This is a genomic window from Schumannella sp. 10F1B-5-1 (genome assembly GCF_006517535.1).
Classification (GTDB): Bacteria; Actinomycetota; Actinomycetes; order Actinomycetales; family Microbacteriaceae; genus Schumannella.
On record NZ_VHQH01000037.1, the window covers coordinates 1 to 57,671 of the forward strand.

Consider the following 57,671-nt stretch of genomic DNA (forward strand, 5'->3'; position numbering starts at 1 on the left):
ACCTCGTGGGAGAGTAGGACACCGCCGGACTTCTTTCAGAAGAAGCCCACCCGCAAGCCGGGTGGGCTTCTTCTGTTTAATCAGCGCGCGCTGGGATTCATCGGCCTCCGCGGAGCGGGCTCTGGGAGCCGCGGGCCGCGAGCCGCGAGCCGCGAGCCGCGAGCCGATTCAGCGGACGCGAAGCGCCACGATCATGCTCCGCAGTGCGCGGAGTGCGCTCTCGCGTTGCTCGTCGCCTAGGCTGCCGAGCATCCGCAGTTCCACCGCACGGACCGCGGCGCTCGCCTCCATCAGGGCGGCGCGACCGGAGTCGGTCAGCTGCGCCGGCTGGGTCTTGCCGACGTGCGCGTCCGTGGGCCGGGTGACGGCGCCGGCGCGCTCGAGCGACTGCAGCAGCACGTTCATCGACTGCCGGGTGACGAAGGCGCCGCGCGCGAGCTCGGAGTTCGACATCCCGGGGCGCTGCGCGAGCAGTTCGAGGCACGAGTAATGCGTGATCGTCATGCCGAGGGGGCGCAGGGCGTCCTCCATCGCGGCCCGCAGCGCGCTCGAGGCCTCCTTGAGTGCGTAGCCGAGCGAGTTCTCGAGGTCGATTCCCGCATCCGCAGCGTTCATGTCAGGAGTCTGACATGACATGATTGTGTCAACTAACTGACACGAATCGAAGGAGCATCATGCCCGTCACCGGACCCGACTTCCTCTCCCTGCAGGTGCGTGACCTCGACGCCGCGCAGGCTTTCTACGAGAAGTACCTCGGCCTCGTGCGCTCGCCGGCCGGGCCGCCGCATGCGGTGGTCTTCGCGACGCAGCCGATCGCGTTCGCCTTGCGCGACCTGACCCCGGGTACCGACCTCGACGCCGTCGCGCAGCCTGGCATCGGCGCCGCCATCTGGATGCACGCGAACGACGTGCAGAGCATCCACGACGCCCTGGTCGCCGACGGGCACATGATCGTCACCGCCCCGTTCGACGGCCCGTTCGGTCGCACCTTCGCCTTCGTCGACCTCGACGGCTACCAGGTGACGCTGCACGACCGCGCCTGAGGGCGTGAGTGCGTGACGGAGTGAGAGCGCGGCGCGGGAGGCCGTCAGGGCTTCTTCGGCGCCGGCATCTCGCGCACGGTGCCGGTGCGCTTCGCGATCGCGATGACGCGTCCCGGTCCGAGCAGGAACCAGGCGCCGACGACCAGCAGCAGTGACACGACGAAGACGATCAGCCCGACGGCGTCGTCGGCGTCGCGGGCGGCGTACATCGTGTTGAGGTTGCGCAGCGCCCCCGTCGTCATCACGAGCCCGACGTGCACGATCGTGAACGCGACGAAGTACCAGAGCACGAGAGCGTGCACCCGGCGGGCGAACAGATCGCCGAGGATGCCGGTCGCCCGCTTCCAGCTCGCCGGCCAGCCGGGCGAGAGGCGCAGGCCGGTCAGCAGCGCCAGCGGCGCGGCCAGGAACACCGTCGCGAAGTAGCTGAGCTGCTGCAGGCTGTTGTAGTTCGTCCAGCCGTGGTGCGCTGGCCAGTCGAGCGAGAGGTACTGCACGCCCGCCGACAAGGCGTTCGGCACCACATCCCAGCTCAGCGGCACGACGCGCATCCACTGGCCCGTCGCGAAGAGCAGCACGACGAAGACGAGGCCGTTCAGCACGAACAGCGAGTCGACGACCAGGTGCCACCAGACATGGATGCTGAGGCGCCCCGGCTTGCCTTTGAGTTTCGGGAAGCGCTCCGGGTCGCGGGTCCAGAACGCGGGAGGTCGCTGCTTCGCGCGGATGCGGAGCCCCGACGTCACGATGAACAGCAGGAAGAAGGCGTTGAGCCCGTGCGACCAGTTGAGCCAGGCCGGGAATCCGACCGGGGTGCCGGCGGCGGGCTCGACCTCGCCGGGGAACGCGGAGAGGAACGACGCGCCGGCGTCGGTGCCGCGCCACCAGCGCGCCACGACGATCGCGACGATCAGCACGACGAGCGCCGCCGCGGCCGTGATCACGACCGTGCGGACCGGCCAGCCGAGAACACGGCGGGGCTCGGGGTGACTCACGCCCCCGAATCTACCGGGCCGCGCGGGCTCTCCCGATCCGATCAGGGCTTCCGGCGTCGCCGGCCGTCGGTGTCGCCGCCCGGCGGGGTCGGCGACTCGCGCGTCGCCGGCCCATGGCATCCTGGAAGGCGGAGGCCGCGCTGCCGCGGCTCCGCACCGAGCGGCACACCACCGCTCGAAGAGAGGGAGAGCATCCATGACCCTGGAGCGAGCCGTCGCCCCCGCGCAGCGGGCGGTCGACATCCTCGGCGGCGACGTCAGCGAATCGGCCCTGAAGGGCTACCTCGAGGGCCTGCCCGGTGTGGATGCGGTGGGCCTCGAGCAGCGGGCCGCCGGCCTCGGCACCCGCTCGATCAAGACCAGCTCGAAGGCGTGGGCGCTCGACCGCATCATCGAGCTCATCGACCTGACGACGCTCGAGGGCGCCGACACCCCGGGCAAGGTGCGCTCGCTCGTCGCGAAGGCGCTGGTGCCCGACGCGAGCGACCTGACGACGCCGCGCGTCGCCGCGGTGTGCGTGTACGGCGACATGGTGCCGCACGCGGTCGAGGCGCTCGGCGCCGCGCACGGCGACCCCGACCAGGGACTCGTGAGCGTCGCGGCGGTGGCGACGGCGTTCCCGAGCGGCCGCGCATCCCGTGCGGTGAAGCTGGCCGACACCCGGGATGCGGTGGCCGCGGGCGCCGACGAGATCGACATGGTCATCGATCGCGGTGCGTTCCTCTCGGGGCGCTGGGGCCAGGTCTTCGACGAGATCGTCGCGGTGAAGGACGCCTGCCGCAAGGCGGACGGCGGCTACGCGCACCTCAAGGTGATCCTCGAGACCGGCGAGCTCAACACCTACGACAACGTGCGCCGCGCCTCCGTGCTGGCGATCCTCGCGGGCGGCGACTTCATCAAGACCTCGACCGGCAAGGTCAGCCCGGCGGCGACGCTGCCGGTCACGCTGCTCATGCTCGAGACCGTGCGCGACTGGCACCGCTGGACGGGCGAGAAGATCGGCGTGAAGCCGGCCGGCGGCATCCGCACCTCGAAGGATGCGATCAAGTACCTCGTGACGGTCGCCGAGACGCTGGGGGAGGAGTGGCTGGTGCCGCACCTGTTCCGCTACGGGGCGTCGTCGCTGCTGAACGACGTGCTGCTGCAGCGGCAGAAGCTCACGACGGGCCGCTACAGCGGGCCGAGCTACGTGACGATCGACTGACCGGCTCGCGACGACGCGACGACTGACGACGCAGAACAGGAACACCATGAGCTTTCTCGAATACGCCCCGGCGCCGGAGTCGACGTCGGTCCTGAAGCTGAAAGACGCCTACGGCCTCTTCATCGACGGCGAGTTCGTCGGCGGCGGCGGCGCCGCCTTCGACACGATCTCGCCGGCGACGGGCCGACGCATCGCGACCGTCGCGACGGCGGATGCGGGCGACATCGACCGCGCGGTCGCCGCCGCCCGGCGCGCCTACGACGGCACCTGGTCGCGCCTCAGCGGGCGCGACCGCGGCAAGTACCTGTTCCGCATCGCGCGGCTCGTGCAGGAGCGCGCCCGCGAGCTCGCGGTGGCCGAGAGCCTCGACAACGGCAAGCCGATCAAGGAGACCCGCGACTTCGACATCCCGACCGTCGCGGCCTGGTTCTTCTACTACGCGGGCTGGGCCGACAAGCTCGACCACGCGGGCCTCGGGCCGGCGCCGCGCTCGCTCGGCGTGGCCGCGCAGGTGATCCCGTGGAACTTCCCGCTGATGATGCTGGCCTGGAAGATCGCGCCGGCTCTCGCCGCGGGCAACACGGTCGTGATCAAGCCGGCCGAGACGACGCCGCTGACGGCGCTGATCTTCGCCGAGATCCTGCAGCAGGCCGACCTGCCGGCGGGTGTCGTCAACATCGTCACGGGTGCGGGTGAGACCGGCGCGGCTCTGGTCGCGCATCCCGGTGTCGACAAGGTCGCCTTCACCGGCTCGACCGCCGTCGGCAAGCGCATCGCCCAGACGATCGCCGGCCAGGGCAAGAAGCTCACGCTCGAGCTCGGCGGCAAGGGCGCGAACATCGTCTTCGACGACGCGCCGCTCGAGCAGGCGATCGAGGGCATCGTCAACGGCATCTTCTTCAACCAGGGGCAGGTGTGCTGCGCGGGCAGCCGCCTGCTCGTGCAGGAGAGCGTGCACGACGAGGTCGTCGAGCGACTGCGCGAGCGGATGCGCACGCTGCGCGTCGGCGACCCGCTCGACAAGAACACCGACGTCGGCGCGATCAACTCGGCCGAGCAGCTGCAGCGCATCACGGCGCTGACCGAGGCGGGGATCGCCGAGGGCGCCGAGGCGTGGAGCCCCGACTGCGAGCTGCCGAGCGAGGGATTCTGGTTCCGCCCGACGCTGCTGACCAACGTCGCGACCTCGAACACGGTCGCCCGTGACGAGATCTTCGGACCCGTGCTGTCGATCCTGACCTTCCGCACGCCCGCCGAGGCGGTCGCGAAGGCGAACAACTCGCCCTACGGTCTCTCGGCAGGGATCTGGAGCGAGAAGGGATCGCGCACCCTGGCGCTCGCCGACAAGCTCAAGGCCGGCGTGATCTGGTCGAACACCTTCAACAAGTTCGACCCGGCGTCGCCGTTCGGCGGCTACAAGGAGTCGGGCTACGGCCGCGAGGGCGGCCGCCAGGGCATCGGCGCCTACCTGCAGGCGGCGGATGCTCCGGCTCCGGCGCGGTCGCAGGCGGCGCTGGATGCGGCATCCGGCGCGACCACGACGGCCCGGCCCGCGGTGAAGCGCGCGGCGAAGGCGGTCGCGAAGACCGTGACCAAGCCGGCCGCGAAGGCCGCCGCCAAGCCCGCGAAGACCTCGACTCGGAAGGCCGCGAAGTGACCCGTCTCACCGTGCCCAAGACCTACAAGCTCTACCTCGGCGGCAAGTTCCCGCGCAGCGAGTCGGGCCGCACTTACGAGGTCGCGACGCCGGCGGGGGAGTTCCTCGCCAACGCCTCGCTCGCCTCGCGGAAAGACGCGCGGGATGCGGTTGTCGCCGCGCGCGGCGCGACCGGCGGCTGGGCCGGTGCGACCGCCTACAACCGCGGCCAGGTGCTCTACCGGGTCGCCGAGGTGCTCGAGGGCCGTCACGCGCAGTTCGTCGACGAGATCGTCGCGCAGGAGGGCGTCTCGCGCGCCGCGGCGACGGCGCAGGTCGACGAGGCCATCGACCGGTGGGTCTGGTACGCGGGCTGGTGCGACAAGTACGCCCAGGTCGCCGGCAACGCCAACCCGGTCGCCGGCCCGTACTTCAACATCTCGGCGCCCGAGCCGACGGGCGTCGTCGCCGTGATCGCCCCGCAGGACTCGTCGCTGCTCGGCCTGGTCAGCGCGGTCGCCCCGGCCCTCGTGACCGGCAACACGGTCGTCGTCGTGGCGAGCGAGCGCTTCCCGCTCTCGGCGATCAGCCTGGGCGAGGTGCTCGCGACGAGCGACGTGCCCGGCGGCGTCGTCAACGTGCTGACGGGCTCGCCGGCCGAGATCGCGCCGTGGCTCGCCTCTCACCAGGACGTGGATGCGCTCGACCTGGTCGGCGCGGGCGAGCTCGACTGGCCCGCGCTCGAGCAGGCGGCCGCCGAGAGCGTCACGCGCGTCTCCTGGCCCGAGCAGGGTCCGGATGCGGCGACGCCGTCGATCGAGCGGATCCGCGCGTTCACCGAGACGAAGACCGTGTGGCACACAAAGTCGCTGCTCTGAGTCGCTGACCTGCCGCGCCGCCGGCCTGGGCTGCAGGCCTGGCCTGCCGGCCTGCGCTGCCGGTCAGGCTGGACCGGTGCCGTCCCCGCCGACGCGCCCGGGCATCCGGCCCGTGGTCGGCGGCGGCTCCGGCGTAGGGTAAAGTGATTCCTCGGCCCGGCTTGTTCCGGATGCCTTGGGGTATGGTGTAATTGGCAACACGGCGGTTTCTGGTACCGTTGTTCTTGGTTCGAGTCCAGGTACCCCAGCAAGTTCCAGCTCGAAGATCACGGCCCCGACGGGGCCGTTTTTCTTTGCCCGGATTCCGGTCCGGCATCCGACATCGGCGGCGTGCCCGCGCGAGGCGGTCGCGTCTGCCAGGCTGGTGATGATGTCGCCCGTGACCCCCGAGACTGCCGCGGTGTCGCCCGCGCGCCGCTGGATCGGCCTCCTGGCCGTCGGCCTGATCGGCGGTTTCCTGTCGGGGCTGTTCGGCGTCGGCGGCGGGATCGTCATGGTGCCGCTGCTCACGACCGTGCTCTGCTTCGACCAGCGCCGCGCGGCCGCGACCTCGCTCGCGGCGATCGTGCCGACCGCGATCGCGGGCACGATCAGCTACGGGATCGGCGGGCAGGTGCAGCTCGTCGGCGCCGCGCTGATCGGCGTCGGCGGCATCGTCGGCGCGCAGCTCGGCTCGCGACTGCTGCGCCGTCTGCCGCTCGGCTGGCTGCGCTGGCTCTTCGTGGCTCTCCTGGCGGTCGTCGCCGTGCGCACCCTGCTCGAGGTGCCCGCCCGCGGCGGCGAGCTCGCGATCACCCCGTTCAGCGCGCTCGGGCTGATCGCCGTCGGGCTCGTGATGGGCATCGCCTCGGGTCTCTTCGGCATCGGCGGCGGCATCCTGGTCGTGCCGGTGCTGATCGCGCTGTTCGGCGCGAACGACCTGCTGGCCAAAGGCACCTCGCTCGCGGCGATGATCCTCACCGCGCTGTCGGGCACGATCGCGAACGTGCGGGCGCACCTGGTGCGCCCGGTCGACGGGCTCGTCGTGGGCGTCGCCGCGGTGGCAGCGTCGTTCCCCGGCGTCGCACTCGCCTTCGGACTGCCGCCTCTCGTCGCGAACCTGCTGTTCGCGGTGCTCGTCGCCGTGTCGGCGGCGCAGATCGTGATCGCGGCGCTGCGCGATCGGCGTCGACGCCGATCCTGAGGCGCGACGTCGACCGGGGGTCGACCGGCGACGTCGCCGGCTCGTCAGCGGGCCGTCAGCCGACGGTGACCGCGTCGAAGCCCGACGCGATCCGCACGGCCAGCGAGTCGGGCGCGTCCGTCGAGTAGGCGAGGCGGAAGGTCGCGCTCTCGCCGGGCTCGACGACGCCGGTGCGGCCGGCGCTGAGGCCGAGGGCGCTGTCGATGATCGGCGTCGTCGCGGCGCCGCCCGCCGAGGCCGAGATGACCAGGTCGAGCTCGGTGCTCTTCGAGCCGGTGTTCGTCGCCGTGACGGTCACGACGCGCTGCGCCGACTGCTCGTCGCCGCTCGCGCGCCGCGAGGGCTCGAACTCCGCCGGGGCCGACACGGTGACGTCGAAGTCGCCCACGTGCACGGTCTGCCCGAAGACGGGCGCGGCCGGGGCGTCGGCGCCCGCGCCGGCATCGGTGATCGAGGCGGCGCTGCGTCCGGTGTCGGCGAGGGCCGCATCCGCCGCGATCGGCGCCGAGGTGTAGCCGAAGATCGCCGCGAGCGCGATCGCCGAGAACGAGAGGGTCGCGCCGAACAGGGCGACGGCCTCGCCGCGTCCGCGTCGGCGCGAGAGCACGATGAGGCCCGCGATGATGCCGACGAAGCCGGCGCCGGCCGCGACGTAGGTCGCGCCCTGCATCGCCGAGAACGCGGCGGCCGCGATGCCCAGTGTGAGCGAGAGCGTCGCGAAGACGATCGCGGCCGGTCCGTTGGAGCGGGCGTCGGAGTCGGAGACCGCGTCGGCGAGAGCGGAGCCGTCGGCCGGCGTGAGCGGCGCATCCGGGGTCGACCCGAGCACCAGACCCGCCGCGCCGCCGTTCGCGTGCGCGAGGGCCGAGACGGGCGCGGCCTCGCCGGGCAGGGTCGCACCGCTGGGCACCACGACAGCCGGCCGCGCCGGTTCGAGCACCGACGCGACGACGGCGTCCACCACGGATGCCAGGGTCGGGTCGGATGCGCTCACGGTGACACAGTGCGCCTCGCGCGCGGGGTATGAGCAGTCCCAGTTCGAGTGTGCCCCGTTGGGGGGCGCGTGCCGCGGGCCCGGGTTACAGGTCGATCGACTCGCCCGGCTGCAGCACGAACGACTCGCCGCCGACCTGCTTCGTCATGCCGGCCAGGCGGTCCTGTGCGAGCGCATTGCCGGCCTGGGAGTAGATCATCTCGTGGATGGGAAAGGTGCGCTTCGGCTTCACCTCGAGCACGTAGTCCATGAACTCGGCCATCTTCAGCCACGGCGCGCTGACCGGCACCGCCAGGGTGTCGATCTCGACCTCGGGCACCGTGAACGAGTCGCCCGGATGGAACAGGGTGCCGTCGACCAGCACCGCGACGTTGTCGATCTGCGGGATCGACGAGTGGATGATCGCGTGCCGCCCGCCGTGGAAGCTCAGCTCGAACGGCCCGACCTGGGCGACGTCGCCCGGCTTCGCGATGATCACGTCGAAGCCGGTCGCCTGCTCGGCCACGGCCGTCGTGGAGTAGACCGGCGCATCCGGGTTCAGCTCGAGCACCCGCTCGACCTGCTGCTGCGTCCAGTGGTCGGGGTGCTCGTGCGTGATGACGATGCCGACGACCCCCGGCAGATCGAAGAGCGGGGTCGTGAAGTTGCCGGGATCGATCACGAGCTTCTCGCCGTGCTTCTCGAGGACCAGGCAGGAGTGCTCGAACTTCGTCAGCTTCATGCGGTGACGCTATCGCCCGGCGCCGACGCCCGTGCGGCGGGCACGTCGGGCGCTCAGGTTCGGCGCGCCCCGGGGCGCGCGCCGCGCATCCACCGGTCGAGGTCGAGGGCGACGACGCGGCGGCGCCACGGCCACTCGCTGTGCGTCCACAGGCGGTGGCGCGCGCGGTCGACCGCGATGTCTTCGGGGCCCGACGGCAGCACCTCGCGATGACGTTCGAAGCCCGTGTCGGGGGAGCCGACCCAGAGGTCTCCGCGGCGGCGGTCGCCGTTGGTCGAGGTGAGCATCCAGGTGCCGTCGACGACGACCGCGCCCTGCAGCCCGCGCAGACCCGAGGCGTGCACCTCGTCGATCGGGATGCGGTCGGGCTCGTCGCCGGCGTCGCCGCCGCAGCCGTCGAGCAGGGCGGCGTCGTCGAGGGGGAGGCGCAGCAGGCGCCCGCCGGCCTCGGTGTTCGAGAACTCGCCCGCGACGAGGTGGGCGCGGCCCTCGCCGGCATCGCTGCTGCTGCTGTCGCTGCTGCCGCCGCCCGAGCTCCCGCCGCTCTCGAGCGAGAGGAACGAGAAGCGCAGCCGCCCGCGCGCGCCGAGCGACGCGTAGGAACGATGCTGAGGCAGCACCAGGCGGTGGCCGTAGGTCTCGCGCCGCGCGGTCTCGGCGTCGAGCAGCAGCAGATCGCCCAGCCGGAACTCGCGGATGCCGCCGCCCGATGCCGCGACGAGCAGCCGGTCGCCGGTCCAGGCGATGCCGCCGGCGTGCACCTCGACCGAGGAGATGCGGGATGTGGCTGCGGCCGGCTCGGCGGGCGCGGCGGCCGAGCCCGCGCCGTGCACGGCATCCGGTTCGGCGTCGATGCCGTCGCTCGTCGCCTCGACGAGCAGCACGTGCCAGTAGCGCGGTCGCCGCGCGCGCAGGTCGATCACGCTCACGCGGGCGCCCTGGCTCGTGCCGCGGCGCTGCTGCGCGAACCAGCTGACCAGCAGCACGTCGCCGCGCACCGGACGAACCTCGATGCCCTGCGGCCACCAGCGCTGACTCGCGTCGTCGACGAGGCTCCAGCGCAGCGTCTGCACGGCGGCGGGCGCCTGCGAGCGGATGCGCGACATGCGCCGGGGCCGCGGGATGCGCGCCGCGCCGGATACGGAAGTCGAGCCGCGGGCGGGGTGGTGCTCGCCGAGGCCCGGGCGGCGCTCGCCGAGGTCGCGCAGTGCGCGCAGCATCCCGGCGAGCTGGCCGGCAGGCCCCGCGTCGCGGCGGCCTTCGCGCAGCAGCCCGTCCATCCCGAGGCGCACGTGGCTCGCGATGAGGCGCTCGCGTGCGGCCTCGTCGACGCCGCTGCGCCGGAGCCCGTGCCGTTCGCTCGCCACGCCCCGAGCCTAAGCGCGCCTTCCCGCGCCCCGCACTGGGGGAGCGCGGCGCCGCCGGAGCGCCGCGGCCGTCTGCCATGATGCGAGGCATGTCTCGCGAGGATGCCCGCCCGCGCCGCGTGATCGTGGCGATCAACCCGAGCGCCTCGTTCGGCGCGAAGTCGACGGTCGGCCCCGCCCTGGTGCAGACGCTGCGCGCCTCGGGGCACGACGTGACCTCGCTGACCGAGCCCGACTTCGAGCAGCTGATCGCCTCGGCCGAGCGCGCGATCCGCTCGAAGCCCGACGCCTTCGTCGTGGTCGGCGGCGACGGCATGGTCAACCTGGCCGCGAACCTGCTGGCGCGCACGAAGGTGCCCATGGGACTCGTGCCCTCGGGAACCGGCAACGACATGGCGCGCGGACTCGGCATCCCGCACGACGACACCGAGGCGGCCATCCGGCACCTGGATGCGGCGCTGCGCCGCCCGCCGCGCACGATCGACGCGGCCGTGATGCGCTTCGCCGACGCGAAGACCGGCGCCGCGACCGAGAAGTGGTTCGCGTGCATGCTCAGCGCCGGCTTCGACGCGATCGTCAACGAGCGCGCCAACCACCTGCGCCACCCGAAGGGCGCGAGCCGCTACATCCTGGCGATGCTGATCGAGCTGCTGAAACTGAAGCCGATCAGCTATCGGCTCGAGATCGACGGGCGCGTGCTCGAGACGCCGGCGAGCCTCGTCGCGATCGGCAACGCGATCTCGCTCGGCGGCGGCATGAAGCTCACGCCCGACGCGAAGGTCGACGACGGGATGCTCGACGTCGCGGTCGTACAGCCGCTCTCGCGCCTCGGCTTCCTCAAGCTCTTCCCCTCGGTGTTCAAGGGCACGCACGTGCGCGACAAGCGCGTCGCGATCTACCCCGCCAAGCGGGTGCGCATCGAGGCGGATGTGGTGGCCTACGCCGACGGGGAGCGCGTCGCCCCGCTGCCCATCGACGTCGAGGTCGTGCCCGGCGCCCTGCGCGTGCTCGCCTAGACGGGGCCCGGCTCACTCCGCGCGCAGCGCCGCCAGCAGGTCGGCGAGCGCCTCGGGGTCGGCGCGGTGGTTCAGGAAGCGCGGCTCGATCACGAGGCGGTGCTGGGGCATGAGCGTCGCGAGACGATCGGCGGCGGCGATGAGCACCGGGAAGGTCTGCTCGCCGCGCACGATCACCGCCGGCACGCCGACGTTCAGCATCTCGGGCGTCGGCACGGCGAAGGTCAGCGCGATCGTCGCGTCGTAGACGGTCGACTGGGCCATCGGCAGCAGCGCCTCGAACATCGGCGACTGTCGGATCTGCTCGATCATCTCGTCGGGCAGGCCGACGCCCTCGCGCTGGAACGTCACCACCGCATCCCCGGGCTCGCCGGCGTCGACGAACGCCTGCAGGCGCTCGGGCAGGTCGGCGGCGAAGGGGTTCTCGAACAGGAACGGCGGCTCCGACAGCACGAGCCGCGAGATGGGCGCACCGGCGGCAGCTGCGGCCAACGCGAGGATCGCGCCCGACGAGTGCCCGACGACGGTCGCGGTCTCGGAGGTGTCGCTGCCGGAGCCGAGCGCGCCGATCACCGCGATCAGGTCGTCGATCTCGCGGTCGGGGGAGTAGGGCGCGGTGTCTCCGCTGTCGCCCCGCGAGCGCCGGTCGAAGGTCGCGACGCGGAAGCCGCGGTCGGCGGCGCGGGCGGCGATCTCCGCTCCGTCGGCGCCGCGCGAGAACGCGCCGCCCACGATGACGAGGGGATGCCCCTCGCCGACGATCTGCACCGCGAGGGGCGTGCCGTCGGCCGACGTGACGGCGGTGGTCTCTGCGCTCATGAGGCCATGACAGCACTGACCGCCGACAGGGGGAAGGGGCGGATGCGCGCGGCCGCGGACGCGCCTCGTCAGGCCAGCGATGGCGGCCGACACGCCGACGAGCGGCGGCGGCTCCGCTCGATTTGGAATGCCGTCAGCGCCTGTGTCATACTCGTCCAGTTGTCGTGACGGCCCCATCGTATAGTGGCCTAGTACGCCGCCCTCTCACGGCGGTAACGCGGGTTCGAATCCCGCTGGGGTCACCAGCCGTTGAAGCCCTCGATCAGGTTCTGATCGGGGGCTTTCGCCTTGTCTGCGCACCCGCATGACACGCAGCTCAGACAGACGAGAAGCCCCGCTCCGAGCATCCGGAGCGGGGCTTCGTCGTATCAGCGCGAGGACAGCGCGAGGTCAGCGCGAGGTCAGTGCGACCCCGGCGCACCGGGGGTCGAGCCGCCGGCGCCGGCCGCACCCGCGATCCCCGCCGCACCGAGCGCGACGCCCGCGGCGCCGACCTCGGGCGCCGGTCCGGGCACCGAGATGGTGCCGCCGTCGGCGGTCGGGATCGAGTGCTTGAGCGACCATTTGTCGATGAGCGCGAGCGCGATCGCCGAGACGATGAAGGTCAGGTGGATCATGACCTGCCAGAACACGCCCTCGCTCGTGTAGTTCTCGCCGGTGACCGAGTCGCTCGAGGCGCCGGGCGCCCCGAGGTCGCCGACCTCGATGAAGGTCTTGAGCAGGTGGATCGACGAGATGCCGATGATCGCCATGGCGAGCTTGACCTTGAGCACGTTCGCGTTGACGTGCGACAGCCACTCGGGCTGGTCGGGGTGGCCGTCGAGGTCGATGCGCGAGACGAAGGTCTCGTAGCCGCCGATGATGACCATGATCAGCAGGTTCGCGATCATGACCACGTCGATGAGGCCGAGCACGCCGAGCATGATCGTCGCCTCCTCGATGTGCAGAGGATCGTGGATGACCTCCTCGGCGAGGTGCCAGAGCTCGACGATGAAGACGATCACGTAGATGAGCTGAGCGATGATCAGGCCGATGTAGAGCGGGGCCTGCAGCCAGCGGCTGAAGAAGATGAAGTAGCCGATCGCGGTCGCGGCGCGTCCGCGGGCGGCGGGCGGGACGGAGTACGACGGGGTCGAGTCGGGGCGCGGCGCGGTCATGGGGGCCTCAGGTCTCCTGGCTGGTCGGCGGGGGCATTAGGATATGTCCCGCGAGAGGGAGTATCCCGAACATCCGCTTCCGTCAGGACGGGCGCCGACGACGTCGCCCCGGGACCGGACGCATCCACTGCACCGATCGGCCACGCGGCCGTGACCAGCAGGGTGGATGCGGGGAGAGACTCTCGGCCCCGTGCCGTACCCCGGCATCGACCGAGAGAACTCCGGAGTCTGAATGACCCTCGCCCTGCCCGCCGCCTTCGAGATCGGCACGTACATCGTGCTGCTGCTGATCCTGACCGCGGACGTGATCATCGCGTTCAAGCGCCCGCACGTTCCGTCGACCCGCGAGTCGGCGCTGTGGATCGGCTTCTACGTGGCGCTCGCGCTGATCTTCGCCGGCCTCATGCTCTGGCTCGGCGACGCCGAGCACGCGGGGCAGTTCATCGCCGGATGGCTGACCGAGTACAGCCTGTCGATCGACAACCTGTTCGTGTTCCTGCTGATCATGGCCCAGTTCAAGGTGCCCCGGAAGTACCAGCAGGAGCTGCTGATGGTGGGCATCATCATCGCGCTCGTGCTGCGCGGCATCTTCATCATCATCGGCTCGGCCGTGATCGAGCAGTGGAGCTGGATCTTCTACATCTTCGGCGCGTTCCTGCTCTACACGGCCGCGAACCAGGCGTTCACGAACCACGACGACGAGGAGCAGACCGAGAACCGCCTCATCCGCTTCCTGCGTCGGCGCATCTCGATCACCGACGACTTCGAGGGCGCCAAGCTGCGCACCACCGTGGATGGCCGCCGCGTGTTCACCCCCGTGCTGATCGTGCTGATCGCGCTGGGCACGACCGATCTCGTGTTCGCGCTCGACTCGATCCCGGCGATCTTCGGCATCACCCAGAGCCCGTTCATCGTGTTCACCGCCAACGTGTTCGCGCTCATGGGGCTGCGCCAGCTGTACTTCCTGCTCGGCGACCTGGTCGAGAAGCTGGTGTACCTGAAGTACGGGATCGCGTTCATCCTGGCCTTCATCGGGGTCAAGCTGGTGCTGCACGCCATGCACGAGAACGAGCTGCCGTTCATCAACGGGGGCGAGCACATCGAGTGGGCTCCCGACATCCCGACCTTCGTGTCGCTGGGCGTGATCGTGGCGTCGATGGCGGTGGCCGTCGGCGCGAGCCTGATCAAGCTGCGCATCGACGGTCGACGCCCCCGGGCGGGGAACATTCCCGCGCCCTGATCCCGCGTGGAAGTGCCGCCGCGGCACCGGTCCACTCGCGGCGACAGTGTCGGCGTGAGCGCGGGCTCGTGGATACTGGACGGGCGATCATGACCGACGACGACCTCGACCCCTCCGCCGCGCGCCCGCTCTCGAGCGCGCGCAGCGACGTGGGCCGCGTGCGCAGCGTCAACGAGGACACGGCGCTCGCCCGCTATCCGCTCTACGTCGTCGCCGACGGCATGGGCGGCCACGAGCGCGGCGACCGCGCCAGCCGCACCGCGATCGAGACCCTGGATGCGCTGGTCCCCGCCGACGCGGAGGTCACCCCGGCCGTGCTGCTCGACGCCGTGCGCGCCGCGAACACGGCCGTGCGCGAGCTTCGCGACCCCGTCACCGGAGCGCTCTCGGGCACCACGATCACCGGCCTCGCGGTCGTGCGCGCCGAGACCGGCGCGACGCACTGGATGGTCTTCAACGTCGGCGACTCGCGGGTGTACCGCTGGAACGGCCGCACGCTGAGCCAGCTGACGGTCGACCACTCGGTCGTGCAGGAGCTCGTCGACGCCGGGCACATCACCCAGCTCGAGGCCGAGCACCACCCCGACCGCAACACGATCACGCGCGCCCTCGGCGCGGCCGACGAGGTCGAGATCGACGCCTGGCTGCTGCCCTACGCGGGCGCGCAGACGTTCCTGGTCTGCTCCGACGGGGTGACCAAGGAGCTCGGCATGTTCGACCTCGAGAAGCTGCTCTCGGGCCACGCCGATCCCGACCGCGGTCTCGCCGACAGCATCGTGCAGGCCGCGCTGGATGCCGGCGGCCGCGACAACGTGACCGCGATCGTCGTGGAGTCGGGCGAGTTCGTCGACGCCGCGATGTTCAGCACCGAGAAGCGCGACCGCGCCTTCGAACTCGACGACACGCATCCGCGGAGCCCGCTGTGACCCGCGTCGCGACCCCGACCGCCCGACCCGCGCACCGCATCCACACGAGGAGCCAGCCGTGACCATCTACTCCGTGACCCCGGGCGCCCCGGGCGAGTGGGCGGCGCTCGCCGCCGACCGTCTGCTGCTGGTCGTGAAGGCGGATGCCCAGCTCGAGCCCGCCGCCCTGCTGGGCGAGCTCGCGGGCGCCGAGCCGGCGCGACGGGTGATCGAGGCGCTGACCTCGCGCGGCCTCGCCGCGACGCCGTCGTTCGCGCTGATCGAGCACCCCGCCACGTCCGGACCCGTGCGCGTGATCGTGCGCGGCGAGATCACGGTCGCCGGCAGCGGCGCCGCGGGAGCGGTGGAGCTGTCGGGCACGGGCGTCGCCACCTGGGCCGAGCGTCTGGTCGACGGTCTCGCCGACGTGATCGTGTCGACCTCGGGCGAGGCGACCGGCACGGCGCTGCCGCTCGGGCACGGCGCCGTCTGGGCCAGCGGCGTCGCGGTCGTGGATGCGGCGACCTCGCCGATCGCGGCAGCCGCCGCCCACGTCGAGCTCGAGTCGTCGATCGCCGGCCCCGGCGCCCCGGTCGCCCCGTCGGCGCCCGCCGGCATCGGCGCCCCGCCGGTCGCGGCCCCCACCGCCGGATTCGTCGCCGCGGCGCCGGTCGCCGCGGTCGCGGCGGCCGACCTCGCCGCCGAGGGAGCCGGTGCGGTCGGCGCCGTCCCGATCGCCGAGGGCGACGCCGAGGTGGAGGCCGAGCCGCTCGAGGCCGATGCCGAGGCCGAGCCCGCTGCCGAGGACGGCGCGGCCTCCGACGTCGCCTCCGAGCAGACGATCGTCGACCTGCCCGACGAGCTGGCGACGATCCTGCCGCCGAGCGACGACGAGGGCGCCGCATCCGACGCCGCCGAGTCCGGCGCCGCCGACGACGAGCCCGGCACCATCGCCGACGGATCGCTGGCGGGCGTGCCCGAGGCCCCGGCCGAGGCCAGCGAATACGACCACCTCTTCGAGGCGACGATCGTGCGCCCGATCGAAGACGCCGCCGTGCGCCCGCCCGAGGAGGGAGAGGAGGAGGCCGCGGCCGCCCCGGTGCTGCCTGGGGCCGCCCCCGCCCCCGTCGCGCCGAGCGCATCCACCGCCCCCGAGGACGACGGCGACCACGACGGCATGACCGTGCTGAGCGGCGACCTCGCCGGCTTCGGCGACCGTCAGCGCCCCGCCGAGCACGAGATCGCGGCGGCTCCGGCCGGCCCCGAGTTCTGGCTGGTGCTGCCCGGCGGCGCCCGCGAGCAGCTGACCCACGAGACGCTGGTCGGCCGCGCGCCGGCCGGCAAGGTCACGGGCGGCGAGCTGCCGCGCCTCGTCACCCTCGCCGGCGACCCCGACATCTCGCGCACGCACGTGCGCTTCCTGCTCGAGGGCGACACGGTCGTCGTGACCGACCTCAACTCGCGCAATGGCACCTCGGTCGTGCTGCCCGGCAAGCCCCCGCAGCTGCTGCGCGGCGGCGAGCCGGTCGCCGTGATCGCCGGAACCGTCGTCGACCTCGGCGGCGGCAGCGCCATCACGGTCGAGCAGGTGGGCTGAGCATGACGTCCGCACCGACCCTCGCGACGACCCCGACCCTCGACCGCACGGAGGCGCCGTAGTGCGTCGCCCCGCGTCCACCCCGCCGAACCTGCCCGGGTTCGACTTCGTCAAGCTGCTCGGCTCGGGCGGCTTCTCCGACGTCTTCCTCTACCAGCAGCAGCTGCCGCGCCGGCAGGTCGCCGTCAAGGTGCTGCTGAGCGAGGAGCTCACCCCGGCATCGCAGCGGGCCTTCGTCGACGAGGCGAATGTGATGGCGCAGCTCTCGGCGCATCCCTACATCGTCACGATCTACGGCGCCGCGGTCGCCGAGGGCGACAAGCCCTACTTCGTCATGGAGTACTGCGCCGGGCCGAGCCTCAGCGATCGCTACAAGCGCGAGCGCTTCAGCTCGGTGGATGCGCTGCAGACCGGGGTGCGCCTGTCGAGCGCGATCGCGACGGCGCACGCGGCGGGCATCCTGCACCGCGACATCAAGCCCGCGAACGTGCTGACCAACGACTACGGCTGGCCCGCTCTCACCGACTTCGGCATCGCGTCGACGCTCGAGGAGCTGCCGGTGCACACGACCACGGCGGGCGCGATCGCGGATGCCGTCGGCACGACCGGCAGCACCGGAACGGGCAGCCAGTCGGTCGGCATGAGCGTGCCCTGGTCGCCGCCCGAGATGTTCGAAGACGACCCGCAGCCGGATGTGCGCAGCGACGTCTTCTCGCTCGCCGCCACGATCTGGACGCTCATGGCGGGCCGCACGCCCTTCGAGGTCAGCGGGCGCCCGAACGGCACCCTCGACCTGATCGGCCGCATCGAGCGCGGGCTCGTGACGCCCCTGGGCCGCGACGACGTGCCCGCCTCGCTCATCGCGGTGCTGCAGAAGGGCATGTCGGTGCGTCGCGCCGACCGCTACCAGACGGCCATCGAGTTCGCCCGGGCCCTGCAGCGCGTCGAGCTCGAGCTCGGCTACGCCCCGACCACGATCGAGGTGCCCCGCATCGCGGTCGAGGAGCCGGCCCCGGCCGACTCGGGCGCCGACGAGACGCGGGTGCGCTCGGTCTCGACGATCGCCGCGCAGCCCGTCGTGGCGCCCACGCCCGCGCCCGGCGCGCCGGGAACGAGCGCTCCGCCCGCCTCGCCGGCGACCTGGGGCGGTGCGCCGACCCAGCGCGTGACGCCGACCGCACCGCCGGCGCCCGCCGCGCCCGCTGTCGACGCGACCCAGATCCGCGGCATGCAGACCGTCGCGCCGCAGGCTCCCGCCGCCGTGCCCGAGGGCACGATCGTGCGTCCGCGCGGCCCGGTCGTGGATGCGCAGCCCGGCGTCGCGTCCGGCGGCGCCGCGTTCCCGGGGGCCCCGGGCGGCCCCGCGACCCCGGCGCAGCCCGGAATCGCTCCCGCCGCGCCCGGCGCCGACCGACCTGCCCGTCGCATCCCGCTCGCCGCGCTCATCGCCGTGCCCGCCGCGCTGCTCGTGATCGGCGCCGTGGTCGCCGCGCTCGTGATCGTCGGCCCGCCGAAGGCCGATCCCGACCCCACGGCATCGCCGAAGCCGAGCGGCGGCAGCGCGCTCAGCGGCTCGTCGGTGCCGGCGCCCGAGTACCTCTCGGCCGAGCCGAGCGCCGACGGCACGAGCGTCACCTTCACCTTCGCCCCCGTCGACGACGCCTCGGGCTACCGCTGGGCGCGGTCGGAGCAGCCCGACGCGCTCGCCCCGCTCGACGGCCCCGTCGTCGTGCGCGACGGCATCACGCCCGGAACCCGCGTCTGCGTGCAGATCCTCGCGATCGCCGACGGTCGCACCTCGCAGCGCACGGAGGCCTGTTACCCCTCATGAAACCCGTTACGGTCGACTTCATCGGCGAGGAGTACTCCGTCGCCCACCCGAACGACTTCACGATCGGGCGCGACGCCGACCTCACGATCGACGACAACCCCTACCTGCACCGGCACTTCCTGCGCATCTACGAGGACTTCGGGCTCTGGTGGCTGGCGAACGTGGGCTCGCTGCTCTCGGCGACCGTGAGCGACGGCACCGGGCAGGTGCAGGCGTGGCTCGCGCCGGGCGCGAAACTGCCGATCGTGTTCCAGACGATGCACGTCATGTTCAGCGCCGGATCGACGACCTACGACTTCACGATCCACACCGACGAGGACTACTACAACACCTCGACGGCGGCGGTCGCGCAGGGCACCAGCACCACGATCGCGCCGGTCACCCTGACGACGAGCCAGCGCCAGCTCATCCTGTCGCTCGCCGAGGGGCTGCTGCGCCAGACCGTGCCCGGCCGGGGCGACATCCCGACCTCGGCGGATGCGGCGAAGCGGCTGGGATGGTCGATGACCACCTTCAACCGCAAGCTCGACAACGTCTGCGACAAGCTCGACAAGATCGGCGTGCAGGGTCTGCGCGGGGGAGCGGGCAAGCTCGCGACGAACCGCCGGGCACGGCTCGTCGAGTACGCGATCGCGAGCCATCTGGTCTCGGTCGAGGACCTCTATCTGCTCGATCTGCCGAAGGATGCCGGCGGGGCCGGGAAGAGCGCCGATGGGGAGTAGTCCCCATTTCTGAGGGGTCGTGCCCGCGTGTTACCGTGTGCGCGGTCTTTCGCGACGAATAGTCGCATGACGGCGGGGTTGAGATGCTACGGGTGCTGAACGGGTGGAGTCGCGGTCGCAAGGCGGTCGCTTCCGCTGTCGTGATCGCCCTCGCCGCGGGCGTGCCGATCACCGCCGCGATCCTGCACCAGGGCTTCCCGGTCAGCGACGTCGACCTCGACAGCCGTGACGTCTGGGTCACGAACGCGAAGGACCAGCTCGGCGGTCGTCTGAACCGGCAGATCGAGGAGCTCGACGCCTCGGTGCAGGGCACCAGCTCGAGCATCGACGTGCTGCAGAACGGGCGCCAGGTCTTCCTGACCAACGAGAACGCGCACTCGATCGAGCGCATCGACCCCGCCTACGCGAATCTGCAGCAGAAGGCCGATCTGCCGAAGAAGGCCGAGACGGCGCTCGGCGGCGAGACGCTCGCGGTGCTCGACCCGAAGGACGGCGCCGTCTGGTCGGTCTCCGTGCGCAATCAGCTCGCCTTCGACCCGAGCACGAAAGACCCCGACATCGAGCTCGGCGCCGGCGCCCATGTCGCCGTGACCGCTGACGGCGCGGTCGTCGCGACCTCGCCGAAGAAGAACGAGATCGTCACGATCGCGCAGCCGGGCGCGCTGCCCGAGACGCGCTCGCTCGACATCCCGACCGCCCATCAGCTCGCCCTCGTCGGCGACACGGCGGTCATCCTCGACACGAAGGCGAACACCGTCATCTTCGGCAACGGCACGCGCACCAAGCTGCCGGTGACCGGGATGCGGCTGCAGCAGTCGAGCGCCGAGCACGACTACGCGCTGGTCGCCGCGTCCGATCGGCTGCTGAAGGTGCCGCTCTCGGGCGGCGCCGTCAGCGAGGTGAAGGCCGACATCCCCGAGCGGAAGAGCTCCGACGGCGTCGCCGCGCCGGTCTGGCTCGACGGCTGCGCGCACGGCGCCTGGGCCGACGGGCAGCGCTATCTGCTCGCCTGCGACGGGCAGAAGCCGCAGACCGAGACGATCGAGCAGAACACCGCCGGCGACCGGCTCGAGTTCCGCGTGAACAAGCACGTGATCGCGCTGAACAACCTCGACGACGGCAACGCCTGGCTGCTGAACCAGACCCTGCGCATCGTGAACAACTGGGATGAGGTCACCCCGCCCCAGCAGGAGGAGAGCGACCAGGAGAGCGACGAGAAGGCCACGGTCCAGTCGTTCGAGGACACGCTGGCCGAGCGCACCGAGGTCAATCGGCCGCCCGTGCTGCAGCCCGACAGCTTCGGCGTGCGCGCCGGCCGCACGACCGTGCTGCCCGTGCTCGACAACGACACCGACCCCGACGGCGACGTGCTCGTCATCACCGACTTCACGGCGATCGACCCGGCGGTCGGCCGCCTCGACCTGATCGACAACGGCCGCGCGCTGCAGTACACGCCGGCCGCGAACGCGGTCGGCACCTCGTCGTTCCGCTACACCGCGAGCGACGGCCGCGAGAACGGCACGGCCGAGACGACCGGCGACGTGCACGTCGTGCCCGCCGAGCAGAACAGCGCGCCGCACGAGAACCGCACCTCGTCGACCACGGTCGAGACCGGTCAGAGCATCGACTACAACGTGCTGCTCAACTGGATCGACCCCGACGGCGACGAGCTGCAGCTGGTCGCGGCCACCGCATCCAGCACCGACCAGGTGCGCTTCACGCCCGACGGCACGATCACCTTCTCGCACACCTCGGGCGAGGTCGGCGACAAGGAGATCACCTTCACGGTCAGCGACGGCCGGGCCACCGCCGACGGCGTGATGAAGGTGACGGTGCAGCCGGCCGGGTCGCAGAAGCCGGTCGGAACGCCCGACTTCGCGCAGGCGTTCACGGGCGACACGGCCGTCATCCACCCGCTCGACAACGACCTCAGCCCCTCCGGCGCCCCGCTGCGCCTGCTGGGCGTGCAGAACTTCCCCTCGGGGGCGACCGTCACGCCCAACCTCGACCAGGGCACGATCGACGTCACCTCGAACCAGACGGGCGCGATCTACTTCGAGTACTCGCTCGGCGCCGGTGCGCAGAGCTCGGTCGGGCTCATCCGCGTCGACTTCACGAAGAAGCCCGACGACGCGCCGCCGCCGGTGCCGGTGAAGGATGTCGCCTACCTGCGCGAGGGCCAGACCACCTCGGTGAGCGTGCTCGACAACGACGTCTCGCCCACCGGCCGCGTGCTCGGCGTGCAGACGATCGACACCGCGGCGACGAACCCCGCCGTCAAGGTCGAGCTGCTCAACAGCACGATCATCCGCGTCAGCGCCTCCGCGGCCCTGACCGATCAGACTCAGTTCACCTACACGGTGACCGACGGCTACTCGACCGCGGTCGCGGGCGTCACCGTCGTGCCGGTCGCGCCGACCGTCGTGCGGCAGCCCCCCATCGCGGTCGACGACCAGGTCACCGTGCGCGAGGGCGACATCGCGACGGTGCACGTGCTCGACAACGACCGGCACCCCGACGGCGCCGAGATGAAGGTCGACCCGCAGCTCGCCGACGTGCGCGGCATCGGCGACGGCCTCGCCTTCGTGCAGGGCGACACCGTGCGCTACCAGGCGCCGAAGAAGGCCGGCAACTACACGCTCACCTACCGCGTGCGCGACCAGTACGGCGAGAGCGCGACCGCCAACGTCACCTTCAACGTCAATCCCCGCGACGACGAGAACGACCGCGCGCCCGAGCCGAGCCCCCTGACCGCACGCGTGTTCTCGGGCTCGTCGGTGCGCATCGACGTGCCGCTCGACGGCATCGATCCCGACGGCGACTCGGTCACGCTGGTCGGCTACACGACCGCGCCGCAGCTGGGCCGCATCACGAAGGATGCCAGCGACCACTTCGTCTACGAGGCCTACGCCACCGGCTCGGGCACCGACACGTTCCGCTACGCCGTCGCCGACACGCTCGGCAAGACCTCGGTCGGCGAGATCCGCATCGGCGTGCTGCCGCGCGCCGACAAGGCCCTGCAGCCCAACGCCGTCGACGACCAGGTCGAGGTGCGCCCCGGCAAGACCGTCTCGCTGCAGCCCCTCGCGAACGACTCCGACCCCAACGGCTACACGCTCACCCTCGACAAGCAGCTCGTCGAGGTCGACAAGGGGCTCGACGCCTCGGTCGACACAAAGGAGGGCAAGGTCGTCATCAAGGCGCCCGACAAGCCGGGCGCGTTCAACGTGCGCTACCGGGTGTCGAACGGCAACGGCGGCCAGGCCGACGCGTTCATCATCGTCAAGGTGTCGCGCGATGCGCCCATCCAGTTCCCGACGGCCGAGGACTTCTACCTGCAGGCCGACGACATGGTCAAGAAGTCGACCGTGACGGTCGACGTCGGCAAGCTCGTGGACAACCCGAACGGCCTCGACCGCGACCTCGTCGTCGCCGTCACGGGCCCCTCGGCCGATCTCGGATCGGTGCAGGGGAACTCGCAGAAGGTCGAGGTGACCCCGCAGGACGGCCGCTCGGCGATCGCCTACACGGTGTCCGACCCCGACGACGACCAGCTCACGGCGACGGCGTTCATCATCGTGCCGCCCAAGATCGACTCGTCGTACTCGCCGCCGCCCTACCTCGACCCGAAGCTGCCGAAGCAGGTCGTGCCGCAGAACGGCGAGAAGGAGTGGGACCTCAAGGACATCCTGATCGTGCCGTCGGGCCGCCCGGCGATCATCACGGATGCGCAGATGGTCAGTGCGAACCACAGCGACGGCACCGGGCTGGTCGTCGACAAGGACACCCTGCGATTCGGCGCCGAGAAGGACTTCCGCGGCGCCACCGCGATCGTCTTCCAGGTGACTGACGGCGACTCCAAAGACGACAAGACCGGCCGCACCGCGCTGATCACGATGGACCTGCAGGTGGGCAAGGACGACCAGAGCGACGTCGCGCCGCGGTTCACCTCATTCACGCTTCCGATCGAGGCCGGCGAAGCGGCGAAGACCGTCAACCTGCGCGACTCGACCGCGCACCCGAACCGCAGCGTGATCTCGCAGGTGTCGTACTCGAACCTGAAGGGCGTCGTCGCCCGCATGCACGGCGACCTCAGCGGCTCGAACCTCACGGTCAGCGCCGACCAGGGCACCAAGGTCGGCACGTCGATGGATCTGACCTTCGACCTGAAGTACCTCGACTACACGGTGCCCGCGACCATCCACGTCGTGACCGTGCCGTCGACCCGCCCGCGCGCCCAGGCCGTGACCGACGAGGTCAAGGCCCAGCGCAGCAAGGCGATCTCGACCAACGTGCTCGCGAACGACTACAACCCGTTCCGCGATCAGGGCACGCCGCTCAAGCTCATCGACGCGAAGGTCGACAACGCGGCCGAGTCGTCGGCGCAGGTGTCGTTCACCGCGGCGGGCGACGTGTCGGTGACGCCGGGTCCCGCCTTCATCGGCATCGCGAGCATCACCTACACGGTGCAGGACGCGACCGAGGATGCGAGCCGCAACGTCACGGGACGCCTGCTCGTCAACGTGCGTGACCGGCCCGACCAGATGAGTCCGGTCACGATCGAGTCCGAAGACGACCAGGCCGTGCGAATCTCGTGGAAGACGCCGGCCACCAACGGCGAGCCGATCGAGAACTACACGATCAAGTGGGGTTCGAACGGGTCGAAGACGGTGCTGCCCACGGTGTCGGCGACCACGATCGATGGCCTGACCAACGGCACCAGCTACACCTTCACGATCACCGCCGAGAACGTCCTCGGCATCTCGACACCGTCGAACCCGAGCGCCGCCGCGGTGCCCTACGGACTGCCCAGCAAGCCGACCGGGCCGACCCTGGCATCGAGCGACAACGGGTCCGGATCGGTGACGATGACATGGGGTGCGGCCGACGGCAACGGCCGCGCCGTCGCCGACTATGAGTGGCGGCTCTCCGACGGGCAGACCGGGCGCACGGGCGGCGGACGCTCGGCGACCGCGAACGTCGCCGTCGGCAAGGCCGCCACCTTCACGGTCAAGGCCATCGGGCCGCGAGGGGAGGGCGCGTCGAGCGCCGTATCCAACGCCGTGACGCCGAAGCCGGGTGTCCCGCGCAACGCGACGGCGACCGCCGGCGGAGCCGGAGACAAGACCGTCCGCATGACCTGGGCCGCTCCGAGCGGCGGCGCCCCCTCGTCCTACCAGGTGAGCATCGACGGCGGCGCCTGGCGGGGCGCGAACTCGGGCGACACCTACGAGGGGCAGTTCGGCAAGTCGACCTCGTTCCGCGTGCGCGGAGTGGTCAACGGAGTCGAAGGCGCCGCCGACGCGTCGAACTCGGTGACCCCGAAGGACAACGAGCCGCACGCGACCGTCTACAAGGGGGGTCCGGGCAGCGGCTCGAACTGCGCCAGCAACTGCCGCTACGTCGCCGCGCACTACACGAACCTGCCGCAGGGCACCTACACGGTGACCCCGCAGTACAAGCACTGGGGAACCGGCGACTGGGTGTCGATGTACGGCGCCCGTCGCACGATCGGAGGCAACGGCGACGTGCAGTCCGACTCCTTCCTCGGACAGGCCAACCCGGCCGAGTTCCCGCAGGTGCGCATGCACTTCGAGGGCCCCGTCGACTTCTACAGTGAAGTGGCGAACTGGGGGAATCTGTGATGAGTCAGGCCGAGCGCCGCGTCCCCTCGCGCCCCGAGATCCACCGCACCCGCACCCGAACAGGAGCATGATGCCCGTCAGCGAAGAACAGGCGGCCTGGTTCGCCGACGCGTTCACGAAACTCGTCGACAACGTCGACCAGGCGATCCTCGGCAAGAAGGAGGTCATCCGCCTGGTCGTGACCGCTCTGCTCAGCGAGGGCCACGTGCTGCTCGAGGACTACCCGGGCACCGGCAAGACCGTGCTGGCGAAGGCGCTGGCGAACACGATCGACGGCAGCAACTCGCGTGTGCAGTTCACGCCCGACCTGCTGCCTTCCGACGTCACCGGCGTCACGATCTACGACCAGGGCAAGGGCGTCTTCGAGTTCCACAAGGGGCCGATCTTCGCCTCGATCGTGCTCGCCGACGAGATCAACCGTGCGAGCCCGAAGACGCAGTCGGCGCTGCTCGAGGTCATGGAGGAGGGCGTCGTGACGGTCGACGGCGTCGGCCACTCGGTGGGCGCCCCGTTCATGGTCATCGCGACGCAGAACCCGGTCGAGCAGGCGGGCACCTACTCGCTGCCCGAGGCGCAGCTCGACCGCTTCCTCATGAAGACCTCGCTCGGCTACCCCGACGACGCGACCGCCGTCTCGCTGCTCATGGAGTCGTCGAACCGCGCCCGCGCGACGCTGGTCTCGCCGATCATCGCCGCCCAGTCGGTCGCGAGCATGTCGGCGCTGACGAGCGACGTGTTCGTCGACCCCTCGGTCATGCAGTACCTGCAGGCGATCGTGACCGGCACGCGCACCCACAAGGACGTCGTGCTCGGCGTCAGCATGCGCGGCGCCCTCGCGCTGGCCCGCACCGCCAAGACCTGGGCGCTGTCGCGCGGGCGCGGCTATGTCACGCCCGACGACGTTCGCGAGCTGGCCGTGCCGGTGCTCGCCCACCGCATCATCGTCGACCCGGAGTCGGAGTTCGCGGGGGTGTCGGCGATCGACATCGTCAACCGCATCCTCGTCGACGTCGAGCCGCCCGCGTACCGCGCGGCATGACCACGACCCTCGAGCCGCCGACGTCGGCGCCGACCCCGCCGCCCGGGAGCGATCCCGCGGCGGCGCGGTCGCGTGCGCGCCGGCGGGCTCGACGGGGATGGCCGGCCTGGCTGCGCTGGATGCCGGCGACGGGCGCCCGCATCGCGAGCGTCGCCCGCGTGGTCGGGCTGCTGGCCGCGCGGCTCTGGGGCGTGCTGCGTCCCCGGCTCGCGGTCGTCAGCGCGATGGGCTGGCTCGTGCTGGCCGCGGCTCTCGCCTTCGGCGTCGCCGGATTCCTGCTCGGCTGGCAGGAGTTCGTCTACCTGGCCGTGACCCTGCTCGCCGGTCTGCTCGTCGCGGTCGCCTTCGTCTTCGGCCGCGCCAGCTTCCGCGTGCTGATCGAGCTGACCCCGCGCCGCGTCGTCGCCGGCGATCGCGCCCTCGGCCGGATGCTCGTGACCAACACGAAGCCGAAGCGCAGCACCCCGGCCCGCATCGAGCTGCCGGTCGGCGCGGGGCTCGCCGAGTTCATCGTGCCGCCGCTGCGGCCCGAGGCGGAGCACGAGGAGCTGTTCGCCGTTCCGACGAACCGTCGTGCCGTCATCGTCGCCGGTCCGGCCGTCTCGGTGCGCGGCGACCAGCTCGGCCTGCTGCGCCGCACCGTGCGCTGGACCGACCCGGTCGAGCTGTTCGTGCATCCGCTCACCACCCGTCTCGCGCCGAGCGCGGCCGGACTCGTGCGCGATCTCGAAGGCGAGACCACGAAGACGATCACGAACAACGACATCTCGTTCCACGCGCTGCGCGCCTACGAGCCCGGCGACGACCGCCGCTACGTGCACTGGCGCACCTCGGCACGCACCGGGCAGCTCATGGTGCGGCAGTTCGAGGAGACCCGCCGCTCGCAGCTCACGATCGTGTTCAGCTCCGACCGGCGCTGGTACGCCGACGAGGTCGAGTACGAGCTGGCGGTGTCAGTCATGGCCTCGCTCGCCCAGCAGGTCATCCGCGACGGCACCCGCGTGAACGTGGTCAGCGAGGTGCAGCAGCTGCGCACGATGACGCTCACCGCGATGCTCGACGACAGCTGCCGCCTCGAGCCGGTCGCGAGCCCATTCCCGACGCCGCGCGAGTTCGCCCGCCAGGCCACCCTGCGCCTACCGCCGCCGAGCGTCGCGATGATCGTCGCCGGCTCGCTCATGCCGCTCACCGATTTCCGCTCGATCGAGCGCCTGTTCGGCCTCGACACCCAGACGGTCGGCTTCCGCACCGAAGTCGGCGCGACGCCGCGCCTGGCCTCGATCAGCGGCCTGCGCGTCGGCACCGTCGGCGAGCTCGCCGACCTGCAGAAGATCGTGCGGAGGATGTCGTGAGCGCCGCGTCGCCCGAGACCCTGCCATCGCCGCCCGACGCCGGCGGTCCGGGGGATGCGCGCCCCGCCGCCGCGCGCACCCGCCCCGCCCCGCGCGCGGTCAGCCTGCGCAGCTGGACCGACGTCGGCGTCATCGTCGCCCTGACCCTGATCGGCCTGGTCGGGCTCGGCACCGCCTTCACCGACTTCGGCTACCTGCTCGCGGGCGTCGGCGGCATCGTCGTGGGCGGGGGAGTGGCGTTCCTCGCCGCTCGCTACCGCCTCGGTGCCCTCACCACGGTCGCGATGGCGGTCGTCGCCTACTTCCTGCTCGGCAGCGCGCTCGCGATCCCCGAGCAGGCGCTGCTGCACGTGCTGCCGACGCTGCAGACGCTCTCGGGGCTCGCGGTCGGCGCCGTGTTCGGCTGGGCCGACCTCATCACGCTGCGCGCGCCGGTCAGCCTGCCCTACTACGTCAACGCGGTGCCCTACGTCAGCACCTGGCTGGTCAGCCTGGTCAGCGTCACGCTCGCGCTGCGCTGGCTCGCCGACCGGCGCCGCACGGTCTGGCGCGCGTCGCTGCTGCTGATCGGCCCCGCGGTGGTCTACGTCGCCGGCGTGCTGCTCGGCACCGACGAGCCCTACTTCGCGGCGGTGCGCGGCGTCGCGTTCGCCGGCATCGCCCTCATCTGGCTGGGCTGGCGCCGCCGCGAGGGAGGTCGCCTCAACGTCGGCAGCGGCAGCCCCATGCTGCGCCGCAAGATCGCCGGAACCGCGATCGTCGTCGTCGCGGCCGTCATCGTGGGCGCCGTCGGCGGCACGCTGCTGGCCCCGCCGCCCGACAACCGCTTCGTGCTGCGCGAGCAGGTGCAGCCGCCGTTCGAGCCGCTCGACTACCCGGCTCCGCTGGCCGGCTTCCGCAAGTACACCAAGGACCTCGACGAGACGAAGCTCTTCACGGTGTCGGGCCTGAAGTCCGGCGACCGCATCCGGCTCGCGACCATGGACACCTATGACGGCGTGGTCTGGGGCGTCGCGGGTGCCGACGTCGACGTGCAGGGCTCGGGCAGCTTCCGCCTCGTCGGCCGCACCATGCCGGCGCCGTCGCTCATCACCCGCGGCGGCACCCGCGACCTGGATGTGACGGTCGACGGCTACAGCGACGTCTGGATCCCCGACACCGGCTACGCGACCGGCCTCGACGTCGGCGACGTGCGCAGCGGAACCGGCGAGGACGTGCGCTACAACGGCGTCACCGGCACCGCGGTCATGACGACCGGGCTGAAGAAGGGCGACGAGTACCGCGTCGAGGCCGTCACCCAACGTGCCGTGAACGACGCCGACCTCGAGAAGGTGCCCACCGCGTCCATGGCCCTGCCGCCGGTGCGCAACATCCCGGATGTCGTGGCCGCCAAGGCGAGCGAGTGGGTCGACGGCAAGCAGACCCCGATCGAGCAGGTGCGCGCGATCGCCGAGCGGCTCTCGACGACCGGCTACCTGAGTCACGGCACTGCCTCCGATCAGGCGCCCTCGCGCGCCGGCCACGGCTCCGATCGGATGGCCGAGATGGTCGAGGCGCAGCACATGGTCGGCGACGAGGAGCAGTACGCGTCGCTCATGGCGCTGATGACGCGCAGCCTCAACATGCCCACGCGCGTGGTGATGGGCTTCAAGCCCGACATCGCCGACGGCGGCGGCCCCGTGACGGTGACCGGCGACGACGTCACCGCGTGGGTCGAGGTCGCCTTCGAGGGCGTCGGCTGGCTCGCCTTCGACCCGACGCCCGACGACACCGACGTGCCGCAGGATCAGACGCCGAAGCCCAAGACCGAGCCGCAGCCGCAGGTGCGTCAGCCTCCGCGCACCGAGAACGACCAGGACGACCTGATCACGCCGGTCGAGATCGACGACTCCGACAAAGACGACGACAGCCTGTTCCAGCTGCCGGCGTGGGTCATCCCGCTCGCGCTGAGCATCCTGATACCGCTCGCGATCGTCTTCCTGCCGATGCTCGTCATCGCCCTGCTGAAGCGCCGCCGCATGGGTCGACGTCGCCGCCCGGGCGGCGACCGCTCGGTCGCCGGCGCCTGGGATGAGATGGTCGACCGCCTGAGCGAGCTCGGCTTCGACGCGCCCACGCGCGTCACGCGGCCGCTCGTGGCGCAGGGGCTCGCGCCCGGGCTCGGCGCCGAGGGCGGGTCGAGCGTCACACTGCTCGCGGAGCGGACGGATCAGGCCGTGTTCGCCGGACAGGACGTCGCCCCCGAGCGCGTGGACGCCGCCTGGGACGAGGCGCTCGGCGTCGTCGCAGGCGCCGGCACGAGCGTCGGACGCGGGCGCCGCCTGCTCAGCCGCTACCGCATCGGCGCCGTGCGGCGCTGGGCCGGCCGCCTCTCCGACGCCGCCACGGCCGCGCGCCGACGCGACCCGGGCGCGCCCGAGCTGTAGGGGAGCCGAATGGGGAGTGGTCCCCATTCCGAGAATTCCTACGCACCACGTAGATTGAAGGCACTTGGTCACCTGAGAGGGATGGCCTCAGGACCGAACTAGGGAGTGATCCACTAATGCCGAACGTCAACGTCACGTACAGCGACATGACCGATGCCGCCAACCGTCTCATCGCCGGTAAGGACGACATCACCGCGAAGCTCACCGAGCTGCAGACGCTGGTCAACGGACTCGTTCAGGGCGGCTTCGTGACCGACGCCGCGTCGGGCGCGTTCCACACCTCGTACGAGCAGTTCACCAAGGGCACCACCGAGGCGGTCAACGGCCTCGACGGGATGTCGCAGTTCCTCACCAAGGCCGCCGACGCTCTGCAGAACGTCGACAGCGAGCTCGCCAAGGGCATCGGCGGCTGATCTCAGTCGCCTCACGACGTCGGGGCGCGGCCGGATCCTCGGATCCGACCGCGCCCCTCGTCTGTCACCGGGCCCCCGTCCGGCGGCGCATCGGACCGACCCATCCCGGGTCGTCAGCGAGGTCCGATGCGTCGCGGGACGGGGGCCCGGTGTCGTGGAGCGAGGTCGGGGTGCCGCCGGTCAGACGACCGAGTCGGCGATCGTCTCGTCGAGACCGGCGCGCAGGCCCGCGGCGGTGACGATGCCGGCGACGACGAGCAGCAGCGCTCCGAGCACGGCGACGATCACGGCCAGCTCGACGGGCATCAGCCCCGTGTCCTCGGGGAGCGCCGCGAAGGGCGCGACGGCGACGAGGGCGGCGCCGAGGAAGCCGATCCAGTGCTCGATGCGCCACGAGCCCGAGAGCGTCTTCCAGGCGGCGCTGGGGGCCTTCTCGCGGGCCACCCCGGCACGGCGGAGCAGCCGCTTGAGCAGCGAGATCAGGAACACCCCCACGACCCCGCCGGCGATGAAGCCGTAGAACAGGGTGAGGAACCAGAAGTCCTCCGAGGCGCGCGGCGGCGGAGCCGCGACCGGCCAGAGCACGAGCGCGGCCCAGATCACCACGGGGACCACCGCCCACGCGATCACGACGCCGAGCGGGAGGCGCCGGATGCGCACCCGCGACGCTCCGCCCTGCAGCACGCGCATCTCGCGGAAGCGCCAGGATGCGCGGCGCAGGAGCTCGCCGGTGAAGATCCCCGCCAGAGCGACGAGAAGGAGACACCCGGGGATCGCCTCGCGGGGGATGTCGTCGGCGACCGTGCGATACAGCCCGCTGAGCTCGTCGCCGGCGGCGCTCGTCAGCAGGAGCTGGATCAGGGAGCCGACCCCCAGCGCAAGCGCGATCGCCCCGGCCGCGTAGAACGGCCAGGGCGGGGGAAGGCGGACGGTCGCCGGATCAGCTCGCTTCGGCACTCGTCCCGTTCGGCTGGTCGAACCATCGGATCGAGTCCACGATCGCGTCGAAGAGCGCCACCACCGGCTCCGGCTCGCTCTCGATCGGCACGTCGACGACGACCTGCAGCAGCTGCGACGCGTCGGGCACGAGCACGTGGTACTCGAGCTTGATGTCGGGCTGGGTCGACTCGCCGACGCGGATGTCGACGACCTCGACCGAGCGGATCGCGATCCCGGACTCCAGCTCGAGCACCTCGCCGCCCGGCGCCATCCGGTCCAGGCGCTGCGGCAGCGTCAGGCCGCTCTCGCGCGCGCTCTCGGACCACGGCTTGTAGACCGACATGATCGAGGCGGGGAACGGCAGGCCCGGCATGAGCTCGAGCGACACGGCCAGCTGCACCGCGTCGGCCTCGCGCGCATCCCGTGCCAGTTTGAGCAGCTGCACCTTCGCGTCGCGTCGCGTCGTCGCGAGTCGGTCGTCGCGCCCGACCTGCTTCTTCACGAGGCGCGCGATGAGCGCCTCGCCGGCCTCGGGGTCGTCGAGCGGGATGTTCGCCCACGTGCCCGGCAGGATGACCGACATGCGGTCCTGGTCGGCCCGCCAGCGGCGTGCGTCGCTCATGCCGCCACCGCCGTCAGCTCGGTCGTGAGCGAGCGGACGATCGCGCCCGTCTCGGCGCGCATGTCGTCGAAGACGCCGAGGTCGGCGACGGTGAAGGTCAGTCGCACCATGTCGACCGCGGCGTCGGGGAAGACGCCGAACATGGTGCGCTCCTCGAGCGTCGCGAGGTCGTCGTCGAGGGAGGCGATGTCGAGTCGCTGGTAGAGGCCCACGACCGTGCGGTCGTCCTGACGCTCGCTCCACACCTCGGCCACGTGGTTGCGGTTGCCCGGCGCCATCGTCTCGGCGCCCTGCTGCAGCATCGCGGCGAAGACCTCCGGGCCGTCGTCGGCGTCCATGGCGAACTGGTCGATCGTCAGCAGGCAGCCGATCGAGACCTCGAACTCGGGCCGCACCGAGACGACAGCCGTCGCGACCCCGTCGGCCAGCAGTCGGCGTCGCAGCTCGACCAGCTGATCGGCGAAACCGCCGATCTCGCCGACCTGCTCCGCCTGCTCCTCGACCTCGGCGACGACGCGGTTCGCCCAGGTGCGGGAGTCGACGTCGTCGGCGCCCTCGAGGGGGATCTGCCACCATCCGCCGGGGATGTCGCAGCTGTAGGAGGCGATCTCGAACTGACGACCGGTCATCCCCGGATCCTACTTTCGATCGCGTTGCCGCCGGCCTTGAGCACGCCCTCGGGCTTGATCTCGATCTGGTGCTGGCCGCCGCCGAACATGTCGTCGCCGGCGTTCCAGAGACCCTGGCCCTTGCTCAGCACCGTGCGGCCGTCGGCCACGATCAGGCCGACCTTGTTGACACCCCAGTCGAGGTTCTTGAACGCCGCGAGGGTGTCGCCGTCGCCGAGCTTGAGCCCGAGCGGGTTGCCCTTGAAGTCGCCCCAGCCGCTCTTGAGGCCGGAGAGGAACTTCTCGGAGAACTTCGCGCCCTCGCCGAGCTTCAGATCGAAGGGGTTGCGGATCTCCTTCATCATCGTCTTGAAGCCCTGGCTCTGACCGTGCTTGAAGGTGCCGCCGAGCCCCTTGAGCGTCTTCGTCTTCGTCAGCTTGAAGCCGGCGCTCGTGAACTGGAACTTGTTGAGCTTGGTCACGGCCTTGAACTTGGCGAGCTTGCCGAGGTAGGTGGCGATCTTGCCGCCGAAGCAGGCGAGCGCGACGCCGACCACGGCGAACAGCACGTCGGTCCAGCTGCCGCCGTGCCAGAGGTTCACGATCGACTCGACGAGTGTGATCACGGCGCCGAGGATCGCGAGGCCGACCAGGATGGCGCCGAGCACCGGCACCCAGGAGAGGAAGATCGCCAGCACCCCCGCGATCTCGCAGATGACCTTGACGACCTCGACGATCTTGCCGGCGACGTGCTTGATCTTGTCCCAGCGGCTGTCCTTGAGGTCGTGCACGAGGCGGCCCTCGGTCACGACCTTGATCGCGGTGATGGCCTCTCCGGCGGCGGTGTTCTTCTTGGTGCGCGCGGTGCGCCAGTCGTCCTGCGCGTTCGTGACCCGGGTGCTCGCGGTGGTGACCGCGGTGCCGGCGTCCTCGACGGCGGTGTCGCTGGCCTTCTGGTCCTCGTCGGAGCAGGTCTCGGCCTTGTCCTTGGCGTTCTTCTCATCGGTCTTCGCGTCATCCAGCGCGCACTGCGCGGTGTTGAGCGCCTCGATCGCGGTGTCGGCGAGCTCCTGCGCGGCCTTCAGCTTCGAGGAGTAGGTGATCAGCGCCGCGGCCGTGTGCGTGTAGCGGTCGGAGGCCTTGGTGATGTCGTCGTGCACGTCGCCGGCGGTGTCGCGCACCTTGTCGACGGCCTTGCTGACCATGTCGCCGGTGTCCTGCAGCTTCTTCAGCGCCGCCACCGAGCGGATGATCGCGTAGCCGATCTCCTGGTAGTGGGTGCCCTTCTCGTCGAGCTTGCTCCAATTGCCGGTGAGGGGCTCGAACTCCCTGTCGCTCATCTCGCTTCTCTCTCGTCTCGCGTCGTGTCGTCTCGTGGGTGCCGCGTGGCGGCGGGTCAGGAGGGGACGGCGTCCGGGTTGTTCTTGGCGACGTCGGCGGCGGCGTCTTCGAGCGCCTTGGCGAGATCTTTGTCGACCGAGGTGAAGTTGTCGCTGATCGCCGCGATCTGCTGCTGCAGCGTCTCGACGTTCTTCAGCATCTTCTCGCGCTTGATGTTCCACTTCTCGGCGAAGTCGTGAACCAGCCCGCTGAGCTCGTCGTGTCCGGTCGCGGAGGCGACGCCGTCGCTGAAGTCCTCGGCGTTCTTGAACTCCTTGACGATCGCCTCGAGGTCGTCCTTGAGCTGGTGCAGCAGCTGCAGGTCGAGTTTCAGATCCGACACGAGAGGCCTTCCTTCCGGGGCGACGGCGGTGCCGCGCGCTCCTCAGACGCTATCCCGAGAGTGAGCGGAACTTGAATGGGGAGGCCTCCCCATCCGCTCACCCGACGAGGGGCAGCTGGATGCGCACGGCCTTCCCCTTGGCGATGAGCACCCCGCGTCCGGGCGGGAACTCGGAGCGGTTCATGCGCGGCAGCGCCGTCTTGAGCAGGATGTCGCCCTCGACCGCCTCGGGCTGCAGCAGCAGGCCGCGACGGGCGTTCTTGACCTCGCCGAGCAGCGGCCACGACGAGCTCCACGACGAGGTCTCGCCCTCGGCGAGGAGGAAGTGGTCGCTGCGCTTGATCGCCCGGATCAGTTCGACGAGCGGCGAGTCGGCCGGCGTCTGCAGGAAGTCGCCGATGCTCTCGACGACGACGGCGATGCGCCCTTCCGTGTCGGGGTCGGTCACCGCATCCACGAGCAGCTTGGCGAGCTCGGCGACCTTCTCGGGCGTGGTGGCCGCGTCGACCCACTCCCGCGAGCGCCCGACGTTCGAGCGCGTGTTGCCCATGTAGTAGAGCCGGGTCTCGGGCTCGGCGCGGCCGATGGCCTGGGCGATCGTCTCGAGCGCGGTGCTGCGGCCGCTCGCGGGCGGACCGGCGAGCAGCAGCGTGCCGACGGGCTCGAAGCCCCACGGGCCGAGGTCGACGTCGCTGAGGCCGATCACGGGCTGGCCGCCGAGCTGGTCGGGCAGCGTCGACTGCACGTACTCCTTCGGCAGCGAGCCGACGCCGGGAGCCTCGGGCACGCCGGCGCGGCGCATGGCCTCGCCGAGCATCCGGGTCGCCGTCGACTGCTCGGCGACGACGCGGCTGCCGCCGAGGATCGCGATCTGCGTCTCGAGGCCGTCGACGATCGCGCGACCGGCGGGCGAGGCGGTGCTGAGCACGTCGCTGGGCGCGTCGACCATGCCGTAGCTGTCGTCGGCGAGGCGCAGCACGACGCGGCGCTGGATGTTCGAGCCGACGGCGGTGGGCACGGCACCCGGCCGGTCGGCGGTGAGGGCGACGTGCATGCCGAGCTGGCGGCCGTCGCTGAGGATGTCCTCGAACACCGAGTACCACTGCGAGCGGCCGGCGGGGATCTCGAAGTCCTCGCGGAAGTTCGGGAAGCCGTCGATGAGCAGCAGGATGCGCGGCTCCTGCGTGCGCCCGGTCAGCCCGCGGTACTCGGCGATGCTCGAGGCGTTCGCCTCGGCGAAGCGCGGGGCGCGGCTCTCGAGCTCCTCCTTGAGGCGGCGGAACAGGCGGATGACGCGCTCGGTGTCGTCGCCGTTGATGATCGCGCCGACGTGCGGCAGCTGCTCGAGCATGCGCAAGCTGCCGGCGCCGAAGTCGAGGCCGTAGACCTGAACGGGCCCGCCACGCGGGGTGATCGCGGCGGCGCCGGCGAGCGTGCGCAGCACCGCCGATTTGCCGGTGCCGCCCGTGCCGAGGATCGACAGGTGGCCGTCGACGTCGGGCAGGAAGTAGACGGGGCTCTGCCGCTGCGCCTGAGGCATGTCGCTGACGCCGAGCAGCAGCTCCGCATCCGTGCGCTGGCGCAGCCGGCCGAGGTCGTAGACGCTCGCCAGCTCGTCGAGCCACGGTCGACGCGGGGCGGGCAGCTGGGCCCCGGAGGCGGCCTTGATGATCGAGGCGACCAGGCGCTGCTGGTCGGTGGGGCCGAGGTCCTTCTCCTCCGAGGGCGCGTCGGAGCGCGGCTCCTCCCAGCGGATCTCGCCGCCGAAGCGCAGCTCCGAGACCTGCACCTCGGCCGCCTCGGGCTCGCGGCTGGTCCAGCCGCCCGCGTAGGCCGACTGGAACTGGGCGAGGCGGCCGGGGCCGGTCTTGGCGACGCCGCGGCCCGGGATGCCCGGGTCGAAGTGCGCGGCCTCCTTGATGCCGACCACATCCTGGCTGTCCGACTCGTCGGCCATGCGCAGAGCGACGCGCATGTTCGTGTTCGCGCGCAGGTTGTCCTTGATCACGCCGGCGGGGCGCTGCGTGGCCATGATCAGGTGGATGCCGAGCGAGCGGCCGCGCTGGGCGATGTCGACGACGCCGTCGACGAACTCGGGCACCTCGCCGGCGAGGGCGGCGAACTCGTCGATCACGAGCACGAGCGCGGGCGGGCTGTCGGGGTCGCCGCGCTTCTCGAGCTCGAGCAGGTCTTTGGCCTTCTTGCGGTTGAGCAGGTGCTCGCGGTGGTGCAGCTCGGCGCGCAGGCTGGTGAGCGCGCGGCGCACGAGGTGGGGGCTCAGGTCGGTGACGAGGCCGACGCAGTGCGGCAGGCTCACGCAGTCGGCGAATGCCGATCCGCCCTTGTAGTCGACGAAGAGGAAGGTGACGCGGTCGGGGCTGTACTCGGCCGCCATGCCGAGCACCCAGCCCTGCAGGAACTCGCTCTTGCCGGCGCCGGTGGTGCCGCCGACGAGGGCGTGCGGGCCCTGCGTGCGCAGGTCGAGGTGCATCGCATCCACACCCGCGCTGCCCACGATGGCGCGCAGCTTGCCGGCCTTGCGGCGCTTCGGCTGGATGCCCGGGGTGCGGTCGTGCATCGACTCGTTCTGCCGCCAGCGGTCGATCACGGCCTCGCTGGTCTCGACCAGCTCGTGGCCGAGCAGGGTGATGAGCGAGATCGAGCGGGGCAGGTCGCTCGCGTCGGCGACGAGGGCGCCGGCGTCGATCACGGGCGCGAGCCGGCGGGCGTAGTCGAGCGCGCGGTCGGGCTCGACGAAGTCGACCAGCACGTTCTCGATCGTGTCGCCGAGGCGCACGAAACCGACGGTCGGCGTCGCGAGCGTCGGGATCATCTCGACCTCGGGCTGCGGCAGCGGCGGCAGGCCCTTCTTGCGGCGCTTCGCCTCGGCCTTGCGCTCCTTGGCCTTCTTCTTCGACAGCTTGCGCGCCGCCTTGGAGCCGACCGGCGGGCGCTCGGCCTTCTCCTCGGGCTTCGGCGCCATCACCGTGGTTCCGGGCACCGGCAGCGACAGGAAGGTGCGGCAGACGGCCGGCAGGTCCTTCTGCTCGGAGGCCAGCCAGATCGGGTAGACGCCCGCGTCGGCGGCCTGCTCGGCGAGCTGCACGAGGCGGGCGCGGTCGACGGCGACGTCGTCGCTGATCAGCAGCACGAGCGCCGGGATGGGCGAGCGCGTGCCGGCGGAGGTCTGCGACTCGCCGACCACGGCGCCGCGGTCGAGGGCGGTCTGCTCCTCGGTGGTCGCCCCGCGTCGGCCGGCGTCGCCCTTCTGCGCCGCGAGGCGGCGGGTCACGAGCTCCTCGATCGCGCTGATCAGCGCGGCGCCGCTTGAGGCGCTGTCGGCGAGGTGGCTGCCCTGGATGGGGCTGTGCGGCGACGAGGTGTGGGGCATCCACTTCAGCCAGTCGAAGCCGTTCGACCAGGCCGGCGTGATGAGCGCCGCGATCGCGAGTTCGGCGGGGGAGTGCAGTCCGGTGAGCTGCACGAGCAGGGCATTGGCGGCGCCGACGACCTGCGCGTTGGGGCCGGCGATGCCGATCGCGCCCGAGTCGTGCAGGTTGTCGACGAGCGGCACCTGCTCGACGTGCCTGTTCTCGCCCGCGACCTCGTCGAAGCGCTCCTGGTAGTCGGGCAGGGTGTCGTTGCCCTCGCTCTTCGACTGGATGCTGTTGCGCGAGAGCATGCGGCCGACACCGAGCCGCACATTGAGGAACGACCAGTGCTCGGGGCGGCGGGTCCAGAGCAGCGTGTCGCGGTGCAGCGAGGCGTCGAGCACCTCCTCGGTGGAGGGCGCCTCGCGGTGGCGGCGCTCGTGCTCGGTCACCTTCTCCTCGGCGAGCGACTCGGTCAGCTTCTCGAGGTGACCGTCGAACTTCTCGATCGACTGCCGCTTCTTGCGCCGCCGGTTGAGCGCCTGCGTGATGTAGTTGCCGATCATCAGCAGCGGCGACATCGCCACGAACAGCAGCGACTGCGGATTGCGCGTGACGATGTAGAGGCCGACGCCCATGCCGAGCGGGGCCACCATCGACAGGAACGGGAACGGCTGGCCGTCGCCCTCCTTGGGCACCTCGGGTCCGGGGAACTCCTGGCCGGGGTAGCGCGGCTCGACCGCGGGCGAGCGGTTGAAGTAGACGGGGCCGGCGGTCGGCGCGCCGCCGAGCTCGGCGACCTCCTGGTCGACGTCGATGCGCATGGCCGTGTCGCCGATCGTCACCGTCTCCGACTTCTCGATGCGCAGACGGGTGACGATGCCGCCGTCGACCTCGACGCCGTTGGCCGAGCCGAGGTCGACCAGCTCGACCGCCGCATCCGCCTCGAGGCGCAGGTGACGCTTCGACACGAGCGGGTCGTCGATCACGAGGTCGCAGCCGGGGTCGCGGCCGACGACCGTCGTTCCGGCCTGCAGCTCGACGACCTTGCCGCTCTGCGAGCCGGTCAGCATCGTGATGCGCGCGACCGTGTGGCCGCGGCCCACCGAGGCGGGGGAGAAGTAGCGCCCGGCGTCGACGAGCTGCACGGTCGCGCCCGAGCCGATCCACGACTCGCCGACGGGGCCGTCGGGCGGCAGCACGAGCGCCTGGCTCGAGCCGGGCAGCACGGCGCTCAGCGTGAGCGACCCGGGCTCGGCGGGTCCGGGAGATGAGGGATCGACTCGGCGGATGGCTCCGGCGACCTCGGCGATCGTCGCCGCCGCATCCGTCGTGATGACGATGTCGTCGCTCGAACCCGAGTCACGTCTCAGCGTCAGCTTGAGTCGCACGCTGCCTCCCTCTCACCCCCGGGGCATCGCTGTGCACCCCTCGGAACCCTATCCGTCGAGGGTCGCTCGATTCCTCCCCCGAAGATGGGGATGACTCCCCATCGGGGTCGCGCGCGCTAGCATCTGCGACGGAAAGGGCGCACCGACATGAGCGACGACAAGCGGTTCCTCATCACGCCGCCGCCGGGCCTGCTGCCCGAGCCGCCGGCGCCGCCGGTCGAGCCCGCGCCCGCCCGCGGCGACGAGGTCGGTCACGACTCGTCGACACGTCGGCTCTCGCCGAATCGGCCGCCGTCGGCGCCGGCGTTCCCCTTCGGCTCGCCGCCCGCGGCCGCTCCGGCGCCCGCCGCTGCTCCGGCGTCCGCCGCGCCCGGCTCGTCGCCCGCCGCTCCGCCGGTGCCGCGCACGAGCGCCGAAGCCGATGTGCCGACGGGCGAGAACCCCGTGCTGCGCCCCGGCTGGTCGATCCAGCTGCCGGGCGGCGTGCAGCATCCGGTCACGACGGCGGGCCTCGTTCTCGGTCGCAACCCCAGCGCCCCCGAGCGCTGGCCCGACGCGCAGGCCGTGCTCATCGCCGACCCCGACCGCTCGGTGTCGAAGACCCATGCTCTGCTCGTGGTCGTCGGCGACGAGCTGCGCCTGATCGACCTCGCCTCGACCAACGGCGTCGCCGTGACGGCAGACGGTCTGCGCCAGAAGGTCGCGCATCCCGACGGCGTCGTCGTCGGCGACCCGGCCGTCATCGAGCTCGGCAGCTTCCAGCTGGGCGCCTCGCGCGACTGAGCCGGGCGCCGCCGAGCTCCGACCGGACACGCACGGGGAGCACTCCCCATCCCCGGATGCGAGGGATCGTCGCTACGGTGTGGTCATGGCCGACCTCCGGATCGACGGCGACCGTCTCCACACCCTGCTCGACGAGCTCAACCGGGTCTCGCGCGAGTTCTCCCACGCCGAGCGCTTCAGCGACGACGTCGCCGGGATGGTCGGTCACGACGATCTCGCCGGCACGGTGCGCGACTTCGCCGGCAAGTGGAACATCCGCCGCGAGAAGCTGCAGACCGAGATCGACGACGTCGCGGATGCGGTCGACACGATCCTGCAGACCTTCAGCGAGGCCGACCTCGAGCTCGCCGGCACGATGGACGAACCGCAGTGAGCGCCCTCGCCCCGCTGCCCGGCGATCCTGACGGCGTCGCCGGCTACGGCACCCGCTACACCGGCATCGCCGACAGCATCGCCGCGATCTCGGCCAAGCTCACCTCGCTCGCGTCGGGCACCGGATCGGCCGGCGCCGCGATCGACGCGCTCGAGGAGCGCGCGCACGACACCGGGCGCCACGTCGCGAAGGCCGAGCCCCGCTATCGCGAGACCGCCGTGGCGCTCAGCGAGTACGCGGTCGCCCTCGACAGCGCCCAGACTTCGGCGAACAACGCGATCGACGCCTACGACAACGCCAGCACCGACCTCAACCACGCCCGCGCCGCGCACACCCGCAAGATGAGCGAGTACGACCAGGGCTACAGCTGGAACCCCGGCCCGCCGCCGGGCGATGACGAGGGCCGCCGCGAGCTGCAGCGACTGAGCGAGCAGGTGGATGCCGCCCAGGGCGACGTCGCGAGCGCCCAGGCCGCCTACGACCGCGCCGTCGACTACCGCGACGCCGCCGCGCGCATCGCGATCGAGCGCATCGAGCCGACCTTCGACGCGCTGAACGACCGCATCCGCGACCGCATCGCCGATGTCGTCGGCGCGCTGCCGGGCTGGCTGCAGGGCGTCGGAGCCTGGGTGGGATCGATCCTGGAGCCGATCCTCGAGGGGCTCGTCGCTATCGTCGAGTTCATCGGCGACGCGTTCTCGGCGATCGTCACCTACATCTCGCTCGTCGCCGAGGTGCTCGCGAACCTCCCTCCCGAGATGTGGCTGGCCGTGCTGATCAGCCCCGGGCTCGGGTCGGTGCTGATCCTCGCGATCGCCCTCGCGCTCGGCGGCGTGCTGATGCGCGAGCCGGGCACGCCGACGCCGGTCATGAACCCGGTCGCCGGATATCCGCACGAGGGCGACAGCGGCGCGCCCGGGAGCGCCTACTCCGACCTCATGGCGACCAACGTCGACCTCGACGACACGGGCGGCGAGGACTCGACGGTGGTGCAGATCACGAAGGTCGTGGATGCCGACGGCACCGTGCGCTGGCGCGTGAACGTGCCGAGCACCCAGGACTGGGAGTGGGCGGGCGGCATGGCCGGCAAGGCCGCGCACGGCGACTACGGCGCCATGAACGACTTCGGCTCGAACCTGGCCCTCATGCTGACCCCGAGTCAGCAGGCCGCCTACGAGCGCGCCGTGACCCAGGCGATGCTGCGCGCCGGGATCGGACCCGACGACGAGGTCATGATGAGCGGCTGGAGTCAGGGCGGCATCCTCGCGGGCAAGATGGCGAGCGACCCCGACAGCCCCTTCAACATCACCGCGATCTCGGTCGCCGGGGCGCCGATCGACGCCATGCCGATCCCCGACGGCGTCAGCGTCATGGCGATCCAGCACACCGGACCGAGTGCGTTCAGCGAGCCGGTCGTGATCCTCGACGGACCGGTCAGCGCGCCGCCGCACCAGGGTCCCAACTGGGTCACGGTCGTGCAGCCGGCGCCGCAGCTCGACCCGCCGAACGACCCGAAGTACCACGATGGTGCGGAGTACCAGAGCACCGCGGCGAACCACGTCGACACCTCGACCGATCCGCGGGTGCAGGCGATCAAGGACGAGCAGTCCGTGTTCTTCGAAGGAGACCAGACCGTGTACCGCTACGAGGGGGCCGAGGGATGAGATCACGCGGGCTGACGGCCGTGGTCGTCGGATCGGCGGTGGCGCTGGGGCTCTCCGCCTGCGCTCCCGCGCAGCCGCCGGCCGACACGGCGCAGGATGCCGAGGTGGTCGAGGCGGCGGTGCGCGCCGCGGTTCCCGAGGCCACGGACGTGCTCGTGAAGGAGTCGGGGGGCTTGCGCAGCCTGGCTGTCGCGACGCGCCTCTACGCGCCGGGCGCCGACGAGAGCGCCGCGGCGCACATCGTCGACGCGGCGCTCGCGGCGGTGTGGGAGTCGGCGCCGAACGGGATCGACCACATCTCGATCTCGCTCGCTCTGAGCGACCCGCCGGCCCGGCCGAGCCTCTCGGAGGTGGACGGCGTCGACATGGCGGCCGTCGCCGAGACCCTCGGGATCGACGACCCCCAGATCGTCGACGGCGTGCGCCTGCGGGTCGCGGCGCGCGAGCTCGCTCAGCGCTACGGCGCCCGCCCGTCGACGGGAGCGGACTCGGATGGCTGAGCCCGTCGCATCCGCGTCGTCGACCGCGCCGAGCGACCGGGTCGAGCCGCCGCTGCCCCAGCTGCGCTTCCGGCTGCCGGGGGAGTGGTGGCCGGTTCCGCTGACCGACCCGACCGCGCTCGAGGAGTCGCTGCGGGGCCTCGCCCGGCGGAAGATCGGCCCGCAGGACGATCGGGCGGTGCTGCGCGCCCAGCTGCGCGAGCGCACCCGCGCCGCCGCGCTCGCCGCCCGCGACGGCGGCGGGGTCATGACCTATCTCGCGCTCGAGATCGTCGAAGACGCGCCTCTGCCCACGAGCTTCACCGTGTTCCTGCCCGAGCAGCGGCTGACGCCCGTGCTCGGCACGGGTCCGGATGCGGTGGTCGACCTGATCGAGCAGGGGCTCCGATCGCTCGGCGTGAACGGGATCGAGAGCGCCGAGCGCCTCGACACCCCGGTGACGCAGGGGCTGCGCATCCACCGCACCCTCGTCACCCCGCTCGCCGAGTCCGACCGCCCGGCCGGTTCGGTGCCCGACGAGGTGCCCTGGGCTGCCGAGGAGCGGCGCACGCTCGTCGCCGACTACTGGCTCGCCGTGCCCGGCCGACGCCGCTTCGTGCTCGTCACCTTCTCGACGCCGCTCGTGCCCCTGCAGGACGTCATGCTCGGCCTGTTCGACTCGATCGTGCAGGCCGCGTACTGGGCCGAGGCCCCGTCGGCCGCGTCGGCGGACGCCGAGACGACGGTGGTAACCTGACGCGATGCTCGATCGGCTCCTTCTCCTTCGTCGCCGCGACGAGGCCTAGTCCCCGGCCTCCCTCGTCGCGGAGTGTGTCGTGGGCCGACACCGATCGAAGTCGAAGAAGGACCGAAACGCATGAGCACCGAATCCGCCGCCGCGGAGCGCCGCGCTTCCGAGCGCGTCGCCGCTGAGGCCGCATCCGCCGCCGACGTCACCGCGAAGGCGGCGCCGAAGACCCTCGCCGAGAAGGTCTGGGCCGACCACGTGGTCGTCGCCGGCAAGGACGGCGAGCCCGACCTGATCTACATCGACCTGCACCTCGTGCACGAGGTCACCAGCCCGCAGGCCTTCGACGGCCTGCGTCAGGCCGGTCGCCCGCTGCGCCGTGTCGACCTGACGATCGCCACCGAGGATCACAACACCCCGACCCTCGCGATCGACCGGCCCATCGCCGACCCCACGAGCCGCACCCAGATCGAGACGCTGCGCACCAACGCCGAGGAGTTCGGCGTGCGCATCCACTCGCTCGGCGACATCGAGCAGGGCATCGTGCACGTCGTCGGCCCGCAGCTCGGCCTCACCATGCCGGGCATCACGGTCGTCTGCGGCGACTCGCACACCTCGACCCACGGCGCCTTCGGCGCGATGGCCTTCGGCATCGGCACGAGCGAGGTCGAGCACGTCATGGCCACGCAGACCCTGCCGCTCAAGCCCTTCAAGACCATGGCGATCACGGTCGAGGGCGAGCTGCGCCCCGGCGTGACCGCGAAGGACATCATCCTGGCCGTCATCGCCAAGATCGGCACCGGCGGCGGGCAGGGCTACGTGCTGGAGTACCGCGGCAGCGCGATCCGCTCGCTGTCGATGGACGGCCGCATGACGATCTGCAACATGTCGATCGAGGCGGGCGCCCGGGCCGGCATGGTCGCCCCCGATCAGACGACCTACGACTACCTGAAGGGGCGCGCCCATGCGCCCGAGGGTCAGGACTGGGACGACGCCGTCGCCTACTGGGAGACGCTGAAGAGCGACGACGACGCCGTCTTCGACGCCGAGGTCTTCCTCGACGCGGACGAGCTCGAGCCCTTCGTCACCTGGGGCACCAACCCCGGCCAGGGCGTCTCGCTGAGCGAGAGCGTGCCCGACCCCGAGCAGATCGCCGAGCCCAACGCCCGCGCCGCCGCCGAGCGCGCGCTGGAGTACATGGACCTCGCCGCCGGCACCCCGATGAAGGAGATCGCGGTCGACGCGGTCTTCATGGGCTCGTGCACCAACAGCCGCATCGAGGACCTGCGCGCCTTCGCGTCGATCATCCAGGGGAAGAAGAAGGCCGACGGCGTGCGCGTCATGGTCGTGCCGGGCTCCGCCCGCGTGCGCCTCGAGGCCGAGGCCGAGGGCATCGACAAGATCGTCGAGGCCTTCGGCGCCGAGTGGCGCTTCGCCGGGTGCTCGATGTGCCTGGGCATGAACCCCGACCAGCTCGCCCCGGGCGAGCGCTGCGCGTCCACCTCGAACCGCAACTTCGAGGGGCGTCAGGGCAAGGGCGGTCGCACCCACCTGGTGTCGCCGGTCGTCGCCGCGGCGACCGCGATCCGCGGCACGCTGTCGTCGCCGTGGGACCTCGAGGCGGATGCCGCGGTCGCGGCCGATGCGGTGGATGCGTCGGCCGACGCGCGAGAGGCGGTCGCCTGATGGAGAAGGTCAGCGTCATCACCGGCACCGCCGTGCCGCTGAAGCGATCGAACGTCGACACCGACCAGATCATCCCCGCCGTGTTCCTCAAGCGGGTCACCAAGACCGGCTTCGACGACGCGCTGTTCCACGGCTGGCGTCAGGACCCCGAGTTCGTGATCAACCGCCCCGAGTTCCAGGGCGCGACCGTGCTCATCGCCGGCCCCGACTTCGGCACCGGCTCGAGCCGCGAGCACGCCGTGTGGGCGCTGCGCGACTTCGGCTTCCGTGCCGTGATCAGCCCGCGCTTCGCCGACATCTTCCGCGGCAACTCGGGCAAGCAGGGGCTGCTGACAGGAATGGTCACCGAGGAGCAGGTCGAGGTGCTGTGGGCCGCGATCGACGCGAACCCCGGTGTCGACGCGACCGTCGACCTCGAGGCCCGCACGGTCTCGGTCGGCGACGTCAGCTTCCCCTTCGACATCGACGACTACACGCGCTGGCGTCTCATGGAGGGCCTCGACGACATCGCCCTCACGCTGCGCGACGAAGACAAGATCACCGCTTTCGAGGAGACGCGCGCCGCCTGGCGGCCGCGGACCCTCCCGGCACGCTAGGAGGACGCCCGGGTGGCAGCAGATCAGGCGGCATCGCTCGCGAAGGACGCGGTCAAGTCCGGCGAGCGGGTCGGGCTCACGGCCGATCGCATCACCGTGCACGGCGGCAAGCCGCTGCGCGGGCGCATCCGCGTGCGCGGCGCGAAGAACCTCGCCACCAAGGCGATGGTCGCGGCGCTGCTCGGCGAGACGCCGAGCGTGCTGCAGGACGTGCCGCTGATCAGCGACGTCGACATCGTGACGCGCATGCTCGAGGCCTACGGCGTCGCCGTGTCGAGCCCCGAGGACGGCACGCTCGTGCTCGACCCGAAGAACGTCGAGAAGGCGCACTTCGCGAAGATCGACGCGCTGGCCGGCTCGAGCCGCATCCCGATCCTGTTCTGCGGGCCTCTGCTGCACCGCCTGGGCGAGGCGCTCATCCCCGACCTCGGCGGCTGCCGCATCGGCGACCGCCCGATCGACTTCCACATGGATGCGCTGCGCGCGTTCGGCGCGATCGTCGACAAGAGCTACGAGGGCATCACCATCACGGCTCCCGACGGCCTGCACGGCGCGCACATCGAGCTGCCCTACCCGAGCGTCGGCGCGACCGAGCAGGTGCTGCTCACGGCCGTGCGCGCCGAGGGCGTGACCGAGCTGAAGAACGCGGCGATCGAGCCCGAGATCCTCGATCTCATCGCGATCCTGCAGAAGATGGGCGCGATCATCTGGGTCGAGCCGAACCGCACGATCTTCATCGAGGGCGTCGACCGCCTCGAGGGCTACACGCACCGTGCGATCGCCGACCGCAACGAGGCCGCGAGCTGGGCCTCGGCCGCGCTCGCGACCCGCGGCGACGTGTTCGTCGAGAACGCGAAGCAGCCCGAGCTGCTGACCTTCCTCAACGTCTTCCGCAAGGCGGGCGGCGCCTTCGACGTCGCCGACGACGGCATCCGCTTCTACCACCCGGGCGGCGCGCTGAAGCCGGTGCAGGTCGAGACCGACGTGCACCCCGGCTTCATGACCGACTGGCAGCAGCCGCTCATCATCGCGCTCACCCAGGCCGAGGGCATCTCGACCGTGCACGAGACCGTCTACGAGAACCGCTTCGGGTTCACGGATGCGCTCGTCGACATGGGCGCCGACATCGTCGTGCACAAGGACGGGCTCGAGTCGGTCACCCGGCGCGTGCCGCGTCGACGCCTCGAGCAGGCGGCCGTCATCACGGGGCCGACCGCCCTGCACGGCGCCGACGTCCACGTGCCCGACCTGCGCGGCGGCTTCAGCTACCTGATCGCGGCGCTCGTCGCCGACGGCACTTCGACGATCAGCAACCTCGGCCTCATCAGCCGCGGCTACGAGCACATCATCGACAAGCTCACGGCGCTCGGTGCCGACTTCGAGCTCGGCTGAGCCGGCCGGCGACGCGGACCTGCGAGCGTGAGCGCCTCGACGAACGTCGACCTGCCCCGCACCGGACCCGACTGGGACCGCGGCTGGCGCGCCTTCGCCGTGCCCGTGCTGCCGCTCGCATCCCGGGTGGCGAAGCTGCGCATCCGGGGCGAGCGGAACGTCCCGCAGACCGGCGCGTTCGTGCTCGCGCCGAACCACTACTCCAACATCGACCCGATCGTGGTCGGGCTGTCGGTCGCGCGGATGGGGCGGGTGCCGCGGTTCCTGCTCAAGGCGTCGATCCTGCGCATCCCGATCGTGGGCGGCATCCTGCGCCGGCTCGGGCAGATCCCGGTCGAGCGGGGGATGCGCGGCGGCGGCAACCCGCTGGCCGCGGCCGCCGAGCTGGTCGCCGCGGGCGGCGGCATCGTGATCTACCCCGAGGGCACGCTGACGCGCGACCCCGAGCTGTGGCCGATGCGCGGCAAGACCGGGGCGGCGCGGGCGGCGCTGGCGAACGGCATCCCGCTCATCCCGATGGCGCACTGGGGTGCCCAGAAGGTGCTGCCGCAGTACGGCGGGCGGCTGAAGATCGTGCCGCGCCAGACGGTGCAGGTGCTCGTGGGGGAGCCGCTCGACCTGTCGCCGTGGGCGGGGCGCCCGCTCGACAACCGGGTCGCCGACGAGGTGACCGAGGCGCTCATGCAGCGCATCGCGGAGCTCGTGGGCGAGCTGCGCGGCGAGACCCCGCCGAGCGAGCGCTGGGATCCGTCTGAGCACGGGCAGAGCGAGTTCGGGCGGCCCTGACGCCTCATCGCTCGGCGCCCGGCTGCCGCGGCGGATCAGCCTCGCGCCTTGCGCGGTGGTGCGGATCGCGATCGAGCGCGCGGCGCGCGAGCAGCGTCGCCCCCGACACGGCGGCGGGCATCGTCACGATCGCGCCCAGCGGCACGAGGAACAGCAGCTGCGTCGCCACCCCGAAGCCGAGCTGCTCGGCGCGCGAGCCGCGCAGCAGCTCCCGGCTCTCGCGGCGGCCGATCCCGCGGGCCTCGAGCGGACGCGTCACGAGCTCGGCCGCCAGGATGCGCCCCGAGAGAACGGTGCCGATCACGGTGCCCGCGATCCCGCCGACGACCGGGATGAGGCCGATGACGAACACGAGCGCGCCGACGCCGATGCCGGCCACGACGAGCACCAGCGCATCCCGCAGCGCCCGGCCGAAGCCGAGTCCCTCGCCCGCCGGAGCGTCGCCGAGCAGCACCTCGGTCTCGCGCCAGATGCGCTCGTAGAACGGGTCGCCGATCGCGAGCGTGAGACCCGTGAACGCGAGCACGCCGATCGCGACGAGACCCACGAAGACCAGCGCGCCGAGGGCGCCGCGCAGCAGCGCCGACCACGCCGGATCCCAGCCGTCGGCGAAGGGCGTCGCCCACGTCACCAGCGGTCCGAGCCCGAACGCCGCCGCGACGAGCAGGGCCACGCCGCCCGAGAAGACGATCAGCGGCGGCAGCATGCCGAGCAGCATGAGCGCGGGCCGCGTGCGCCACAGGCCGAAGCCGCGCAGCAGCAGCCCCGCGCCCACGGCGAAGCGCCGGGCGGCGGAGGCGGTCGCCGTGGCGGCGGGGCGGGCATCCATCGCGCTCACCCTAGGCGGTGCGGCGCACCCCGCTGCGAAGCATGCGGCAGACTGGTGCGGATGCGACAGGCAGCCGTGCTGGGAGCGGGCTCCTGAGCGGTGCGGCGCACCCCGCTGCGATGCATGCGGCAGACTGGGTCCGATGCGACAGGTAGCCGTGCTGGGAGCGGGCTCGTGGGGCACCACCTTCGCGAAGGTGCTGGCCGACGGGGGATCCGAGGTGACCCTCTGGGCGAGGCGCCCCGAGCTGGCGAGGGAGATCAGCCAGTCGCGGCGCAACAGCGACTACCTGCGCGGCATCAACCTGCCGCGCACCCTCTGGGCCAGCTCGAACCTGCACGATGTGCTCGACGACGCCGAGCAGGTCTACCTGTCGGTGCCGAGCCAGTCGCTGCGCGAGAACCTGCGCATCGTGCGCGATCTCATCCCCGACGGCGTGCCCGTGGTGTCGCTCATGAAGGGCGTCGAGAAGGGCACCCGCTATCGCATGAGCGAGGTGATCCAGCAGGAGCTGGGATGCGATCCCGACCGCATCGCGGTCGTCTCGGGTCCGAATCTGGCCCTCGAGATCGCGAAGGAGCAGCCGACCGCCTCGGTGGTCGCCTCGTCGAGCCCGGAGACCGCGGCGGCTGTCGCGACCGCGGCGACGAACCCGTACTTCCGCTGCTTCATGAACAACGACGTGATCGGCACCGAGTTCGGCGGCGTGCTGAAGAACCTGATCGCGGTCGCGATCGGCATCGTCGACGGCGTCGGCTACGGCGAGAACACGAAGGCGTCGATCATCACCCGCGGTCTGGTCGAGATGACCGACTTCGCGGTGGCGCACGGCGCGCGCGCCGAGACGCTGAGCGGACTCGCGGGCCTCGGCGATCTGATCGCCACGTGCGAGTCGCCGCTGTCGCGCAACAACACGGCGGGCCGCCTGCTCGGCCAGGGCTACGCCTTCGCCGACGTCGTGAAGCAGATGAACCAGACCGCCGAGGGTCTTTCGTCGGTGGGCCCGGTGCTCGAGCTCGCGGCCGCGCACGGCGTCGAGATGCCGATCGTGGCGCAGGTGGCCGAGGTGCTCGCGGGCACTCTCGACCCACGCGACATCGCGCCCCACCTCACGACCGACGACAGCCCCGAGCCGCCGACCGAGGAATGACCGCGGCGCATGAAGCATCGAGGAACGACCGAATGAGCATCCTGTGACCCTGCGCATCGCCCTGATCTTCGGCGGCCGCTCGAGCGAGCACGCGATCAGCTGCGCCACCGCCGGCGGCGTGCTCGGCGCAATCGACCGCGAGCGGTTCGAGGTGGTGCCGATCGGCATCACCCGCGACGGCGCCTGGACGCTGCAGCCCGATGACGCCGGCCGCTTCCGCCTGGCCGACCTGCCCGAGGTCGCCGACGACGGCTCGCGCGTGCACCTGCCCGCCTCCGCGTCGACGCGCGAGTGGACGGTCACGCACGCCGACGGCACGACCGCCTCGCTCGGCGAGATCGACGTGGCGTTCCCGCTGCTGCACGGCCCCTTCGGCGAGGACGGCACGCTGCAGGGCGCGCTCGAGCTCGTCGGCGTGCCCTACGTCGGCAACGGCGTGCTCGGCTCGGCGCTCGGCATGGACAAGCACTTCACCAAGACCGTGCTGCAGGGCGCCGGCGTCGAGGTGGCGCCGTGGGTGACCGTGACCGAGCAGTCGTGGGCGGCCGAGCGCGAGCTGTGGGAGCGCCGGATGCACGGCCTCGACCTGCCCGTGTTCGTCAAGCCGGCCCGCGCCGGGTCGTCGGTCGGTGTGAGTCGCGTGAGCGACTGGGCCGAGCTGGATGCGGCGCTCGCCGTGGCGTTCCACGAGGACAGCCGCGTGCTGGTCGAGCAGGGCATCGTCGGCCGCGAGCTCGAGTGCGCCGTGCTCTCGGGCCGCGACGGCGGTCCGACCCGCGTGAGCGTGGCGGGCGAGATCGTCGTGACCGGGCGCGAGTTCTACGACTTCGAGGCGAAGTACCGGGATGCGCCCGGCGTCGACCTGGTCTGCCCCGCCTCCCTGGACGAGCAGGAGCTGGCCGAGATGCAGCGCACCGCCGCCCGCGCCTTCGAGGCGATCGGCGGCTCGGGGCTCGCGCGCGTCGACTTCTTCTTCACGGGCGCCGATTTCGTGGTGAACGAGATCAACACGATGCCCGGCTTCACGCCGATCTCGATGTTCCCCGCCTGCTGGCAGGCGTCGGGCGTGAGCTATCCCGAGCTCATCACCGAGCTGATCGAGCTGGGGCGCGCGGCGATCCGCTGAGGGCCGGCGCGCTCGCAGCGCTGCGCTCGCAGCGCGGCGCGCCGCGATCAGCCCTGCACGCCGAGCGAGTCCTCGACGTCCTGGCAGGTCAGGCCGTTCTTCTTCGTCTCCGATACCGCATCCGAGAGGTCGTAGAGCACCTGGCCGGGGGCGACGCGACCGCTCGACTTCGTCTGGTCGGAGCGGATCGCGACGTCGATCGCGGGCTCGCGCCCGAAGCTCGTGAAGATGTAGAGCGGCGCCTTCGAGTCGTCGCGCAGCCAGAGCACGTTCTTCGTCTGCACGCACGGCAGCTCCGAGGCGGCGGGCACCTTCACGCCGCAGGTCAGCAGCACGTCGGCCGGGTCGCCCCAGGCGGCGGTCGCCTGCGCGTTCGTCTCGCGCTTCGCGAGGCCCTGCGTCTCGGCGGGCAGGCGCACGATGACCTCGGCGCAGCCGGGGTTGTTGGAGTCGGCGGCGGGCTCGGTGGCGACGATCGGGGTGCAGCCGGCGAGCACGGCGGTGAGGGATGCCGCGAGCAGCAGGAGGGCCGCGACAGGTCGGGTGCGCATCGGCACGAGGGTACCGCGCGGCGGCTGGGTGCCGGCCCGCGGGCCGGGCGGGCCGGGCGGGCGGCGCAGGCGATCGGCGGCGGCCGCGCATCCACCGCCCGCTACCGTGGACGGGTGACCGCGACCCCCGCCGAGACCCTGCGCGACATCGGCGAGGCGGCCGTGCTGCAGCGCATCTTCCCGAAGCTGCCGGCGGCGGATGCGGCGCTCGTCGGCCCCGGAGACGACGCGGCCGTCGTGGCCGCCCCCGACGCGCGCATCGTGATCACGACCGACACGATGGTGCACGGCCCCGACTTCCGGCTCGCGTGGTCGACGCCGCACGACCTCGGCTGGAAGGCCGCCGCGACGAACCTGGCCGACGTCGCCGCGATGGGCGCGACGCCGACGGCGCTCGTGGTCGCGCTGACGGTGCCCGCCGAGACGCCGGTCTCCGATCTGGAGGCGCTCGCCGACGGACTGCGCGAGGCGTGCGCGGCTTTGGCCCGCGGCTGCGGTGTCGTCGGGGGAGACCTCGGCGCCTCGCCCACGTTCACGATCTCGGTGACCGCGATCGGCGACCTGGTCGGTGGCGACCCGGTGCTGCGCTCGGGCGCGCGGCCGGGTGACGTCGTCGCGGTCGCCGGGCAGCTCGGCCTGGCCGCGAAGGGCCTCGCGCTGCTGTTCGCCCGCGGCGTCGACAAGGAGGGGAATCCGGATGCGCGGCGCGCCCGCAACCTGCGCTCCCGCTTCCCGGCCGAGGTGTCGGCGCAGCTCGCCCCGCGTCCGCCGATCTACGCCGGCCCGGTCGCGGCGCTGTCGGGCGCGACGGCGATGCTCGACGTGAGCGACGGGCTGCTGCTGGATGCGCGGCGCATCGCCCAGGCCTCGGGGGTCGTGCTCGACCTCGCGGGGCGGGGCGAGGGTGGCGCGAGCGCCGCGACGACCGGCGTCGCCGAGGTGCTGCACGGCGGCGAGGACCATGCGCTGCTGGCCTGCTTCCCGCGCGCGGAGGACGTGCCGCCGCCGTTCCGCGTGATCGGGCGGGTGCTGGCGGCGACCGAGACGGATGCCGACGGGCGCGACATCGGCTCCGTCACGGTCGACGGCGAGCCGGCCGAGGAGCGCGGCGGATGGGACCCCTACGCCGAGTGGGCGGGCGGCGCCGGCTGAGAGTCCGGCCGCACGGCGGGCGTCAGCGGCAGGACAGCGACTCGACGACCGCGTAGGGCGGGCCGCTGGGCCAGTGCTGCACGATCAGGTCGGCGGGCGCATCCGTGCCGAGTCCCGCGATCGGGTACTCGCGGCGCTCGCTGGGCGCATCGGTCGCCGTCGCCGAGAACGCGACGGTCGCGATCGCCGTGCCGTCGCAGGAGTCGGTCGAGGCGATGGTCCAGATCCAGCACTGCTGACCGACCGTGCAGTCGCCGGCGCCGGGGGTGTCGACCGAGGCCGATTCGAAGGCCATCGCGGTGCCGTCGTGCGCGGGCGCCGGCGCGTCGTCGCCGCGCTTCTGCGGGTGCGCGGCCGGCAGCGTCACGCCGTCGTCGGCGGGCTCGAACAGCTGCGGGTTCGCGGCGATGAGACCGCCGACGACGATGCCGATGACGGCGATCGCGGCGCCGAGCGCGATGGTCCATTTCTCGCGGCGGCGCCGGCGGGTCACGCGCTGCACCTCGACCTCGGCGGTCGACAGCGTCTCGTCGGCGTCGGGCACCCAGCTGCTGACGGCGGGCTCGGCCTCGTGCCAGCCCGGCTCGACGGAGTCCGCCTCGTCGGCGCTCTCGGGCGCGAAGCGGCTGGCGCGGCCGGCGCCGTGTCCGCTGCCCGCTCCCTCGGCCGCGGTGGGCGGCATCCAGTAGCTGTCGCCGGTCGGCTGCACGGGAGCGATCGGCTCCTCGGGCAGCGGGCTCAGCACGACGTCCTCGCGGTCGTCGACGGCCGGCGGCGGAGCCCACTGCGAGGGATCGGCGGCCAGGTCGGCGAGCGTCGCGGCGGGGTCGTCGGGGAGCCCGTCGATGTCGTCGATCGGGTCGGCGAAGGGTCGCGCATCCCCGGCCGTGCGGAATCCGCCGTCACCCGAGCCGGGCGCGAAGGCCGTGCCGCCGGGAGCGAAGGCGGTGCCGCCCGGGGCGAAGCCCGAGGTGCGGCGCGCGGTCGTCGTCGAACCCGAGGCGCCGGATGCGGAGGCCGCGCCGGCGTAGGGCCCGGTCAGGATCGCGAAGGCGGGCCGGGTCAGCTCGTCGCGCAGCAGGTCGCGGGCGGCCTGCGCGCGCCCGAAGCGCTCGGCCGCGGCGCGCAGCTCGTCGGGACCGGCCTCGAGCAGCAGATCGGGGTGCGTCGCGCGGGCGACCTTGCGGAAGGCGCGCTCGATCGACTCGAGCGGCGCACCCGGCGCCAGCCCGAGGATCTCCTCCGCCTCATTCGGCGTCACGCGTCCCCCCGCACCTCGGCAGGCTATGCGGGGCGCACCGGCCGTGTCTCACCCCAGATCGGGGCGGACGCGCGGCGCGGGCTCCGGGAGCGCGTCGTCACCCGCATCCGGGGCGGTGTCGGCGATCGGGAGCGCCCGCTCGCGCCACAGCCGCTCGGCGCGCCGACCCCAGAGCGTCGCGCCGATCAGCACGACGGCGCCGATCAGCCCCGGAACGCCGATGCGCTCGCCGGCGAGCACGACGGCGATGCCGAGAGCCCAGATCGGCTCGGTTCCCAGCAGTATCCCGGCGCGCGAGGCGGAGGTGCGCCGGGTCGCCCAGAGCGTTCCGAGGAAGGCGGCGATCGTGCATCCCAGCACCAGGTAGGCGATGCCGGCCCACTGCGCCGGGCCGAAGCCGCCGATCGCGGCGAGTAGCGGCCCGCCGCCGACGATCGCGAACGCGACGGCGCCGACGCTCAGCTCGACGGTCGTCAGCGCGATGACGTCGCTGCCGGGCTGGGCGGCGGTGCGGCCCTCGGCGACCCCGAGCCCGGCCCGCGTGACGGCGGCGCACAGGATGAGGGCGTCGCCCGGGTTCGGCGCGGTCAGCCCGCCGCCGCTCACCAGCAGCCCCACGCCCACGACGGCGAGCAGGATGCTGCCGATCAGTCCGCGCGAGAGCGGGCGGCGCAGGCGGGCGGCCTCGATGAGCGGCGTGATCAGCACCGAGAGGCCGATCAGCAGGCCCGCGTTGGCGGCGCTCGTGAGCGTCACCCCGACGGTCTCGAGCGCGATCGTCGCGGCGCGGAGGGCGCCGAGCGTGACGCCGGCACGCAGGGAGCGGCGGAGGGCGCCGGGGGCGGCGCCGCGGCGACCGGTGCTGGCGCGTCCGGCGCCGCCGAGCGCGCCCGCGCGTCGGGCCGCGCACAGGCCGAGCAGCAGCACGGCCGCCGGCACGAAGCGCGCGCACATCACGGCGGCGGCCGACGAGGCCGCGGCGAGGTCCTTCGACGCGAGGTAGCTGCCGCCCCAGACGACGGCGATGCCGAGCAGCACGAGGTCGGGCGACTGCGCGCGGAGGGCGCCGCGGAGAGTGGTCATGCCTTGACCGTGGCGTGCGCATCCATTCAGAACAACGGGCACTCTGCTCAGGTACCGATAAGTTCTGCTTCATGGATCCAGTTCACCTGCGCACCCTGCGCGAGCTGCGCGACCGCGGCTCGGTGACGGCCGTCGCCGTGGCGCTGCACATCTCGGCCTCCGCCGTGTCGCAGCAGCTGGCCGCGCTGCAGCGGTCGGTCGGCGTTCCGCTGACCCGGCTGCAGGGGCGCGTGCTGGCCCTGACCCCGGCGGGCGAGAGGCTCGCCGACGCGGCCGGCGAGGTGCTCGGCGCGCTCGCCCACGCCCGGGATGCCGTGACCGACTACCTGGATGAGCCCGCGGCCCCGGTGGGCGTCACCGCCTTCCACAGTGTCGGGCTCGCCTGGTTCCCGCGGCTGATCGCCGCCGCGCTGGCCGACGACGCGGTGCCGAGCATCCGCTGTCGCGATGAGGACGTCTCGATCGGCGACTTCGTCGACCTGGTCGCCGACCACGACGTGGTCATCGCGCACCGTCCGCTCGCCTCGGCGCCGTGGCCCGAGCGGCGGGTCGTCGTGACGCCGCTCATGGTCGAGCCGATCGACCTCGCGCTCGCCGCCGACCACCCGCTCGCGCGCCGGACGTCGATCGCGCTCGCCGACCTCGCCGACACGACCTGGCTGGCCGCGCACGAGGGCTTCGCGCTCGAGCCGCTGCTGGTGCAGGCGCTCGCCGCGACGACCGGCAGGCCGATCGACATCGCACATCGGGTCAACGAGTTCAACGTGGCGGCGGCGATCATCGCCGAGACTCCGGTCGTCGGGCTGCTGCCGCGGTTCACGGGCGTGCCCGAGGCCTACCGCGACCGGGTCGTGCTGCGTCCGCTCGCCGACCTCGAGATCGGCCGCCGCGTGGATGCGCTCACCCGTCCCGAGTCGATGGCCCGCCGCAGCGTGCGCTCGGTGCTCGACCTGCTGACTCGCATCGCCGACGAGACGGTGCGCGGGTCGCGAGGGTGAATCGGCACCGGCCCGGCCCGGCGCGGCGCCGGCGCTGCTGCGGGCCGGGCCAGTCAGTCCTGCGCGTCGAGCGCCGCCTCGAGGCGCTCGAGCTTGCCGTCGATCTCGCCCGTGTGACCGGGGCGGATGTCGGCCTTCAGCACGAGCGACACCCGCGAGCCGTAGGCGCCGACGGCTTCGGTGGCGCGCTTGACGACGTCCATCACCTCGTCCCACTCGCCCTCGATCTCGGTGAACATCGAGCTCGTGCGGTTGGGCAGGCCCGACTCGCGCACGATGCGCACGGCCGCGGCGACGGCGTCGTGCACCGAGTCGGCCGCCGCGGTCGGGTCGGCATCCGAGCCGGCGGGGGCGGATGCGGGGCGGCCGCTGGGAGCGACCGAGAACGCGACGATCATGGGGTGTCCTCCTCGGTGAGGTCGGAGTCGGGGTCGGGGGCAGAGCCGGCGTCAGCGCCGGAACCCGCGACCGGCGTCAGCCAGTGCACGGCCGTCTCGCCGTAGTTCTTGGTGCGCTCGAGCTCGAGGCCGTCGGGCAGCGCGGGTAGCGCATCCCGGGCCGAGCGTTCGAGCACGACGACCGCGTCGGCGCTCAGCACCGGCGCGAGCGCCTCGAGGTTGTGCGTCAGCTCGACGCCGCCGAGGTCGTAGGGCGGGTCGAGGAAGACGAGGTCCCAGGGGCCGACCGTGCCGCCGAGGAACGACTGCACCGGCTGGCTCGTGACCGTGATCTTCGGGGCGGCGCCCCGCGGGGCGGCCTTCGTGACGAGGCGCGCGTTCTCACGGCCGACCTTCGTGGCGGCGTTGCCGCGGTCGACGAGCACGACCTCGGCGGCGCCCCGGGATGCGGACTCGAGCCCGAGCGCACCCGAGCCGGCGTAGAGGTCGAGCACGCGCATCCCGTCGATCGCGTCGCGGGCCTCGAGCGCCGAGAAGATCGCCTCGCGCACGCGGTCGCTCGTGGGCCGGGTGCCGAACGGCGGCACCGCGAGCCGCAGCGAGCCGGCGAAGCCCGAGATGATGCGCGTCACGCCCACCACGCTAGTGCGCCCCGCCGTCGCGACCGGCTCGGCGACCGACACCGCCGTCAGCTCCGTCGTCGGCACGACGCATCCCGAACCATCTCAAGGAGTTGCTGTGACGGGTGGGGCGGATGAGCAACAGCGGTCACTCTGGTTACAGCAACTCCTTGAGACGGTCAGGAGCAGGGCGAACGGCGTGGGCGCGGTCGGGCGCAGGGCAGCGCAGCGCCGCCCGATCCGCGCCGGAACGCACCCGCGACACCGGGCGGGCCTACGATGCACGCGTGACCGACACCCTGCGCCTCCCGCCGAGCGTGCTGAAGAACGTCGTCTACGAGAACGGCGCGCGCCTCGCCGCCCCGCCGAGCTTCGCCGAGACGTTCCGGCTGCTGGAGGCGCATCCCGACGCCCTCGCCTGGATCGGCATGCTCAAGCCGACCGCGACCGAGCTGGCCGAGCTCGCCGAGGAGTTCGACCTGCATCCGCTCGCGATCGAGGATGCCGTCACCGCCCACCAGCGCCCCAAGATCGAGCGCTACGGCGACACCCGCTTCATGGTGCTGCGCGCCGCGTACTACGACGACGCGGCCGAGCAGATCACCTTCGGCGAGCTGCACGTCTTCAGCGGCGCGAACTTCGTCATCACGGTGCGGCACGGCGAGTCGCCGAAGCTGACGCCGGTGCGCGAGCGCATGGAGACCGAGCCGGATGCGCTGAAGGAGGGCGCCGAGGCGGTGCTCTACGCGATCCTGGATGCCGTCGTCGACGGCTACCTGCCGGTCGTGAAGGGCCTCGCGAACGACATCGACGAGATCGAGACGCAGGTCTTCGACGGCGACCCGCTCGTGTCGCGCCGCATCTACCAGCTGAACCGCGAGGTCATCGAGTTCGAGCGCGCCGTCAGCCCGCTGATCGGCATCATCGACGAGCTGTCGTCGGGCTGGGTCGACGGGGATGCGAGCGAGGTGCTCGAGCAGTACCTGCGTGACGTCGCCGACCACGTGGTGCAGGCGAAGGAGCGCATCGACGAGTTCCGGGTGCTGCTGCGCGACATCCTGCAGGTCAACACGAACCTGGTCGGGCAGCGGCAGAACGAGGAGTCGCAGCGGCTCTCCGCGGCGTCGAACCGGCAGGCGGAGGAGGCGCGGCGCATCTC

The 57,671-nt window shown here is 72.0% G+C and carries 49 protein-coding genes and 2 tRNA genes (1 of these 51 running past the window's edge); 32 read left to right on the forward strand and 19 right to left on the reverse strand.

All coding sequences use genetic code 11. The features are described from left to right. Positions 1 to 168: 168 nt before the first annotated feature. A complete protein-coding gene (locus FJ658_RS08145) occupies positions 169 to 615 on the reverse strand; it encodes a MarR family winged helix-turn-helix transcriptional regulator (protein WP_141144893.1) in 447 nt (148 codons plus the stop codon). 59 nt (positions 616 to 674) lie between these two features. Between FJ658_RS08145 and FJ658_RS08150 the strand changes: the two genes are divergently transcribed. Beyond that, positions 675 to 1,043 carry a VOC family protein gene (locus tag FJ658_RS08150; RefSeq protein ID WP_141144894.1) on the forward strand — a complete coding sequence of 123 codons (369 nt, stop codon included), beginning with the start codon at positions 675 to 677 and terminating at the stop codon, positions 1,041 to 1,043. Positions 1,044 to 1,087: 44 nt separating this feature from the next. On the opposite strand, the gene FJ658_RS08155 is transcribed toward FJ658_RS08150, so the two are convergent. Further along, positions 1,088 to 2,038, reverse strand: a complete 951-nt coding sequence (locus FJ658_RS08155; protein WP_255447636.1) for a cytochrome b/b6 domain-containing protein — start codon at positions 2,036 to 2,038, stop codon at positions 1,088 to 1,090. Between the two features lie 196 nt (positions 2,039 to 2,234). Between FJ658_RS08155 and deoC the strand changes: the two genes are divergently transcribed. From deoC to FJ658_RS08180, 5 genes are all read left to right on the forward strand, one after another. After that, positions 2,235 to 3,242, forward strand: coding sequence for a deoxyribose-phosphate aldolase (deoC, locus tag FJ658_RS08160; protein WP_141144896.1), 1,008 nt, complete (start codon positions 2,235 to 2,237; stop codon positions 3,240 to 3,242). A gap of 46 nt (positions 3,243 to 3,288) precedes the next feature. Then, on the forward strand, positions 3,289 to 4,899 hold the full coding sequence (locus FJ658_RS08165) for an aldehyde dehydrogenase family protein (RefSeq protein ID WP_141144897.1): 1,611 nt from the start codon (positions 3,289 to 3,291) through the stop codon (positions 4,897 to 4,899). Next, positions 4,896 to 5,756 (forward strand): aldehyde dehydrogenase, encoded by an 861-nt coding sequence (locus FJ658_RS08170; protein WP_141144898.1) that lies wholly within the window; start codon positions 4,896 to 4,898, stop codon positions 5,754 to 5,756. Before FJ658_RS08165 ends, FJ658_RS08170 begins: the two co-directional genes overlap by 4 nt. Before the next feature lie 176 nt (positions 5,757 to 5,932). Continuing rightward, positions 5,933 to 6,004 (forward strand) — tRNA-Gln (locus FJ658_RS08175). Between the two features lie 122 nt (positions 6,005 to 6,126). Next, positions 6,127 to 6,939 (forward strand): sulfite exporter TauE/SafE family protein, encoded by an 813-nt coding sequence (locus tag FJ658_RS08180; protein WP_141144899.1) that lies wholly within the window; start codon positions 6,127 to 6,129, stop codon positions 6,937 to 6,939. 55 nt (positions 6,940 to 6,994) lie between these two features. Here FJ658_RS08180 and FJ658_RS08185 read toward each other — a convergent pair whose 3' ends face one another. The 3 genes from FJ658_RS08185 to FJ658_RS08195 form a co-directional block, all read right to left on the reverse strand. Then, positions 6,995 to 7,933: a hypothetical protein gene (locus FJ658_RS08185; protein ID WP_141144900.1), complete on the reverse strand. Its 939-nt coding sequence runs from the start codon at positions 7,931 to 7,933 to the stop codon at positions 6,995 to 6,997. Between the two features lie 85 nt (positions 7,934 to 8,018). Further along, positions 8,019 to 8,654, reverse strand: coding sequence for an MBL fold metallo-hydrolase (locus FJ658_RS08190; protein ID WP_141144901.1), 636 nt, complete (start codon positions 8,652 to 8,654; stop codon positions 8,019 to 8,021). 53 nt (positions 8,655 to 8,707) lie between these two features. Further along, complete coding sequence (locus FJ658_RS08195; protein WP_141144902.1) at positions 8,708 to 10,021, reverse strand: hypothetical protein; 1,314 nt, start codon at positions 10,019 to 10,021, stop codon at positions 8,708 to 8,710. Between the two features lie 89 nt (positions 10,022 to 10,110). On the opposite strand from FJ658_RS08195, the gene FJ658_RS08200 reads away from it, so the two are divergent. Continuing rightward, positions 10,111 to 11,037: a diacylglycerol kinase family protein gene (locus FJ658_RS08200; RefSeq protein ID WP_141144903.1), complete on the forward strand. Its 927-nt coding sequence runs from the start codon at positions 10,111 to 10,113 to the stop codon at positions 11,035 to 11,037. Positions 11,038 to 11,049: 12 nt separating this feature from the next. Here FJ658_RS08200 and FJ658_RS08205 read toward each other — a convergent pair whose 3' ends face one another. Further along, positions 11,050 to 11,856 (reverse strand): alpha/beta fold hydrolase, encoded by an 807-nt coding sequence (locus FJ658_RS08205; RefSeq protein ID WP_141144904.1) that lies wholly within the window; start codon positions 11,854 to 11,856, stop codon positions 11,050 to 11,052. A 169-nt stretch (positions 11,857 to 12,025) separates the two neighbouring features. Between FJ658_RS08205 and FJ658_RS08210 the strand changes: the two genes are divergently transcribed. Further along, positions 12,026 to 12,101: transfer RNA gene (locus FJ658_RS08210), tRNA-Glu, on the forward strand. Positions 12,102 to 12,257: 156 nt separating this feature from the next. On the opposite strand, the gene FJ658_RS08215 is transcribed toward FJ658_RS08210, so the two are convergent. Next, a complete protein-coding gene (locus tag FJ658_RS08215) occupies positions 12,258 to 13,013 on the reverse strand; it encodes a TIGR00645 family protein (RefSeq protein WP_141144905.1) in 756 nt (251 codons plus the stop codon). Between the two features lie 232 nt (positions 13,014 to 13,245). Here FJ658_RS08215 and FJ658_RS08220 point away from each other — a divergent pair, with 232 nt between their 5' ends. The 10 genes from FJ658_RS08220 (at position 13,246) to FJ658_RS08265 (ending at position 30,183) form a co-directional block, all read left to right on the forward strand. Further along, the gene (locus tag FJ658_RS08220; protein WP_141144906.1) at positions 13,246 to 14,253 is read left to right on the forward strand and encodes a TerC family protein; all 1,008 of its coding nucleotides are present in this window, start codon (positions 13,246 to 13,248) and stop codon (positions 14,251 to 14,253) included. An 89-nt stretch (positions 14,254 to 14,342) separates the two neighbouring features. Next, entirely contained in the window at positions 14,343 to 15,179 is an 837-nt protein-coding gene (locus FJ658_RS08225; RefSeq protein WP_141144907.1) for a PP2C family serine/threonine-protein phosphatase, read from the forward strand. 58 nt (positions 15,180 to 15,237) lie between these two features. Beyond that, positions 15,238 to 16,755, forward strand: coding sequence for an FHA domain-containing protein (locus tag FJ658_RS08230; protein ID WP_141144908.1), 1,518 nt, complete (start codon positions 15,238 to 15,240; stop codon positions 16,753 to 16,755). Positions 16,756 to 16,816: 61 nt separating this feature from the next. Beyond that, on the forward strand, positions 16,817 to 18,586 hold the full coding sequence (locus FJ658_RS08235) for a serine/threonine-protein kinase (protein WP_141144909.1): 1,770 nt from the start codon (positions 16,817 to 16,819) through the stop codon (positions 18,584 to 18,586). Then, positions 18,583 to 19,308 carry a hypothetical protein gene (locus FJ658_RS08240; RefSeq protein ID WP_141144910.1) on the forward strand — a complete coding sequence of 242 codons (726 nt, stop codon included), beginning with the start codon at positions 18,583 to 18,585 and terminating at the stop codon, positions 19,306 to 19,308. Before FJ658_RS08235 ends, FJ658_RS08240 begins: the two co-directional genes overlap by 4 nt. A gap of 92 nt (positions 19,309 to 19,400) precedes the next feature. After that, entirely contained in the window at positions 19,401 to 24,953 is a 5,553-nt protein-coding gene (locus tag FJ658_RS08245; protein ID WP_219995745.1) for an Ig-like domain-containing protein, read from the forward strand. Between the two features lie 70 nt (positions 24,954 to 25,023). Then, a complete protein-coding gene (locus FJ658_RS08250; protein WP_141145035.1) occupies positions 25,024 to 25,992 on the forward strand; it encodes a MoxR family ATPase in 969 nt (322 codons plus the stop codon). Then, a complete protein-coding gene (locus FJ658_RS08255) occupies positions 25,989 to 27,344 on the forward strand; it encodes a DUF58 domain-containing protein (RefSeq protein WP_141144912.1) in 1,356 nt (451 codons plus the stop codon). The genes FJ658_RS08250 and FJ658_RS08255 overlap by 4 nt, the downstream gene beginning before the upstream one ends. Further along, positions 27,341 to 29,770 (forward strand): transglutaminase domain-containing protein, encoded by a 2,430-nt coding sequence (locus tag FJ658_RS08260; RefSeq protein ID WP_141144913.1) that lies wholly within the window; start codon positions 27,341 to 27,343, stop codon positions 29,768 to 29,770. Before FJ658_RS08255 ends, FJ658_RS08260 begins: the two co-directional genes overlap by 4 nt. Positions 29,771 to 29,886: 116 nt before the next feature. Continuing rightward, positions 29,887 to 30,183, forward strand: coding sequence for a WXG100 family type VII secretion target (locus FJ658_RS08265; RefSeq protein WP_141144914.1), 297 nt, complete (start codon positions 29,887 to 29,889; stop codon positions 30,181 to 30,183). A 180-nt stretch (positions 30,184 to 30,363) separates the two neighbouring features. Here the strand turns inward: FJ658_RS08265 and FJ658_RS08270 are convergent, their stop codons facing one another. The 6 genes from FJ658_RS08270 to FJ658_RS08295 form a co-directional block, all read right to left on the reverse strand. Further along, the gene (locus FJ658_RS08270; protein ID WP_141144915.1) at positions 30,364 to 31,140 is read right to left on the reverse strand and encodes a hypothetical protein; all 777 of its coding nucleotides are present in this window, start codon (positions 31,138 to 31,140) and stop codon (positions 30,364 to 30,366) included. After that, entirely contained in the window at positions 31,124 to 31,744 is a 621-nt protein-coding gene (locus FJ658_RS08275) for a hypothetical protein (RefSeq protein ID WP_141144916.1), read from the reverse strand. The genes FJ658_RS08270 and FJ658_RS08275 overlap by 17 nt, the downstream gene beginning before the upstream one ends. Next, a complete protein-coding gene (locus FJ658_RS08280; protein WP_141144917.1) occupies positions 31,741 to 32,373 on the reverse strand; it encodes a hypothetical protein in 633 nt (210 codons plus the stop codon). The genes FJ658_RS08275 and FJ658_RS08280 overlap by 4 nt, the downstream gene beginning before the upstream one ends. Further along, the gene (locus tag FJ658_RS08285; RefSeq protein WP_141144918.1) at positions 32,370 to 33,692 is read right to left on the reverse strand and encodes a putative T7SS-secreted protein; all 1,323 of its coding nucleotides are present in this window, start codon (positions 33,690 to 33,692) and stop codon (positions 32,370 to 32,372) included. The genes FJ658_RS08280 and FJ658_RS08285 overlap by 4 nt, the downstream gene beginning before the upstream one ends. Before the next feature lie 56 nt (positions 33,693 to 33,748). Then, positions 33,749 to 34,075 carry a hypothetical protein gene (locus FJ658_RS08290; protein ID WP_141144919.1) on the reverse strand — a complete coding sequence of 109 codons (327 nt, stop codon included), beginning with the start codon at positions 34,073 to 34,075 and terminating at the stop codon, positions 33,749 to 33,751. 97 nt (positions 34,076 to 34,172) lie between these two features. Further along, entirely contained in the window at positions 34,173 to 38,837 is a 4,665-nt protein-coding gene (locus tag FJ658_RS08295; protein WP_141144920.1) for an FtsK/SpoIIIE domain-containing protein, read from the reverse strand. Positions 38,838 to 38,984: 147 nt separating this feature from the next. Here FJ658_RS08295 and FJ658_RS16105 point away from each other — a divergent pair, with 147 nt between their 5' ends. From FJ658_RS16105 to FJ658_RS08345, 9 genes are all read left to right on the forward strand, one after another. Further along, positions 38,985 to 39,620 (forward strand): FHA domain-containing protein, encoded by a 636-nt coding sequence (locus FJ658_RS16105; protein WP_181408385.1) that lies wholly within the window; start codon positions 38,985 to 38,987, stop codon positions 39,618 to 39,620. Positions 39,621 to 39,705: 85 nt separating this feature from the next. After that, a complete protein-coding gene (locus tag FJ658_RS08310) occupies positions 39,706 to 39,993 on the forward strand; it encodes a hypothetical protein (protein ID WP_141144923.1) in 288 nt (95 codons plus the stop codon). After that, on the forward strand, positions 39,990 to 41,657 hold the full coding sequence (locus tag FJ658_RS08315; RefSeq protein ID WP_141144924.1) for a putative T7SS-secreted protein: 1,668 nt from the start codon (positions 39,990 to 39,992) through the stop codon (positions 41,655 to 41,657). Before FJ658_RS08310 ends, FJ658_RS08315 begins: the two co-directional genes overlap by 4 nt. Then, entirely contained in the window at positions 41,654 to 42,157 is a 504-nt protein-coding gene (locus tag FJ658_RS08320) for a hypothetical protein (protein ID WP_141144925.1), read from the forward strand. The genes FJ658_RS08315 and FJ658_RS08320 overlap by 4 nt, the downstream gene beginning before the upstream one ends. Then, the gene (locus tag FJ658_RS08325; protein ID WP_141144926.1) at positions 42,150 to 42,893 is read left to right on the forward strand and encodes a hypothetical protein; all 744 of its coding nucleotides are present in this window, start codon (positions 42,150 to 42,152) and stop codon (positions 42,891 to 42,893) included. The genes FJ658_RS08320 and FJ658_RS08325 overlap by 8 nt, the downstream gene beginning before the upstream one ends. Positions 42,894 to 43,013: 120 nt before the next feature. Beyond that, positions 43,014 to 44,570 carry a 3-isopropylmalate dehydratase large subunit gene (leuC, locus tag FJ658_RS08330; RefSeq protein ID WP_141144927.1) on the forward strand — a complete coding sequence of 519 codons (1,557 nt, stop codon included), beginning with the start codon at positions 43,014 to 43,016 and terminating at the stop codon, positions 44,568 to 44,570. Further along, positions 44,570 to 45,166 carry a 3-isopropylmalate dehydratase small subunit gene (gene leuD / locus FJ658_RS08335; RefSeq protein WP_141144928.1) on the forward strand — a complete coding sequence of 199 codons (597 nt, stop codon included), beginning with the start codon at positions 44,570 to 44,572 and terminating at the stop codon, positions 45,164 to 45,166. The genes leuC and leuD overlap by 1 nt, the downstream gene beginning before the upstream one ends. A 12-nt stretch (positions 45,167 to 45,178) precedes the next feature. Then, positions 45,179 to 46,558 (forward strand): UDP-N-acetylglucosamine 1-carboxyvinyltransferase, encoded by a 1,380-nt coding sequence (gene murA, locus FJ658_RS08340; protein ID WP_141144929.1) that lies wholly within the window; start codon positions 45,179 to 45,181, stop codon positions 46,556 to 46,558. 27 nt (positions 46,559 to 46,585) lie between these two features. Continuing rightward, complete coding sequence (locus FJ658_RS08345) at positions 46,586 to 47,344, forward strand: 1-acyl-sn-glycerol-3-phosphate acyltransferase (protein WP_255447637.1); 759 nt, start codon at positions 46,586 to 46,588, stop codon at positions 47,342 to 47,344. A gap of 4 nt (positions 47,345 to 47,348) precedes the next feature. Here the strand turns inward: FJ658_RS08345 and FJ658_RS08350 are convergent, their stop codons facing one another. Beyond that, positions 47,349 to 48,173, reverse strand: a complete 825-nt coding sequence (locus FJ658_RS08350; RefSeq protein ID WP_255447638.1) for an EI24 domain-containing protein — start codon at positions 48,171 to 48,173, stop codon at positions 47,349 to 47,351. 142 nt (positions 48,174 to 48,315) lie between these two features. Between FJ658_RS08350 and FJ658_RS08355 the strand changes: the two genes are divergently transcribed. Both FJ658_RS08355 and FJ658_RS08360 read left to right on the forward strand, forming a co-directional pair. After that, positions 48,316 to 49,323, forward strand: a complete 1,008-nt coding sequence (locus tag FJ658_RS08355; protein ID WP_141144930.1) for an NAD(P)H-dependent glycerol-3-phosphate dehydrogenase — start codon at positions 48,316 to 48,318, stop codon at positions 49,321 to 49,323. A gap of 43 nt (positions 49,324 to 49,366) precedes the next feature. Further along, positions 49,367 to 50,449, forward strand: a complete 1,083-nt coding sequence (locus FJ658_RS08360; RefSeq protein WP_141144931.1) for a D-alanine--D-alanine ligase family protein — start codon at positions 49,367 to 49,369, stop codon at positions 50,447 to 50,449. Between the two features lie 47 nt (positions 50,450 to 50,496). Here FJ658_RS08360 and FJ658_RS08365 read toward each other — a convergent pair whose 3' ends face one another. Next, complete coding sequence (locus tag FJ658_RS08365; protein WP_181408386.1) at positions 50,497 to 51,000, reverse strand: DUF3515 family protein; 504 nt, start codon at positions 50,998 to 51,000, stop codon at positions 50,497 to 50,499. A 114-nt stretch (positions 51,001 to 51,114) separates the two neighbouring features. Here FJ658_RS08365 and FJ658_RS08370 point away from each other — a divergent pair, with 114 nt between their 5' ends. Beyond that, complete coding sequence (locus tag FJ658_RS08370) at positions 51,115 to 52,152, forward strand: thiamine-phosphate kinase (protein WP_141144933.1); 1,038 nt, start codon at positions 51,115 to 51,117, stop codon at positions 52,150 to 52,152. Between the two features lie 22 nt (positions 52,153 to 52,174). On the opposite strand, the gene FJ658_RS08375 is transcribed toward FJ658_RS08370, so the two are convergent. Both FJ658_RS08375 and FJ658_RS08380 read right to left on the reverse strand, forming a co-directional pair. Further along, positions 52,175 to 53,413: a DnaJ domain-containing protein gene (locus FJ658_RS08375; RefSeq protein ID WP_141144934.1), complete on the reverse strand. Its 1,239-nt coding sequence runs from the start codon at positions 53,411 to 53,413 to the stop codon at positions 52,175 to 52,177. A 48-nt stretch (positions 53,414 to 53,461) separates the two neighbouring features. Continuing rightward, positions 53,462 to 54,496, reverse strand: coding sequence for a DMT family transporter (locus FJ658_RS08380; protein ID WP_141144935.1), 1,035 nt, complete (start codon positions 54,494 to 54,496; stop codon positions 53,462 to 53,464). Positions 54,497 to 54,567: 71 nt separating this feature from the next. Between FJ658_RS08380 and FJ658_RS08385 the strand changes: the two genes are divergently transcribed. Continuing rightward, positions 54,568 to 55,494, forward strand: coding sequence for a LysR family transcriptional regulator (locus FJ658_RS08385; RefSeq protein WP_141144936.1), 927 nt, complete (start codon positions 54,568 to 54,570; stop codon positions 55,492 to 55,494). A gap of 53 nt (positions 55,495 to 55,547) precedes the next feature. On the opposite strand, the gene FJ658_RS08390 is transcribed toward FJ658_RS08385, so the two are convergent. Together FJ658_RS08390 and FJ658_RS08395 are read right to left on the reverse strand one after the other, a co-directional pair. Then, a complete protein-coding gene (locus FJ658_RS08390) occupies positions 55,548 to 55,892 on the reverse strand; it encodes a thiamine-binding protein (protein ID WP_141144937.1) in 345 nt (114 codons plus the stop codon). Beyond that, a complete protein-coding gene (locus FJ658_RS08395) occupies positions 55,889 to 56,524 on the reverse strand; it encodes an RsmD family RNA methyltransferase (protein WP_141145038.1) in 636 nt (211 codons plus the stop codon). The genes FJ658_RS08390 and FJ658_RS08395 overlap by 4 nt, the downstream gene beginning before the upstream one ends. A 275-nt stretch (positions 56,525 to 56,799) precedes the next feature. Here FJ658_RS08395 and FJ658_RS08400 point away from each other — a divergent pair, with 275 nt between their 5' ends. Continuing rightward, positions 56,800 to 57,671, forward strand: partial view of a magnesium and cobalt transport protein CorA gene (locus tag FJ658_RS08400; RefSeq protein ID WP_255447639.1) — the 5' portion only. It continues 172 nt past the right edge of the window; the window shows 872 of its 1,044 coding nt (coding positions 1–872); the start codon lies at positions 56,800 to 56,802; its stop codon lies beyond the right edge, outside the window.

Bases quoted from the DNA above. Each gene is read 5' to 3' on its own strand.
- FJ658_RS08255 (WP_141144912.1), top strand. From the start codon at position 25,989: ATGACCACGACCCTCGAGCCGCCGACGTCGGCGCCGACCCCGCCGCCC.
- FJ658_RS08275 (WP_141144916.1), bottom strand. From the start codon at position 31,744: ATGAGCGACGCACGCCGCTGGCGGGCCGACCAGGACCGCATGTCGGTC.
- FJ658_RS08280 (WP_141144917.1), bottom strand. From the start codon at position 32,373: ATGACCGGTCGTCAGTTCGAGATCGCCTCCTACAGCTGCGACATCCCC.
- FJ658_RS08215 (WP_141144905.1), bottom strand. From the start codon at position 13,013: ATGACCGCGCCGCGCCCCGACTCGACCCCGTCGTACTCCGTCCCGCCC.
- FJ658_RS08350 (WP_255447638.1), bottom strand. From the start codon at position 48,173: ATGGATGCCCGCCCCGCCGCCACGGCGACCGCCTCCGCCGCCCGGCGC.
- FJ658_RS16105 (WP_181408385.1), top strand. From the start codon at position 38,985: ATGAGCGACGACAAGCGGTTCCTCATCACGCCGCCGCCGGGCCTGCTG.
- FJ658_RS08250 (WP_141145035.1), top strand. From the start codon at position 25,024: ATGCCCGTCAGCGAAGAACAGGCGGCCTGGTTCGCCGACGCGTTCACG.
- FJ658_RS08325 (WP_141144926.1), top strand. From the start codon at position 42,150: ATGGCTGAGCCCGTCGCATCCGCGTCGTCGACCGCGCCGAGCGACCGG.
- FJ658_RS08285 (WP_141144918.1), bottom strand. From the start codon at position 33,692: ATGAGCGACAGGGAGTTCGAGCCCCTCACCGGCAATTGGAGCAAGCTC.
- FJ658_RS08225 (WP_141144907.1), top strand. From the start codon at position 14,343: ATGACCGACGACGACCTCGACCCCTCCGCCGCGCGCCCGCTCTCGAGC.
- leuC (WP_141144927.1), top strand. From the start codon at position 43,014: ATGAGCACCGAATCCGCCGCCGCGGAGCGCCGCGCTTCCGAGCGCGTC.
- FJ658_RS08180 (WP_141144899.1), top strand. From the start codon at position 6,127: ATGTCGCCCGTGACCCCCGAGACTGCCGCGGTGTCGCCCGCGCGCCGC.
- FJ658_RS08190 (WP_141144901.1), bottom strand. From the start codon at position 8,654: ATGAAGCTGACGAAGTTCGAGCACTCCTGCCTGGTCCTCGAGAAGCAC.
- FJ658_RS08320 (WP_141144925.1), top strand. From the start codon at position 41,654: ATGAGATCACGCGGGCTGACGGCCGTGGTCGTCGGATCGGCGGTGGCG.
- FJ658_RS08380 (WP_141144935.1), bottom strand. From the start codon at position 54,496: ATGACCACTCTCCGCGGCGCCCTCCGCGCGCAGTCGCCCGACCTCGTG.
- FJ658_RS08165 (WP_141144897.1), top strand. From the start codon at position 3,289: ATGAGCTTTCTCGAATACGCCCCGGCGCCGGAGTCGACGTCGGTCCTG.
- deoC (WP_141144896.1), top strand. From the start codon at position 2,235: ATGACCCTGGAGCGAGCCGTCGCCCCCGCGCAGCGGGCGGTCGACATC.
- FJ658_RS08390 (WP_141144937.1), bottom strand. From the start codon at position 55,892: ATGATCGTCGCGTTCTCGGTCGCTCCCAGCGGCCGCCCCGCATCCGCC.
- FJ658_RS08310 (WP_141144923.1), top strand. From the start codon at position 39,706: ATGGCCGACCTCCGGATCGACGGCGACCGTCTCCACACCCTGCTCGAC.
- FJ658_RS08365 (WP_181408386.1), bottom strand. From the start codon at position 51,000: ATGCGCACCCGACCTGTCGCGGCCCTCCTGCTGCTCGCGGCATCCCTC.
- FJ658_RS08355 (WP_141144930.1), top strand. From the start codon at position 48,316: ATGCGACAGGTAGCCGTGCTGGGAGCGGGCTCGTGGGGCACCACCTTC.
- FJ658_RS08150 (WP_141144894.1), top strand. From the start codon at position 675: ATGCCCGTCACCGGACCCGACTTCCTCTCCCTGCAGGTGCGTGACCTC.
- FJ658_RS08385 (WP_141144936.1), top strand. From the start codon at position 54,568: ATGGATCCAGTTCACCTGCGCACCCTGCGCGAGCTGCGCGACCGCGGC.
- FJ658_RS08240 (WP_141144910.1), top strand. From the start codon at position 18,583: ATGAAACCCGTTACGGTCGACTTCATCGGCGAGGAGTACTCCGTCGCC.
- FJ658_RS08145 (WP_141144893.1), bottom strand. From the start codon at position 615: ATGAACGCTGCGGATGCGGGAATCGACCTCGAGAACTCGCTCGGCTAC.
- FJ658_RS08220 (WP_141144906.1), top strand. From the start codon at position 13,246: ATGACCCTCGCCCTGCCCGCCGCCTTCGAGATCGGCACGTACATCGTG.
- leuD (WP_141144928.1), top strand. From the start codon at position 44,570: ATGGAGAAGGTCAGCGTCATCACCGGCACCGCCGTGCCGCTGAAGCGA.
- FJ658_RS08200 (WP_141144903.1), top strand. From the start codon at position 10,111: ATGTCTCGCGAGGATGCCCGCCCGCGCCGCGTGATCGTGGCGATCAAC.
- FJ658_RS08205 (WP_141144904.1), bottom strand. From the start codon at position 11,856: ATGAGCGCAGAGACCACCGCCGTCACGTCGGCCGACGGCACGCCCCTC.
- FJ658_RS08265 (WP_141144914.1), top strand. From the start codon at position 29,887: ATGCCGAACGTCAACGTCACGTACAGCGACATGACCGATGCCGCCAAC.